The organism is Maricaulis sp., assembly GCF_017642925.1.
Taxonomy (GTDB): domain Bacteria; phylum Pseudomonadota; class Alphaproteobacteria; order Caulobacterales; family Maricaulaceae; genus Maricaulis.
Genome location: NZ_JAEPOL010000012.1, coordinates 55,407 through 110,176, shown reverse-complemented (window position 1 = coordinate 110,176; position 54,770 = coordinate 55,407). Strand labels below are relative to the sequence as shown.

The following is a 54,770-nucleotide window of genomic DNA, read 5'->3' as shown; positions in this document are numbered from 1 at the left end:
GAACCGCGCACTCAAGGTGCTGCACGTCGAGGACGATTTTGCGGATGCGATGCTGGTCCAGCACGCCGTCTGCGAAGCCGGTGACCTGGACATCGCTTTCGAGGTTGCCCGCACGCTGCGGGATGCCAAACGCCTGCTCGGCCGCAATGATTACGACCTCGTCCTGCTCGACCTGCGCCTGCCGGATTCCATCCATCCCCGCGATACGCTTGAAACCACGCAAAGCCATGCCGGCGACACGCCGATCCTGATCCTGTCGGGCTCGATGAGTGTCGATGCGGCGCGCCTGCCGGACGATATTGCCCGCCTCGACAAGAATGAAAGCTTCCGCAAGAGCTGTGGCGATGTGCCTGTGCATCTCGCCCATCGCATCCGCGAAGCTGTCGGCGAAGCCGATATCCAGACCATCTGATCCGTTTGCGGTCTGACATGGAAGACGGCCCGCCCCGGGAAGGGGCGCGGCACAATACCGCTTGCCCGGACGGTCCGGCGGCCTAGGCTGTCCCCTCAACTTGCATGTGAAGGGGATTGTGCATGAGCCAGGCAGACGTGATCGACTACAAGATCGGTGGCGGCGACATCCAGTATGTCGAGATCGAACTGGATCCGGGCGAGAGCGTCGTCTCGGAAGCCGGCGCGATGATGTACAAGTCACCCAGTATCGGCATGGATGCCGTGTTCGGCGACGGCTCGTCGAACCAGTCCGGCGTCTGGGGCGCCCTGGCCGGCGCCGGCAAGCGGCTCCTGACCGGCGAGAGCCTGTTCATGACGGTGTTCACGCACAAGGGGCAGGGCAAGGCGCATGCCGCGTTTGCCGCGCCCTTTCCCGGAACGATCATCCCGGTTCACCTGCCGGATCTCGGCGGTGAACTGATCTGTCAGAAGGACAGCTTCCTGGCAGCCGCCAAGGGCGTGTCCATCGGTATCGCGCTGCAAAAGCGCATCATGACCGGCCTGTTCGGCGGTGAAGGTTTCATCATGCAGCGCCTGCAGGGCACGGGCTGGTGCTTTGTGCACGCCGGCGGCACGCTGATCGAGCGCGAACTGGCGCCGGGCGAGGAACTGCATGTCGATACCGGCTGTGTGGTCGCCTATACGCCCGGTGTCGATTTCGAGATCGAGCGGGCGGGCAATATCAAGTCGATGATCTTTGGCGGGGAAGGCGTGTTCTTTGCGCGCCTGCGGGGTCCGGGGAAGGTCTGGCTCCAGTCCATGCCGTTCTCGCGCCTGGCGGGCCGCATCCTTGCGAATGTGCCGCGCACCGGTTCCGGCCAGGGCGAAGGCTCGGTCCTCGGTCCGATCGGCGACATCATGCGCGGCAGCTAGCGGGCCGGTTCGTCTGCCGGTTCGCTCCTCCGGCGGACCGGTGGCGCTCGCGCAAACAGGGAATGACTGACTCTGCATCTTTTATGAAGTTGACAGTCATTCGCATTCGCGGGACAAGTTTCCCCACGACCTCCGGGAAACGAGTCCGCCCATGTATGTCTGCATCTGCAACGCCCTGCGCGACAAGGAACTCCAGGCTGCCGCTGCCGATCCGGCGGTGAAGGAAGTCGGCTGCGTGTTCAAGCGTTGCGAAGCCAAGCCGCGCTGCGGCCGCTGCCTGCCGGATGTCGCCGATATGATCGCGATGCACCGCCTCGGCCCGGAAGGCCTTGCCACGGCAGCCGAATAGCCGCGAGCGCTTCCCACTTTCACTTGCAAAGATAGCGGTTGGCCGCAGGCCGCATTTCCGTACAGTACGGCGCATCCAGTCACTACGGGAGATGCGCCATGAAGGGCGATGCCAAGGTCATCGAATATCTCAACCAGGCGCTCAAGCTCGAGCTGGCCGCGGTGAACCAGTATTTCCTGCATGCCCGCATGTACAAGGACTGGGGCTTCGGCAAGATCGCCGAGGTCGAGTACGAGGAATCCATCGACGAGATGAAGCACGCCGATCTTTTGATCGAGCGCATCCTCTTCCTCGAAGGCCTGCCCAATGTGCAGGACCTGTCCAAGATCTATATCGGCGAAACCCTGAAGGAATGCATCGAGTGTGACCTGAAGATCGAGAAGCGGGCCCATCCCTTCTATGTCGAGGCGATCGCCTATTGCGAACAGGCCCAGGACTTCGTCTCCCGCAAGATCTTCACCGACATCCTCGCTTCCGAGGAAGAGCATATCGACTATCTGGAGACCCAGCTCGGCCTGATCGAGAAGATCGGCGAAGAGCGCTACATGCAGTCCCAGATGAAGTCCGGCGAATAGGGACGACTCCGGGGCGGGCGCCTGCGAAGAAGACTCTTCAAGCGGAGGAATGAAGCGGTTGGTGCCTGTCGCCAGCCGCCCTCCTTCGCCGAGGCTTCGGAGGGCACCACTTCGCCTGGGGTGCGCGCTGCGGGTGGCTTGCCACCCGAAGCCCGCAGGGCGAAGGGTGGTGCCGCTTGCGTGACTCGAACACGCGACCTACGCATTACGAATGCGTTGCTCTACCAGCTGAGCTAAAGCGGCCCATTGCATATGCTCCGGCCCGTCAGGCTGGAGGCGGCGGAAACTAACCGCGAAACCGGGCCCGGGCAAGTCCCGCTGCAGCAGGAAAATCACTTATTTGCGGCGCTGTGCGTTGACGGCGTGAATGACCGGCCGGGCGAGCGCGTCGAAATCCGGTTTGCCCATGTTTTCGACCACGATATCGGCGCGCGTGCGCTGGGGCTCGACGTGCCGTTCATGCATCGGCTGCACGATCGTATTGAACTGCAGCGTTACGGATTCCGGCGTGCGGGCGCGTTCGCTCACATCGCGGGCCATGCGCCGCGCGAACCGCGTCTGCTCGCAGGCATCGACAAAAACCGCCAGATCCAGCGTGCCGGCAATATCCGGGCTGGCCAGAAGGTGCAGCCCCTCCACCAGGATGACCGGCGCCGGCCGGCGCTGTGCGGTCTCCGCCCGCCGGCTGTGCGTCCTGAAATCATAGAGCGGCGTATCCACCGCCTCACCCGCCTTCAGGCGGTCCAGATGGGCAGCCAGGAGATCATGATCCTTCGCCGCCGGCTCGTCGAAATTGAACGTGTCGGCATTGAAGTCCGGGATCACCGTCGCGTCGATATAATAGTCGTCCTCGGGGATGACATAGGCGCCCTGCCGCGCAAAATGGCGTGCCAGCGCCTCGGCGAGACGCGACTTGCCGGAGGCCGACCCCCCGACAATGCCGAGCAGGAAGACCGGATCCGTCATGCGCTGCGGCCGTCGCCGTCCTCGTCCGCCTCGACACCGGGATCGTCCGGCATGCGCGGCGGGGCGTCGGCAAACTGGGCGCTGCGCGAGGCGGCGGCCCGTTTGGGTCGGGGGGCTTCCAGCAGAGCGGTTTCCGGTACGGTCTCGGCAATCCGTTCAAAGCGCTCATAGCGCGGATGGGTCAGCCGGTTCTCGTCGCCATAGACATAGACCATGCGTTTCCAGTCATCCGGCGTGTAGGCAAACAGCCGCCCGTCCGGGTCGATGTCGGTCCAGTCGGCCTCGGCGGTGGCGTGAGAGGCGCGGGTCATCCAGCGCCGGGCCTGTTCGTCGCGGCCCTCCAGACGCGCAAGGCGCGCCGCCAGGGCACACAGGCGCGAGGACGGTGCCTCGGTCCTGGCCAGGATCGGGTCCAGCAATTCACGCGCGGCCGGGGCATCCCCGTCTTCCAGCGCCGTCTGGATACGGATCAGGCGGCTTTCGCGGTGGTCGGGATGCAGGGCTGCCAGGGCGTTGAGGCGTTCCAGCCGCTTGGTCTTGCTGTCGGACTTGCGCAGTTCGCGATAGGCCTGCGCCAGCGCCGGGTGCGGGGCTGCAGCCCAGGCAGACTCGATCACTTCGGACGCCTTCTTGTGACGCCGGCCTTCCGCCAGAAGCCTTGCCGCGAGCGCCGCCGCCGGCGCGAAACCGGGAGCGGCACGATGGGCGGCAAGCGCCTGCTCGCGCGCCTTCTCGGCATCGCTCTGCTCGCAGGACAGCGCGGCGGCCGTCAGCAGGACGGCACGGCGGCGCTTGGCGATATCCGGCGCGACATGCTTGCGCTTCTCGCCTTCGCTCAGGGTCGCAGCCGCGTCTTCCCAGCGCCCTTCGGCCACCTGGGCATCGAACAGGGCATCGAAGGCCCAGCGGGCGCCCTTGGCCTGGCTGAAGGCATCGGCGGCGTGTTCGGCCGTCGCCTTGTGATCGCCGCGCTCATGGGCCAGCTGGGCGAGGCCGCGGCGAGCGACGACGCGCGTACGCTGGTCTTCCAGCAGGGCTTCATACTGGGTCTGTGCACCGTCGAGATTGCCGGCAGCCTCTGCGGCGCGCGCGGCCAATAGACGCGACAGGGCGGGCCGGTCCAGCAGGGCATCGGCGCGGGCAGCCTGGCGGACAGCCGCTTCGCCATCGCCGGCGGCCGAGGCGATCAGGGCACGCTCCAGCGCGTCATAGCCCTGCTCACGGCGGCGGCGGGACAGAAAGGCTTTCACCTTGTCCGGCGAGGTCCACAGCATGTAGATGCCCCACCACACGACCAGCAGCATAAAGGCGAACAGGATCGTGCCGCCCGCCGCGACCACGAAGGGCATCTCCATGCGCGTGCCGAGAAACTCAAAGGTCGCGCGGCCGGGATTGAGGGCCAGGAAGGCGCCCAGCGCAGCGGTCAGCACGGCGAAGGCGACGGCGAGGATCAGGCGGATCATAGCGGATCGGCTCCCTGCGCAGTGGCATCTTCGGCGAGCGCCTGGCGCAGCCGGGTCAGGCGGAGATCGAGGTCCTGGCGGGCGCGTGCCGAGATCAGCCAGTCCCGCGCGGCCTCGAGCGCCTCGCCTTCCAGGCGTTCGGTCAGGGCGATGGCGCCGTCCAGATCGTCCTGCGACAGCCGGTCTTCGGCCAGGGCGGTGATCGCCAGCGCGCCGGTCTCGTCATCGCCGGCCTCGGCCTGGCGCACTTCGATCAGGCCGAAAAAGATGCGCCCGGGCCCGGCAGCTTCGCGAATGACACTGCCGGGATAATTGGCGGCCAGCTGGTCGAGTGTCGGAACACCGGCGCGTGCGACAGGCGCCAGCGCTTCCAGATCGGCATTGTCGCGCCACAGACGTGCAAGGGCGGCGCGTTCGGCCTCGAAGCCCTCACCCGTCATTGCGATTTCGCGCAGGGCTGTAAGCGCCAGGGCGCGGGCCGCGAGTGTCCGTGAGGCGCGTGCATCATCGCCGCCGGTCGTCTCAGCGGTGCGTGTTGCGTTATCGGCCGCCGAACGGGCGGTCTCGGCCAGGGAGCGGGTTTCGCCGAGCTCATTGTCGAGCGCCGAGAGATCGCTTTCCAGTCCGGCAATCCGGGCATTGAGCGCCTCGATCTGCGGTGCCGGATCCTCGAAGCTGGCGGCGGGTGTTGTACTGCCGGTATCGCCGGCCTGTTCGAGTGCGGCGAGGCGCTGGGTAATGTTCTGCAGGACTTGCGGATCGATGCTGTTGGCGGTCGAGGCCTGGGCCCCGTCGAGCGCCTGGTTGGCAAGAGCATCGACATCGGCGATCGCGGCTTCCAGCCGGTCGAGCCGCCGTTCCAGCGGCGCCGGGTCGAAAGCGCTGCCGGCTGCGGCAGTCGGCGCGTTTTCCAGAGCGGTCAGCCGCGCTTCCAGCGGGGCAATATCGGTCTGGTCGCTGGCTTCCAGGGCTTGCATGATGGCCGACAGATCGCCTTCGGGAAGCCGATCCTCAATCGTAGCCAGGCGGCTTTCCAGTGCCGTGATCGCATCCGTGAGGGCGGCCCGTTCTGCCGCCGCGCCATCGTCAGACGGGGCCGGCGCGCCGAAATAGGTCTGCCCGGCATAGCCGATGGCACCGCCTGCTGCACTGGCCAGCAGGAACACCGTGAACAGCGACAGCCAGCCCGGACCTTTGCGCACAGGCTTTCCGGCCGGGCGGGAATCATCCGCCGGCTCGAACTCGGCATCGACGGGTTCGGGGTCGAGAGTGTCGTTGGGATCAGCCATGTCGGCCCGTGATTCGCGTGTTTCGCCCAGCTTAGGACGCGTTGGAAGCGCGCGCCAGTTCCGAGGTCTCGTCCAGGAGGGCAAGAAGCGCGTCCTCATTAGGTCGGGGCGCGGCAATAAGGGCGCCGAAACCGGCACCCTCCAGTGGCGACAGCGCGTTGGCGGAAATGCCGTAGACCGTGACCGAGCCCAGCCAGTGGTGCAGGCCGAATTTGCGCAGCAGGTCGAGGAAGGTCTTTGCGCTTCGCGCCGAATGGATGAGTACCGAAACCGGTGCGCCGGAGACGATCGCCGCGATGGCTTCCTCGCCCAGCGTATCGACGGCGACGGCCCCATAGCCGATCGCGTCATGCACCCGGAACCCGTGCGGTTTCAGCGCGCCGTTCAGATCGCCCGCGACATGGATGCCGCGCACATGCAGGAGATCACCATCGGCCGGTTTCAGCTTGCGGATGATCAGCCGGGCCAAAGCCTCGACATCGCCCTTGGCGGTGAAGACCTTCTTGAAGCCGATATCGCGGGCGGCGTCGGCCGTGGCATCACCGACAGCGAAAACGGGCAGGTCCCGTTCCGGCCGGCGCGGCCCCCAGGCCCGCACGCCATTGGCGCTGGTAAAGACGAGCGCCTGCGTGCCCGTCAGGTCGACATCGATACGCGCCCGGAAATTGATATCCAGAACCGGCGACACAATGGGGTCGATACCCATCCGCCGCAGGCCTGCAGCGGTGCGTTCGGCGCCGGGCCATCCGCGTGTCACCAGAACCGTCATGCCGTACCGAGAACCTCCGCAAGGCGGTCTCCGGCGGCCGCACGTACAGCCTCGCCCAGGGCCTGGCCGGCGGTGTCGGCGTCGGTGAGGGAGGCTGTGGTCATGTCGATCCGGGACTGTTCACGCCAGCGATACTGGCCATCAGGTGTCAGGACTTCGCCGGTGAAATCCATTGATACATTATTAAGATGGGCCGCAATCGGGGTGCGGCAAGACCCATCCAGTTTTCTAAGAAAAGCACGTTCTGCGACAATCGCAAGCTCTGTCGCCGGGTGATTGAGCGGAGCCAGCCAGGCGCGGGCCTCGGCGTCATCCGTGCGGACCGCCACACCGACGGCCGCCTGCGCGGCGGCCGGCAGCATCTCGTCCATCGCCAGGGGCGCACGCTGTGCCTCGTCCCGTCCGAGCCGGTTCAGCCCGGCGCGGGCGAGAAAGGTCGCGTAGATCTCGCCATCGCGCAGCCGGCCAAGCCGGGTATCGACATTGCCGCGCAGGGGCACGATGGTCAGGTCCGGGCGGGCATGCAGCAGCTGCGCCTGCCGGCGCAGGCTGGCTGTGCCGATGGTCACGCCTTCGGGCAGGTCGGCCAGACGGGTCTCGCCACCGCGGGCCAGCAGCATGTCGCGCGGGTCTTCCCGTTCGAGAATGGCGCCCAGGGCGAGCCCTTCAGGCAGCTCGGTCGGGACATCCTTCATGGAATGCACGGCGAATGCCGCCTCACCGGCCAGCTGGGCCTCGTCGATTTCCTTGGTGAAAAGCCCCTTGCCGCCCGCTTCCAGCAGGGTGCGGTCCTGGATCCGGTCGCCGGTGCTCACCAGGCCCAGAATGGGGAAAAGCCGTTCGCCTTCCTCGACGTCGAGCCCGCAGGCGGCAATGAGGCGGGCCTGGACATCGCGGGCCTGGACCAGGGCGAGCGGCGAGCGGCGGGTGGCGATGGGCTGGGGCGTGGACGGCGGCTTCACGTTGCAGGATCCCGGTCTTGAGGCTATCGGTCAGCCATGGACTTAGCCCCCGCATCCGCATCCGCGCAACCAGGCGAACTCACCGTGCTCGGTCTGGAGTCGAGCTGTGACGAGACCGCTGCCGCGATCCTGCGCCGTCATCCCGATGGCCGGATCGAGGTGCTGGCCGATCTCGTGCTCGGCCAGACAGAGGCCCATGCGCCCTTTGGCGGCGTGGTTCCCGAGATTGCGGCCCGCGCCCATGCCGAGGCGATGGACGGTCTCGCGGCGGCGGCGCTGGCCGAGGCCGGTCTGCCGCTGGACGCGCTGGACGGGGTGGCTGCGACATCGGGTCCCGGTCTGATCGGCGGGGTGATGGCCGCGTTGATGACGGCGAAGGGACTCGCTCTGGGGGCGGGCAAGCCGTTGATCGCGGTCAACCATCTTGAAGGCCACGCCCTGTCGCCGCGCCTGAGCGAAAATCTCGATTTCCCCTATCTCCTGCTGCTCGTGTCCGGCGGGCATACCCAGTTGCTGATTGCCGAAGCCGTGGGCGTCTATCACCGCCTCGGCTCGACCCTGGACGATGCCGCCGGTGAAGCCTTCGACAAGACGGCGAAAGTGCTGGGTCTGGGCTTCCCGGGCGGTCCGGCACTGGAGCGCTGTGCCGAGGCCGGCGATGCGAACCGGTTCGACCTGCCCACGCCGTTGAAGGGCAAGCCGGGCTGCGACTTCTCCTTTGCCGGACTGAAGACGGCCGCCCGGCAGATCTGGGACGGGCTGGATGCACCGTCTGCGCAGGACAAGGCGGATCTGGCCGCATCGGTCCAGGCCGCGATTGCGACAGCGCTCGCGAGCCGGGCCCGGCGGGCGATGGCGCAGTTTGCCGAGGATTATCCGGATGTTGCGACGCCGCGGCCGCTGGTCGTGGCGGGCGGGGTTGCCGCCAATCGGGCTGTGCGCACGGCTTTGGAAGCTGCTGCCGCACAGGAAGGTTTCCGCCTGATCGCGCCGCCGATGAAATGGTGTACCGACAACGCCGCCATGATCGCCCTGGCAGGGCTGGAGCGGCTGGCGCGCGGCGAGACCGACGGGCTCGACGCGCCGGCGCGGGCGCGCTGGCCATTGGACGCGGCCTCGGCCAAGCTGGCCCCCGTGATCGGATCCGGACGAAAAGGACCCAAAGCGTGAGCGACTATCAGACCATCGGCGTCATCGGCGCCGGCGCCTGGGGGACGGCCCTTGCCCAGACGGCTGCCAAGGCGGGCCGGGACGTGCTGCTCTGGTCCTTCGAGCAGGATGTGGCCGACGCGATCAATACGAAACGCCAGAACACGGTTTTCCTGCCCGAAGTGACACTCGAACCGTCGATCGAGGCGGTGACGGCGATTTCCGATCTGGATGCCTGCGAAGCCGTCCTTGCTGTCGCGCCCGCGCAACATTTGCGTCGCGTACTGGAAACATTCGCGCCCTATGCGCGTGACGGTTTGCCCCTCATTCTGTGCGCAAAGGGTATCGAACAGTCCTCCCTGTCGCTGATGACGGATGTGCTGGGCGCGACCATTCCGCGAGCCGTGCCGGCGGTGCTGTCCGGACCGAGTTTCGCCATCGATACCGCCCAGGGTCTGCCGACGGCCGTGACCCTGGCCTGCGCCGATGAAAAGATCGGCAATGACCTGATCGAGGCGCTGGGGACAAGCCGGTTCCGGCCCTATCTGGTGACTGACCTGATCGGTGCCGAGATCGGCGGCGCGGTGAAGAATGTGCTGGCGATCGCCTGCGGCATTTCCGAGGGCAAGGGCCTGGGCAAGTCGGCGCATGCGGCGCTGATCTCGCGCGGCTTTGCCGAGATGACGCGGCTGGGCGTGGCCATGGGCGCCCGGCGTGAAACGCTGGCCGGGCTGTGCGGTCTGGGCGATCTGGTGCTGACCTGTTCCTCGCCGCAATCGCGCAACATGTCCTGCGGACTGGCGCTGGGGCGTGGCGTGTCGCTGGACGATATTCTCGCCAGCCGCCGGGCGGTCACCGAGGGCGTGGCGAGTGCGCCGGCGGTCGTTGCGCTGGCGAAACGGCATGGCGTCGAGATGCCGATCTGCGAGGCGGTCGACGATATCCTGGCGGGCCGCACCGGTGTCGACGACGCGATCGAGGCGCTGCTGTCGCGCCCCTTCACCCTGGAGACCGCCTGATGCTTTTCCTCATCCACACCTGGGACCGGCCCGGCGCGCTGGATGTGCGCCTGGCCAATCGCAATGACCATATCGCCTGGCTCAACGCGGCCGGCGATGCGGTGAAGGCGGCCGGCCCCTGGCTCGACGAGGCCGGGGACATGGCCGGTTCGCTGATCATTGCCGACATGGCCGACCGGGACGCGCTGGATGCCTGGCTGGCGGAAGACCCCTATGGCCGTGCCGGCCTGTTCGAGCGGGTCGAGATCGCACCCTGGCGCTGGCTGGTCAAACCGCCGCTCGACACGGCGGCATGAGACCGAAACCGCCGGCAGGAACCGAGCTCGCCCGGCTGGACGAGATTCCCGATCCCGGTGCCCGGTCCGCGGCCTGGGAGAAGGGGGCCGTCCTGATCGTGCGGCGTGGTACACAGGTGACCGCCTGGTCGAACCTGTGTCCGCATGCCGGCCTGCCGCTCACCCTGCCGGACGGGCGGGGCCTGCTGCACAAGGGCGAGACGCTGGTCTGCCCGGTTCATGGCGCCAGTTTCGACGTGGAAGACGGCCGCTGCACCGGCGGCCCGGCGGCGGGTGACCGGCTGATAGCGATTGCCGTCGAGGTGACAGGCGGCATTATCCGCGCCGCCTGACCCTATTCGTCCGTCGTTTCGGGGCGCGCGGCGTCGACCGCTTCTGCAGCATCGACCAGCGCCTGGCCCGCCGCATCGTCGCGGACGACGGCACAGAAAGCGCCGTCGCGGGAGCGGTGGTAGATCACGGCGTCGGTGTTCACGTCATAGAGCTCGCCGGCCGCGCGGAAGAAGTCGGCCGCGGCCGCATCGATCTGCTGGCGCTGGGCTTCGGGCAGGCTGACGATGTTGAAGGCATAGTCGGCCGGCGCCCCGCCGCGGGCGTGCGAGACGAGGACCATGCCGGAGGGACCCCGCTCGATCAGCGTCTGTCCGGGCTCCAGATGGGCCGAGGGCGTGTCGGCAAAACAGGCTTGCGACGTCGCCAGATTTTCAGCGTCATAGCCGCCGGCGGCAGCCGTCTCGCCATCCTCCTGCGGGGCGGAACAGGCAGCGATCGCCAGGGCGAAAGCGAGGCAGTAGACGGTCTTCATGGCGTGTTCCCTCCGTGAGGTCGTGTCCGCCGGGCCTATATCGGATCGGCCGTGGACGGAGAAATGAAACTTATGTGTCGCCGTCTCCGCCGCGCGAACGGTCTACCTTCGGCTCCACCTGCGAGCTAAGCGCGCGCGGAGCCTTGACGCAAGCTGTGGCCGGAACGGGCTGCGACACTATGCGTTTTTCAAAACCCTTGCCGGGTGCAGGCATTGATGCCCAGATATCTGGCGTAGCAAGGAGGTGGACGTCCATGAAGAAGCCATTGATAGACACCGTGACCTGGCTTGCCGCTTTCGACGGCGGCAAGGCGTTGATCTGGCGCAATGAAGGGTTCGACGACCAGCCCAATCTGAAACTGGTCGAGACGCTGGGCATCGACAATCCGCCCGATCGCGATCAGGGCGAGGACAGGCCGGGCCGTTTCCCCGACCCTGCTCACGGCCGCTCGGCGGTCAGCGAGACCGACTTTCACCAGCAGGCCAAGGAGCGCTTTGTCGACGAGGTTGTCGAGTATCTCAACAAGGCTTGCGCGGAGAAGAAATTCGACCGCCTTGTTGTCATGGCGCCGGACAAGGCGCTGGGCGAGGCGCGCTCGCAATTCTCCGACGACCTGGCCGAATGCCTGATCGAGGAGCCTGTGGACGTGATCAACGAGCCGGTCGACAAGATCGAGAAACGGCTCGCCGGGCTTCTGACAGCTTAGAGGCTGGCCGGCCTACTCGGCTGCGCGCGCTAGGTTCTGTACCCATAAACCGGATTCCCAAATCACTCGGGCCGTGATTCAAGCTCCTTGGAGGAGTTGGATCATGGCCCGTTTTGATTTGAGCGATGCGGAGTGGGCGATTATCGCGCCGCTCTTGCCGAACAAGCCGCGTGGGGTACCGCGCACAGATGATCGCCGGGTTCTCAACGGGATATTCTACATCCTTCGCACGGGTTCGCCCTGGCGGGACTTGCCGGGTCGGTACGGCCCGTACACCACCGTCTACAATCGCTTCAACCGCTGGGCGAAGGCCGGGGTCTGGGGCAGTGTTTTCAAGGCCCTGTCCGAGCAGTCGCCCGAATCCATGGCCTTCATCGACAGTTCGATCATCCGCGCCCACCAGCACGCCGCCGGTGGAAAAAAGGGGGCCCGGATCACGCCATCGGTCTCTCTCGTGGGGGACTGAGCACCAAGATCCACGCCATAGTCGACGAATACGGGCTGCCCATCCGTCTGGGGCTGTCTCAGGGACAGGCCTCAGACAAGGGCGTTGGCGCCGAGCTGATCGCCAGCCTGACACGGGCCCGTCATGTCGTCGCCGACCGCGGGTATGACGCCCGCGCCTTGGTCGACGGCATCGAGGCCATCGGTGCGACAGCCCACATCCCGACCCAGAGGGATCGAAAGGTTCAGCGGTCCGTCTCCAAACCGATCTACAGACAGCGCAATCTGGTCGAGCGCTTCTTCTGCAAACTCAAACACTTCCGCCGATGCGCAACACGCTTCGACAAGCTCGCCAGGAACTTCCTAGCCGCAGTCGCCCTCGCCTCAATCCGCCTCTGGGCCAGAAGTTATGAGTCCACGACCTAGGGGCTGGACACCAAAGAAGGCGATGAGCTCGGCGATCAGCGCGCCCCTGGAGACGGCGACGATCTCGGCGCCCTTTTCGGCCGTGGCCTGGGACGGGTCGGAGCCGATCCGGCCGTCCGGGAAGTTGCGGCGATAGTCGGCGGCGTCGGTGAAACTGCCCGTCGGCGCGATCTTCGGCGACATCTCCACCGTCTTCACGGCCTGCGGGTGCGCATAATAGGTCACGGCGACTTCCGAGGCGGTGGCATGCATGCCGTCGCCGACCGGGAAGAGATTGCGGCAGGTATCGCCCACGCCGGGCAGTTCCCACCAGTTACGCTGGCTCAGACGGACCGGGCAGGCCGCCGCGTCGAGCGAGAAATTGGCGTAGTATTCGGCGAAGGCGGCGTTGATCGTGGTGATGTTGCCGCCATGGCCGTTGAGGAAATAGATCCGGTCGAACCCGTGCCGCGTCAGGCTCTCGATCCAGTCGTTCAGCGCGGCGATCATGGTCGAGGGACGCAGCGTCATCGAGCCGGGAAAGGCGAGGTGATGCTGGGCGATACCGACATTGAAGGTCGGCCCGATCAGGAAGCCGCTCTCGGCGCCGGCTTCCGCGGCGATGACTTCCGGACAGATCGCGTCCGTGCCGACAAGCCCGTTCGGCCCGTGCTGTTCCGTCGAACCGATCGGAATCACGATGCCCTTGCAGCGTTTCAGATAGGCCTCGACTTCGGGCCAGGATGCGTGGTGCAGGAGCATGTCGGCCTCCCCGGAGAATTGTTCCGCAGGAGCTAAACCGGACAATGGTCCGCACGCAAGCGTGCGTTACCGGTGTTGCTGCCGTCGGCTTTCGCGGCGGTAGATAAAGGCGGCGAGCCCGGTGAGCACGACCGCAAAGGCCAGGATGAATTGCATGTCCCCTCCATCGGACCCGTTCCCCGGGGTCCTGATGGATTAACCCTATGCCTGAAAACCCCTTAGCAAGCGTAAACTCGCGCCTGGCGTGTCTCACGCCGCGTCACGGGTTCGTGATTTTCGCGGAGTGGCCTGCGGCGGCATGATCCGCCGGACTTCGGGGCGAGGCCTGAAAGATGAGGAGGGAATTCATGCGCCAGATGATTTCAGCGACGACGGCGATTGCCCTGGTCGCGGCAATGACGGCAGCGATGCCGGCCATGGCCCAGGACGACAGCATGGCGGACGGCGCCATGCAGCACGACACGCAGATGCAGCACGACACGCAGATGCATCACGACACGGACATGTCGCATGACATGCATGCCGATCAGGACATGCACGGCGAACACGAGATGCATGACCAGCATGACGGGATGATGGATCATGCCGATGCCATGCCGCAGAGTCTGGAGGATGCCGTTTCCGACGAGACCCGGCCCGAAGAGGACCGGCTGCTCGACGTCAACCGGCATCCGGCCGAAGTCCTGCTGTTCGCCGGGCTGGAACATGGCTGGCGCGTCGCCGACCTGACGGCCGGTTCGGGCTATTACACCCGCGTGCTGTCAACGGCGGTGGGTGCGGAAGGCCATGTCTACGCCCACAATCCCAGCTGGATTGCCGAGCGCTTTCCCGAGCCGAATGCTGCGCTGGGCATGTTGGCCGAAGACCGCGCCAACGTCACCCATGTCGTCGCGCCGATCGAGACATTTGCCGCCGATATCGACGAGCCGCTCGACGGCGTGATGATGGTGCTCTTCTACCATGACACGGCCTGGGACGAGACCGACCGGGACGCCATGAACCAAGCGGTCTACGACGCGCTGCGGCCGGGCGGGGTCTATCTGGTGATCGACCACCACGCGCCGGAAGGCAGCGGACTGGAACACGTCAACACCACCCACCGGATCGAGGCGAGCGTCGTGCGCGCCGAGATCGAGGCGGCCGGCTTCGTCTTTGACGGTGAAAGCGACATGCTGGCCAATCCGGACGATCCGCGTGACATCTCGGTGTTCGACGACTCCATCCGCCGCATGACGGATCGCTTCGTCTACCGTTTCCGCAAGCCGGAGATGTAGGCCGGAAATGCAGGCTGGCGGCTTTGCCGGGTCCGGACGGGAACTGTCCGGACCTCAGCCCGCCTGCCAGTCGCTGCGGGTCAGGCCGTAGATCAGGCTGTCGCGCACGCCGATATGCGTTTCCCAGGCCTCGCGCAGCCGGCCCTCCAGCTGGAAGTCCAGTGCCTCGACCAGCCGGATCGAGGCGGTATTGTCCGGATCGATATCGGCGTAGAGGCGCCGCAGGCCGAGCGTGTCGAAAGCATGGCCGAGCATGGCCTGCACGGCTTCGCGGGCATAGCCGGAGCCGGCGGCGTCGGGACGCTGGATATAGCCGATCTCGGCCGTGCCCTCGCGCCGGTCCATCAGCAAGGCCCAGCCCAGCGCATCGTGCGGGGCTTCTGCCCGGGCGAAAGCCCAGCAGCGCGCGCCGTCACCCTCGACATTCCAGCGCATATAGCGCCGCATGGCGTCCAGGTCTTCCAGCGCCGCCGATGACCAGTAGCGCATGTTGTCGTCATCGGCGAAGGCCGGAAAGAGTGCCTCGGCGTCATCCATTGTCAGCGGGCGCAGGATGAGGCGGTCCGTCTTGAGCACCGGCAGTTCGGGACGGTCGGCCGGCGGACTGAGCACCAGGCTCTTCGCATCCAGCCGGATTTCCTCGAACCGCTCGTCGATACAGTCCTGCATGGTGATGAAACAGTCCTGGGAGAACCAGTCATTCTCCTTGAAACAGGCCTTTCGCGCGTCTTCAGACGGCCAGAGGGCATAGGACCAGTAGATCCCGTCCTCATCGCAGTGCAGGGCGGCGCCGTGCGAACCGCAGGTTTCGTGGATCCGGCGCGTACCCTCGGTCCAGGCTTCGCGGAATTCGGCATCGCGTCCGGGCTTGAGGCGCCAGCGGTAAAGAACGGCAGAAGTCATGATGTCTCCGGGCCGTGGCCCTTTTGCGGACGCCAACGCTAGCGCGCCGAATGTCCGGACGCCAAGCGGTCCTGCCACATTCTGCCTCGAAATGACCCCAACTGCGGCAGGAACCGATGTCCGGCGGCGGGCATTTCTCGGTCATTGGATACGGGTGAGCTGCCCAGGCAGCGCCCGAAAGCAACGGAAAGGAAATTTGCCATGAAAACGCTGCTGATGATTTCCGCCGCGACGCTGTTCGGTGCTTCCGCCGCGCTCGCTCAGGACAACCAGACCTTCATCACGCTGGACTCCAACCAGGACGGTGCGGTGTCCTTCGACGAAGCCGTGATCGCCGATCCGTCCCTGGACCGCGCGTCCTTTGACGAGCAGGACAGCGATGGCGACGGTTCGCTGAATGCCGCCGAGTTCGAAGCCTGGCTGGAAGGCCGCGCTGATGCGGAAGCCGGCGTCGAGGGCGATGTGGACAGCGATCCGGTTGAAGACAACCCGGTCTATGACGAGCCGCAGGACAGCTCGATCGAGTCCGAAGCCGGGATCGAGGCCGAAACGGGTCTGGAATCGGAAACCGAGATCGACCCGATGGAAGATCCGATGGACGACCCGCTCCAGGACCCCATCACCGACCCGGAAGTCGGCAATGAGGCCGAGCTGGGCGCCGATACCGATATCGATGCCGAAGGCTCGCTTGAAGATCCGATGCGCGGGTAATCCTCCCCGCTCCCGCCATCGATACCTGGAAACCCCGGTGCTCCCGCACCGGGGTTTTCTTTATCGGGCCGGGGTTTTCTTTATCGGGCCGGGGTTTTCTTTATGGCGTCAGCCCTCGCCCGACAGGCGCTGCTTTTTCAGCACGCTCGCCCGGATCTTCTCGCTTTCCGAGCGCAATTGTCCGCAGGCGGCGAAGATGTCGCGGCCGCGCGGGGTGCGGATCGGCGAGGCATAGCCGGCCCGGTTGACCACATCGGCAAAGGCCTCGATCTGGTCCCAGTCGGAGCACTCATACGGGCTGTTCGGCCAGGGGTTGAACGGGATCAGATTGATCTTCGCCGGTACGCCCTTCAGCAGTTTCACCAGAGCCCGCGCTTCGGCCAGGCTGTCATTGACGCCCTTGAGCATCACGTATTCGAACGTCACGCGCTTGGAATTGCCCAGGCCCGGATAGGCGCGGATCGCGTCCATCAGCTGGGCCAGCGGGTATTTCCTGTTCAGCGGCACCAGCTCGTTGCGCAGATCGTCATGGGTGGCGTGCAGCGAGATGGCGAGCATCGTGCCCGTCCGCTCGCCCAGCTCCTGGATCTTCGGCACCACGCCCGAGGTCGACACCGTCGTGCGCCGGCGGCCGATCGCCATGCCGTCACCATCGGAGATGATGTCGATCGCGTCGGAAACATGGTCGAGATTGTAGAGCGGCTCGCCCATGCCCATGAAGACGATATTGGTGATCTTGCGGTTCTCGTTCGAGGTCGGCCATTCGGCCAGGTCGTCGCGCGCGATCATCACCTGGGCGGCGATCTCGGCTGCGGTGAGATTGCGCACCAGCGCCTGGGTGCCGGTGTGGCAGAAGGTGCAGTTCAGCGTGCAGCCGACCTGGCTGGACACGCACAGCGCCCCCGAACGGGCCACGTCCGGGATGAAGACGGTCTCGCACTCCACGCCCGGCGCCAGCCGGATCAGGTATTTGCGCGTGCCGTCGACCGAGACGAGGCGTTCCACGATCTCCGGCCGGTGCAGTGTGAACTCCCGCGCCAGCACGGCGCGCAGGTCCTTGGAGACATTCGTCATCTCGTCAAACGAGGTGACGCCATAATGATAGATCCAGCGCCAGAGCTGGTCGGCGCGCATCTTGGCCTTCTTCTCGTCGACGCCCGCGCGCTCGATCAGCGCATCGCGCAATTGCGTGCGCGTCAGGCCGGCGAGCGAAAGCGGTCCGGCCGGCGCGGCAGGGCGGCGGGCGGCGGACAGGTCGAGGGAGTGGCTGGTCTGTATGTTCATGGCGGCGTCACATACAGGAAAACACTGCACTCCGCGAGGGGGCAGAACGCATGACGGGGTTGCGCCCGCGGGGCAGGCCGCGCTGTGATGGGGGGATGAAACTGATCTGCCATCCCCTCACCGCCGAAGTCCCGACAATCCGCCCGGCCGGAAGCCGGCGCGACTGGATGGACGCCACGCCGGAAAGCTCGGCCTATCGCTGCCTGCCGCTGGCGCTGGCCAATCAGCATGGCTGGGAGGTGTTCACCCCGACCGGCTTCACCGCGAGCTGGAATGGCGGCGAGCGGGTCGAGGATGTGACGGTACGCATGGACGACCCGCTGGCGATGGGAAAACCCGGCGCGCCGATGGCGAATTTCGGCTCGGGCATCCTGACCTTCGAGACCGGCTTTCTGCTGCGCACACCGCCCGGCTGGAATATCTGGGTGATGGGGCCGGTGAATACGCCCAAGGACGGGATCGCACCGCTCAATGGCGTGATCGAGACCGACTGGAGCCCCTATGCCTTCACCATGAACTGGCGCTTTACCCGGCCCGGCGAGGTGCGTTTCGAGGCGGACGAGGCGATTGCCCAGCTCTTTCCGGTGCGCCGCGACCTGTTCGACAAGATCGAGACCGAGATCCGCCCGCTCCATGCCGACCCGAAGACATTCGAACAGTTCGAGACCTGGCGGGTCAGCCGCGCCGATTTCGCCACCCGCCTGCGCGAGGGCGACAAGGACGCGGCCGAGCTGAAATGGCAGAAGGGCTATTATCGCGGCCTGATGCCCGACGGTTCGAAAGGCCCGCCGAGCCACAAGACCAAGCTGCGCCCGAAACCGTTCGGGGACGGGGAGTAGGACAAATTTCCTTTGTCATCCCGGCCGAATGCCCCGCGCAGGCGGGGCGTAGAGCCGGGACCCATACGCTGGCTTTCGGCCGGAAGCAGGCACGATATCGAGGCGGCTTGTCCGGCACCGCGATTATGGGTCCCGGACTTTCGCCCGGCCCAAGGCCGGGCATCCATCCGGGATGACAATGTTTTTGGAAACGAGTTACCCGCAGAGCGCTTCGACGCGTTGCAGGGCGGCCGTCACACCGGAGAGCGAGAATTCGTAGGCCGTGGCGACGCCGGCCGCGGTGGTCGCTGTCACCTGCATGGCGGAGCCGCGGCGCATCTGGCGCACCAGATCGCTCTCGTCGGACAGGTCGTCCAGGAAGGCTTCGCTGCCATCGGTGAAGGTGTCGAAGCGCGAGGAGCCGACCCGCACTTCCGGCGGGCTGGTGGGACGCAGATCATAGCCGGTCAGAAGGTTCGGCTGTTCGTTGACGGCGCCGTTCTGCCAGGAGGCGACGATGAAATACACCGTGCCATGGTCGAAGGTGCGCGGGGCGCTGTCGGTCGGACGGCTGAGCGCATAGCAGACCAGCCCGGACTCGGTCGGACGGGTGAAAACGCGCCAGTCGGAATATTCGCCGCGGAATTCCGGCTCGTCCTGGGCGAGGGCCGGGACGGCACTGGCGAAGGTGAGGGTCAGGGCGGCAAGGCAGGGTCGCAGGAACACGGTTGAGGTCATCCTCTGTTCGGTAGCCAATCGGACTGTGCGCGTCGAAACCGGTAAGGCGGCGAGGGTTAAATCCCCCCTAATCTGGCATGCCTGCGGCGGCGATCAACGATGCACGCCGAACTTCTTTTCCGCATTGTCGGTCGCGGTCTGCGGACCGCCCGGCATCAGCGGGCGTTCGGGAAAACCGCCGAAATTCAGCGTGCGGTCGTAGAGCGTGATCGCACAGGCGACCGAGACATTGACGCAGAATTTCGTCGGGATCTTGACGATGTGCTGACAGCGCGCCTGCATCTCCTCGGTCAGCGAGCCGCGCTCGCGCCCGAACACATAGGCCGCACACAACGGGTGGCGGAAGGCCGGCAGGTCGACGGCTTCGTCGGTCAGTTCGACGCCGACCAGCTGGCAATTGTCCGGCAGGGCCATGGCGTCGATATCGGCCCACTCGTAATAGGGCACATGGCTGACGGATTTGGCGGTGTCGGCCTGGTAGACATCGCGGACCCGGTGGCTGGCATTGACCGAAAAGGCAAAGCTGGCGCCGAAAGCGTGCGCCGTGCGCAGGATCGCACCGAGATTCATCGGTTTGGAAATGCCTTCCGCCCCGACCGCAAAATATCCGCGCATTCCCGCTCCTGCCCTGCTGCGTGATCCTTGGTCGCTCAGTCGACCTCTACAGTGATCCGCCCGTCCGGGTACACCGCGGCGCGCTTCATGCCGGGCGAGTTGAAGGGCTGGGCCAGATTGCCGTCTCGGTCGACGCAGATCACGCCGCCCTCGCCGCCGAGGCTGCCGACATCGCCGATCGCGCCGGCGGCGGCTTCGGCGAGCGTCTGGCCGCCATAGGCCATGCGGGCCGAGATATCCTTGGCGGTGGCCTGGCGCAGGAAGAATTCGCCCTGGCCGGTGCAGGAGACGGCAACATGCCCGTCGGCCCAGCAGCCGGCGCCCAGAATGGGGCTGTCGCCGACCCGGCCTTCCAGCTTGTTCAATGTGCCGCCGGTCGAGGTCGCGGCAGCGAGGCGTCCGGATGTGTCCAGAGCCACGCAGCCGACCGTGCCGGTCGCGATCTCGCGATCATCGGGGGCGGCTGCCGGGGTGTAGTAGTCATTGACGCTCTCCACCCGCTCGAGACCCTGCAGGCCGGCGAAGCGCTCCGCGCCGCGCCCGGCGAGCATGACATGCCGGGTCTCCTCCATCACGGCGCGCGCCGCATGGATCGGGCTGATGAAGCCGGTCAGGGCGGCAACCGACCCGGCGCGCCGGTCCGAGCCGTCCATGATGGCGGCGTCGAGCTCATAGCGGCCGGCCTGGTTGGGCGAGGCGCCCTTGCCCGCGACATAGAGGCCGGACGCCTCCAGCCGCCGCACGATCTCCGTCACCACGTCCAGCGCCGCATCGCCGGCTTCCAGCATCGCCTTGCCGGCCTCGGCCAGTTCGCGCATGTGGGTGCGTTCGGGATCATAGCTGCGCGGCGCAAGCACGCCGGCGCCGCCGTGCAGGAGAAGGGCGTAGGTCTGGCTCATCGGATCGTCCGTCGGTGGGGTTGCAGCGCTAGCTCTAGCACCGGGCAGCGGCCGCACCCAACCGGGATTTCCAGCCGCGACGATGCGGGCGATTTTCTTTTTTGTCCCGACGCGCTATGCCGCAGGGCAAGTCGATAAAGGGGAAGACAAATGAAAATTGACAATTCCATCGCTGCCATCGTCACCGGCGGTGCTTCCGGTCTCGGCGAAGGCACAGCCCGCCGCCTCGCTGCCGATGGCGCCAAGGTCGCCATTTTCGACATGAATGCCGAGAAGGGCGAAGCGGTCGCCAAGGAGATCGGCGGCGTGTTCTGCCAGGTCAATGTGGCCGAGGAAGACAGCGTCGATGCCGGTTTCGCCAAGGCACGCGAGGCTCATGGCCAGGAACGCGTGATGGTGAACTGCGCCGGGATCGGCTGGGCCGAGAAGACGGCACGCCGGTCCTCCTCGACCGGTGAAATCAGCGCTCACTCCGCCAAGGGCTTCCAGACCGTCATCGCGATCAACCTGGTCGGTTCCTTCCTGTGCGCCTCCAAGGCGGCTGCCGGCATGATGGCGCTCGATCCGGCGGGCGACAGCGGCCGCGGCGTGATCGTCAACACCGCTTCGGTTGCCGCGCAGGACGGCCAGATCGGTCAGCTGGCCTATTCTGCCTCCAAGGGCGGCATTTACGGCATGACCCTGCCGATGGCGCGCGACCTGGCCCGCGAAGGCATCCGCGTGAACACGATCCTGCCGGGCTTCTTCGAGACGCCGATCTATCAGCAGATGCCGCCGGAAGTGAAAACCTCCCTGGCCTCGCACCTGCAATTCCCGCAGCGCTTCGGCACGCCGGCCGAGTATGCCGATCTGGTCGCCTTCATGGTGACCAATGACTACATCAACGCCGAATGCGTCCGCCTCGACGCCGGCGCGCGCATGCCTCCGAAATAGGCATCGGGGCTTGTCCGAACGAAGAGGGCCGGCGCATGCGCCGGCCCTTTTGCTTTTTCTGTTCCTGTCCGCGCCGGTCAGCCCGGCTCGGGCCGGACGATGTCGTCGGACAGGTTGGCAATCACGTCGCGCGCGTCGAAAGCGCTGGGGTCGTCGGGCTTGGTGCCGCGTCCCAGGAAGATCTCGGCGCTCGCCTCATAGCGGGTGGTTTCGCGATAACGCGTGTCATCCCAGAACGGGTCCCGCCAGCCATGCCAGCCCCAGCGGGGATGGTAGTAGGAATAGTGCACCGGGAAGGCGGAATAATAGGACGAACTGAAACCGCTTGCCGTGACGCGCGTGTCCTCGTCGGTCGCGCGGGTGACCACGGTGAAATAGTCATACCCCTGTTCCACCGTCAGTTCGGCGGCGCGATACAGCAGGTAGGTCTCCACGGTTTCACGGTCGGTCAGCGAATTCCCTTCGAAGGAGAGCCGGAAACGGTTGGTCTCGATCTGCTGTTCTTCGAAGCCCCGGCGGCTGCCATCGGCGGCCTGGTACGGGGTGGGCGATGCACAGGCGGCCAGCATCGAAACGGCTGCCAGTGAAAATAGAACGCGCCTCATGTCGGGCTCCTTGGGACTCGTGTTACCCTCGCATTGTGGATTATGACGGGTCTGGCCGCGGTTGAAAGGGGCCGTATTGCAGTTCGGGCAAGAATTGATCGGCTTTTCGTGCGATGGCGGGCCGGTCGCAAAGGGGGATAAACCGGAATGACCGGTATCGTGCAGGGGGCAGGACTGGTTGCAGCGCTGTTGATGACGGCGCAATCGGACCCGGATCCCGAGGCCGTGCGCGGTGCGCTGGTCGAGGCCTGCGAGGCGGCCGGCGGATCGCCCGGCGCGTGTGCCTGCGTGGCCCGCGAGGCAAGCTCGCGCTTCAACGAGCGCCAGATGCGCGTGATCGTGGCGGCAATGCCGGACATGCAACGGGTCGGCGAGCCGCAGGCCCTGGCTGACGAGCTCGGCTTTTCCTTCGACCAGATCCTCAATCTGCGCCAGCGCGCCCTGCGGGCCGATACCGTGATCCGTTCGGCCTGCGGCGCGGGCCTGTCGCGCAAGGACTGAGCGGAGCGCGCCGCTCAGTTCAGCCGCATCTGACAGTCGGCAAACCGCCACTCGGCCGGCCGGATCAGGCCCTGATGGGCAATCCGCACGGTGTGGATGACGGCATCGATCTCGCTCTTCCAGAAATCGAGAAACCGGGTCAGGCGCGGATATTTCGGCGCCAGATCCTGGGTCTGCCACACAAAGGTCTGCAGCAGCGCCGGGTGGTCCGGCATGTAGTAGGTCACCTCGGCCGTCGTCAGCCTGAGGCCGCGGATCTGTTCCGCAAAATCGTGATCGACTTTCCTCATCATCTGTCTCCTTGCAGCGGTCGAGCCCTCAGGCTCCTGCCCCCCGCAACGAATCAAGATTATGAGAAACCGATGAATGAAAGCTGACCGCCGCCGGTGTGGAAGACGGTATGACGGACCGGCATCAGGGCAGGTCGATTTCCAGGATCACGGTCGCCGGCTGTTCGCCCTCCGGCCCTTCGCCGTCCGCCGGGAAGCGCGGCCAGGCCGCGTTCGCGACCAGCCAGGCCCGTCCGTCGGCCGGATCGATCAGGGTGGGTTCGGCCAGCTCGCCCGTCATGGCGGGGTGACCGCGCAGCAGGACCTCGGTACTGGCCACGGCATGACCGTCTGCATCCAGATCGATAGCCATGACCTGGTGCGGCCGGGTGCCGTTGCGCACGGCGAGGATGCGGCCGTCGCGGGTCTGGCGCAGCCCGTCGATACCGATCAGGCTTTCTCTCCCGCCCCGCACCAGGGAGACCGACCGGTCGCCCAGATCGATCCGCCACAGACCCATCGCATAGTCGGCGACATAAAGCGCACCCCGGGCCAGTGCGACCCCCTGCAGACTGACAAAGCGCGGATCCTCCGCCAGGACTTCCAGCTCGCCGGAGACGCTGTCGAGCACATAGACCCGCGGCGCCTGGCTATCGGAGGCATAGACAGTGCCGTCGCGCACGGTGAAGTCGGCGATCTGTACGGCATCGTCGATTTCGTAACGGCGATAGAGGTCGCCGGTGACCAGGTCGAAAGCAAACAGCGCGGTGCCGCCGGTCTCTCCGTCTTCCAGCGGCGTCTGTTCGATAGCCGCCGATCCGGCCCAGACGACACGGGTACGGTCATCGACCGCAAGGCCGAACACCGACCACAGCCCGTCCTCCCGGTCGGCGAAGACCTGGGGTTCGTCGCGGGCAAAGGGTTCCAGCAGCAGGATTTCCCGTCCGGTGACGGAGGAGACGAAGAGACGGTCGGTCTCGATATCGATCGCGACACCCTCGATCAGCGCGCCGGGCCGGTCGATCTCCGCGACGACTTCCGCCTGCCCGACCGGAGCGCTGTTGGCAGCGAGCTGGCCGGCGACGGCTTCGAAGCGCGCGGTATTGGCCGTGCGCAGCAGGTCTTCCAGAGGCTCCGGGTCAAATGCGATACCGGCCCGCGCCATGCGTTCCAGGGCCTGGAAACCGTCTTCGGGGTTTTCCGCCCTCAGGGCCACAATGGCGAGGCCGCGCAGGATGGCAGGGTGAGCCGGTTTGAGGTCGAGGGCGGCTTCCAGCAGGCGCCGAGCCGCTTCGTAATCCTCATTGCCAATAGCGGCGTTCGCCTCGGCGAACATCTGCTGAGCGAGTGTCTGCGGGGTGGTTTCGGACGCGCCGGACTGCGCTGCTGCCGGAGCGGCGAGCAGGGCGAGCGGCAGCGCAAGGCGCAGGATCGTGTTCATGGACATGTCCCCCATCTGTCCCCCCGAACCGTGTCACGATCACGGCATGAAGCGGGATATTATGGGAAATATCACCGGCGAAAAGGCGGCTTTGCGGTACAGGCTGCAGGCCAATCAGATCTTCAGGGCGAGATCGACCTCGCCCTCGTCTTCCACGGGGCCGGTCAGGATCACGTGATCGTCGGTGACGCGCCATTCCACATGCAGCTCGCCGCCATCGGCCATGATCGAGGCGGAACGCTCTGCCAGGCCGCGCCGGTGCGCAGCCACAAGCGCGGCGCAAGCGCCGGTCCCGCAGGCCGCGGTGATGCCGGCGCCGCGTTCCCAGACGCGCAGGCGGATATGGGTCTCGTCATAGATCTGGGCAAAGCCGGCATTGACGCGCTCGGGGAAGAGCGGGTCGTACTCCACTTCCGGCCCCAGCCGCGCGATCGGCAGGGTCTCGACATCGCTGACGAAGAAGACGGCGTGCGGATTGCCCATGCTCACCGCGCCCGGGCGCTCGATACGCACGCCGCCGGCTTCGGCGACATAGTCCAGCGCGACCGTGTCCATGTCGCGCGCCAGCGGAATGTCCTGCCAGTCCAGCCGCGGTTTGCCCATGTCGACGCTGACGGTCAGCGCACCGGCGCGCACCGCCTGCAGCAGGCCGCTGGCCGTACCGATGCTCACGGCAGGCCGCCCGCTTTCCTCCATCAGGAACCAGCCCGCCGCCCGCGTTCCATTGCCGCAGGCACCGACCTCGTCGCCATCGGCATTCCAGATCCGCATGAAGGCGTCTGCGCTGTCGCTGTGCTCAAGCACGAGCAGCTGATCGAAATGCAGATCGTGCGCCCACGCCCGCACGGTATTGCGGGACAGGCCGAGAAAGCCGGTATGCGCGCGCGCGTCCGCGAGTACGAACTTGTTGCCGGCACCATTCATCAGTCGCGCTTTCATGCTGTCCCGATAGCGCTGCGACGGCTTTACGTCCAGCACCAGTCCGGGCTTAACTGCGCCCGACAAAAGTCAAAGGGGTGACTGACATGACTTTGAAGAAGCAATTCTGGGTGTTGAGCGCGGGGGCGCTTGCGCTTGCCGCCTGCTCCCAGCCCGCGAGCGAAGAGAGCGATACCGTGACGACCCAGACACCGGAGACCACGAGCGAGCGCCAGATCGTCCAGATCGATCCGGAAAACGATCCGCGCGTCTGGCTCGAAGAGGTCGAGGGCGAACGGGCGCTGGAATGGGTCGAGGGCCAGAATGAGCGCACGTTCGATCGCCTGCGCGGCGATGCGCGTTATCAGGACCTCTATGACCAGGCGCTGGCGATCTACCAGAGCGAGGACCGGATTCCCTATGGCGCCTATTATGGCGGCTATGTCTGGAACTTCTGGCAGGATGCCGACAACACCCACGGCCTGTGGCGCCGCACCTCGCTGGCGAGCTATCTCTCCGAGACGCCGGAATGGGATGTGATCCTCGATCTCGACGCGCTGTCCGAAGCCGAGGACCGTAACTGGGTCTGGCGCGGCGCCAACTGCCTGGCACCGGACTATGACCGCTGCATGCTGACCCTGTCGGACGGCGGATCCGACGCAGCCGTGCGCCGTGAGTTCGACGTCTCCGATCGCGCCTTCGTCGAGGGCGGTTTCGAAACTCCGGACGCCAAGGGCGGTGTCAGCTGGGTCGACGAGAACACGCTGCTGGTCGGCCTGGCCACCAGCGAAGCCGACTCCACCGACAGCGGCTATCCCTCGGTCTCCTACCGCTGGGAACGTGGCACCGACCTGTCCGAAGCGACCGAGGTTGTGCGCGGCGATCGCGAGGATGTCGGCCTGTTTGCCTTCCGCACCGAGGACAGCGACGGCACCGTCTACATGATGGCCTCGGAAGCCGACACCTTCTACGACACGACCTGGTGGTATCTGCCGCTGGACAGCGATCCGGTGGCGCTGCCGATCCCGGCCAAGGCGGACATCCAGGACCTGTATCAGGGCGAGCTGGTCTTCTCGATCAATGAGGAATGGACGCCCGTCGAAGGCGGCGAGACCTATCCGCAGGGCGCACTGCTCTCCTTCACCATGGCCGATTTCGTCGCCAGCGGCGAACTGCCGGAGGTGAAGACGGTCTATGTTCCGGGTGCGCGTGAATCCATCGGCGGTGTCGGTGCGACGGCGTCGGCCCTCCTGGTGGCGATCGACGAGAATGTCGTCGGCGGCCTGGAAGCCTTCCACTTCGAGAACGGCAACTGGAGCTCGGACACGGTTCCGGTTCCGGACAATATGACGATCGGCCTGGGTTCGACGAATTCGAACGAGGATATCGCCTTCATGAATGCCGAAGGCTTCCTGACGCCGGACTCGCTCTACATGGTCAATGCGGCCGAGCTGACGGTCGAGCCGATCAAGTCGATCCCGGACCGGTTCGACACCGAAGGCCTGATTGTCGAGCAGCATGAGGCTGCCTCGACCGACGGGACGATGATCCCCTATTTCGTCGTGCGCCGTGAAGACGTGCCGATGGACGGTACGACGCCGACGCTCCTGTATGCCTATGGCGGATTCCAGGTCTCGATCCGTCCGAGCTATTCCGGCTCGCGCGGCCAGCTCTGGCTGGAAAACGGCGGTGCCTATGTCGTGGCGAATATCCGCGGCGGCGGCGAATTCGGTCCGGCCTGGCACCAGGCGGGCCTGAAGATGGATCGCCAGCGCATCTATGACGACCTGATTTCGGTCGCCGAGGACCTGAACGAGCGCGGTCTCACCAGCCCGCGGCATCTCGGCGTCTATGGCGGTTCGAATGGCGGCCTGCTGACCGGCGTGATGTACACCCAGCGCCCGGACCTGTGGAACGCCGTCGTTTCGGCCGTGCCGCTGCTGGACATGCTGCGCTTCAACCAGCTGCTGGCGGGCGCATCCTGGATGGGTGAATACGGCGATCCGTCGGATCCGGACGAGGGCGGCTTCCTGCGTTCGATCTCGCCCTATCACAATGTCGATGCGAACGGCGACTATCCGGAAATCTACCTCTACACCTCCACCAAGGATGACCGCGTGCATCCGGGCCACGCCCGCAAGTTCGCGCACCTTCTGGAGGAGCTGGGCCATGACTATCTCTACTACGAGAACACGGCCGGCGGTCACTCCGCTGCGGCCAATCTGGAAGAGACGGCCCGCCGCGACGCGCTGCTCTACACCTTCCTGATGCAGAAGCTGATGGATGATGTGGACCCGCTCGACGCCCGGGACGAGGCTCCGGCAGAGGAATAGCCGGGCCTCTTGGCAGCCGTATACAACAAACGAGCGTCATCCCCCGGGCCCTGCTTCGGCAGGGATCCGGGGGACCTCGGCTCGCACGGAAGCCGTTCTACGAGAAGAAATCCTCCGGCCTGTCGCGGAGGCGTTGGCTGAGGTCCCCCGGACAAGCCGGGGGATGACGGTCGCAATATGGCGATGGAACAGGCGCCTAGTCGAAGGCCGCCTCGACCGGCCAGTCCTCGTCGGCGGAGCGCCAGAGGATGGAGGCGATCTTCCATTCACCCTCGATCTTGAACAGGGTGATGAAATTCACCCCGGTCACGAAGACTTCGCCGGTTACACCGTTCACGCCCTCATAGGCCGAGCGCACATAGGCCAGTTCGCCATAGATTGTGGTCTCGGTGCGCGTGGGACGTTCGGTGAAACCGTTCTCCACCAGCCAGGGGCCGGAGCGCTCGATATAGTCGTCCAGCGTGATGACACGGCCGCGGCCCTGCCCGTCCTCGCCCGGTGAAACAGCGCCCATGGCAGCGCCGGGCAGGTACAGCTCACGCATGGCGTCGAAATCGCGCGACTGGCCGACAGGACCTGAAATCACGTCATACACCGCCTGAACGGTGGCCTCCACGTCGGCACGGTCATCGGCCTGGGCCGGTGCAATGACGATGGCGGCGGTGCTCGCGGCGAAAGCCGCGCGGATCAGATGTTTCATGAAACCTCCCCGGATTGACGCGGCAGAGTTTCACCGCTCCTGCCGCGAGGGCAAGTTACTCATCGGACAGGCGGGCGCAGGTGAAGCCCCGGCGTTCCGTCTCGGCGGCGGTCATATCCGTGTCCGCATCGATGACGCGGCGGTAGAGAATGAGGCCACGAGGGGTGGGGGCCACAATCGTGTGGGCGCCAGCAGGTGCGTCGCGCTCGAGGGCGTTGCCGGTCAGCACGATCCCGACAGGCGAGGCATCGCCATTCCGGTCGCTGAAAACGGCGAAATTATTGGTCCGGGCATCATAGAAGCTCACCGAGGCATAGTTGCCGTCGGCCGGCCAGGGTGCCTCGACGGCCACCGGCTCTTCCGAAACGTCATAGACGCACACAGAGTAGAGCATGTCCGGACTGGCGCGGACGATGGTCTGGTTGTCCTCGCGCAGGCGCGGTGCATGACGGACATCGCCCGCCTCGCTGCCCAGTGCACCGATCCGGTCCATCGCCTTGCCCATGATCACGCCGGGAATGGCGTTCAGCGCCAGCCAGAAACCGGCAATCGCGGCGACGACAAAGAGGCCGAGCGGAAGAAGCCAGCGCATCAGCTTGCCTCCCCGCAGCCGAGCCGCTCGATCTCCGGCAGGTCGAGCGTTTCAGGCGCTTCGAGAACCACCGGGTCGGGATGATAGAGACGCAGCGTGATCGAGAAGGCGCCGGACCGGCGGGTCGACAACCAGGGCGCGCCGTCCGGGCGCTGCGGGCCGGCGATGAAGGTCCAGTCTGTTTCGCCCAGATCGGTCCGGGTCAGGGCATGGGCCTCGTCGCCATTGACCGGCAGGAAGTTATCCTCGCCGTACAGGGTGAGACTCCACCAGCGTGTCGGCAGGGCGCCGCCGCTGACGCGGTACTCGCAGGTCTCGCGCAGGGTCCGGCCGTCACTGTCTTCGAATGCCATGAAGTAGACCGCCTCGGACCGGTTGAGGGCGAGCAGGCCACGGCGCGCGACGATGGCGCGGGTTGCCGGTCCGGCATCGCTGGCGCCGATCAGCGGGTTGGTCGCCCAGGGGCCGACGCGCGTGCCTCCGATCTCGAGCAGACCGAAGACCAGAAACACCGCGAGCGCGGCACCGGCGGCAAGGCCTGCAAGGACAAGAAGGAGCGAACGCCAGATCATGCGCTCACTTTAGGTGGGCATACCGCCTATTGGAAGCGGGTTCGTGTCAGGCCGCCTTGTCGGCCTGGGAGGCGAGTTGCTGCAACAGGCCGTGGATCGCCTTCAGCTTGGGGCGGCCGTCTTCGGTCTGGGCTTCGCTCAGCCCGGCGGCCGACTTGATCTGGCGCAGCGCGCGGGCCTGCGCATCGGTGGAGCACCGGCCGAGCGGCAGGGCGCCGCCGGTTGCCAGACGCAGCAGGGCCGACGCCTTGTCGAGAGCCGGACGATCACCGGCTTCGACCATGTTGAGGATCTTGCTCTGGTCGATGATCTTGACGCCGAGTTCGTCGAACTTCGCCGACAATTCCTGCTTGGCATCCTTGGGATAGGTTCCCTTGAGCACTTTTTTCTGGTGCGCGGCCAGGCGCGCCAGCCGTTCCAGCGGCTGAGCGCCACCGCGGATATAATAGCCGTCGGCCTCGGACGAACCGATGGTTGCCCGGACATAGCCGGCCAGCTTGCTCTTGTTGGCTTCGCCGACGAGGTTTTCCTCGAGCATGAGCAGGCGGCTGACCTCTTCGTCGATATCGGCCGAGTGCTTGAGCAGTTCGTCGATCACCTCCGGCTGCAGGAGGCGGGCCGAGCGCGCCGCGAACGTCTTGATCAGGCCGTCGGCCGGCAGCAGCGAGTCCGAGGAAATCACCAGGCGGCTCGCCAGATCGCGTGCCAGGCGGACTTCTTCGCGCACGCTCGTCGGGCGCAGGCGGGCCGGGCGTTCCAGCTCCTTGAGCAGGCATTGCGCGATCACCGCGCGGCAACTGTCGAATTCGCGTGAATGGGTCCATTTCGCCAGACGGCGGGCACAGTTCGGCGCCATGCGCAGCGCATCCGCCTTGCCGTCACCGTCGAACAGGCAGGTCAGCCGCTCGATGGTCTCGCCGAGATCCTTGCACTTGCCCAGCAGGGCTTCGCGTCCGGCGTCAAAGCTGATGACTTCCGAGACATAGCTGTCCACCTCGCCCAGGGCGAAGGCGCGTGCATCCTCGGCCTCGGGCAAGGTGTCGGCCATGTCGAGCAGGGCTTCCAGCTTGTCGCCATACTTGCGCTCGTGGCGCAGGCGGTCGGCCATCGCGGCGCGCAGCGTGTAGGCGCGCTTGTCGCCGGCGAAAATGCCGTTCGCAATGTCGGCGAATTTCGCCTTTTTGGGGTATTCCGGCAGCTTGGCGTCACGGGCATCCTTGTAGATGCGGCCCAGCGCCTTCTGCACCAGCTCGTTGAGCTGTTTGACCAGGGTCTGGACATTGGCGTCCTGGTCGCGGGCGCTGGCGACTGCCACTTTCTGCACCGCATGTTGCAGCTCGGTGCCCGAGGCTTCCAGGCTTTCCACGAGATCGGCGCGGTGCAGGAGCTCCATGGGCAGGGCCTGCATGCGTTCCAGCCAGCCGGTCAGCACCCGCTTGATCGTGTGCCGGGCGTGCGGCTTGGACAGATCGTCCGGCGTCAGGCACGGCAATTGTGCTTCATTGGTTTTTTCTTCAATGGCGCCGTAGGTCTCTGCCCCGCCCTCAAACACTGTCACCGAACGGAATTTGCGGGCGTCCTGGCAGAAGGTTTCCTTGCTCACCCGGGCAGAACCATCCTTGTTCTTGGCCAGCAAGGCATGGGCAAGCTTGAGGGCAGCGTCGCGGCTGTCATGCGCCTCGGCCAGGGCCCAGCCGGCCTTCCGGTTCTTCTTGAAGAAAACCTCGTAGTGGATGTCGCCCGGCATGTACCCAGCCCCTTTTAACGGCGGAATACTGTCGCAAGAGACTTAAAGCCCGGTGAACCATGGGGATAATTGGCGCTCGATGCTTGGCGCGATGTGCAGTGCGTGTCTATTGTCGCCACAAATTCAGGTTTCCATGGCGGCCTGGACATAACCGAGCCCGGAGACAGCATGGCTACGATTGCACTGGTCGACGACGACGAAAACATCATCACGTCGGTTTCCATCTTCCTCGAAGGCGAGGGCTATCACGTGCGCACCTATAATGACGGTGCGTCGGCACTGACCGCTTTGGCCGAGGATCCGCCGGATCTGGGTATTTTCGATATCAAGATGCCGCGTATGGACGGGCTGGAACTTCTGCGCCGCCTGCGCCAGTCCTCGAACATCCCGGTCATTTTCCTGACCTCCAAGGATGACGAGTTCGACGAGGCTCTGGGGCTCAATCTCGGCGCCGACGACTACATCACCAAGCCTTTCTCCCAGCGCCTCCTGGGCGAACGGGTCAAGGCGGTGCTGCGCCGGGCCCGGGCACAGGATGCGCCGGTCGGCAGTGGTCCGCTGGAACCGGGTGACAGCAAGCCGCTGGAACGCGGCAGCCTGGTGCTCGACCCCAATCGCCACGCTTGTTCCTGGGGCGGCGAGCCGGTGCGTCTGACGGTCACCGAATTCCTGATCCTGCAGGCCCTGGCGACGCGCCCGGGCTATGTGAAGAGCCGCGACAATCTGATGGACGCGGCCTATGACGATCAGGTCTATGTCGATGACCGGACGATCGACAGCCATATCAAGCGCATCCGCAAGAAATTCCGCGAAGTCGACAAGTCCTTCGACGCCATCGAGACCCTCTACGGGGTGGGTTACCGCTATAAGGAAGACTGACACGGCATCCTGGCGAAGCGGATTGCGCCGGGCCGGCACGGTCCTGCGCAATCTGACGCCGCGTCCCAGCTCGCGGCTGGCCCAGCTGATCCTTGTCGCCAATTTCGTGGCGCTGGGGGTACTGGTCGCCGGCATGCTGGCGCTGACCGAGACCCGCCGCGGCCTGGTCAACGCCAAGCTGGATTCGCTGCGGGCACAGGGTGAGCTGATCGCCAATGTCCTCGCCGAGGGTGCGTCCGACGGGGCGCCCGCGCCCGTGCTGCGCAATGACGATGCGCGGGCGATCCTGCGTCAGCTCTACGTGCCCGAAGAGTCGCGCGTGCTCGTTTTCGACAAGGGCGGGCAGATCGTTGCCGACAGCCATCTGCTGGCCGATGTGTTCGAGGAAACCGTGCTGCCGCCGCCCGGCCAGCCGCGTCCCGACCTCGCCAATACGGCGCGCAGCCTGCCCAGCCGCATCCTCGATACGGTGTCCAACCTGCTGCGCTCGCCCGAGGAGCGAGCTGCGCTCGACCGCGATCTGGGCGACGAGGTGCGCCAGGTCATCAATGGCGAGATCGTCGCCGGCGTACGGCGTGAAGCCGATGGCCGCCGCGTCGTGTCGGTGTCGATCCCGATCCAGCCTGTGCGCGCGGTCGTCGGTGTGGTGACCATCGAGAGCTATGATCTTGACCGCCTGATCGAGGCGGAACGGCGTGCGCTCCTGCCCTTCGTGCTGATTGCCGCCCTGGTGACGACGATGTCCTCGCTGGCGCTGACGGTCTTCATCGCCCGGCCCGTGCGGCGCCTGGCCCGCGCCGCGCGCGAGGCCCGGCGGGCCGGCGGACGCCGGGTGAAAATGCCCGACCTGCGCTCGCGCAATGACGAGATCGGCGAGCTTGGTGTTGCCCTTTCCGAGATGACCGAGGCGCTCTACGACCGGCTCGACGCGATCGAGAGTTTTGCCGCCGACGTGTCGCACGAGCTGAAAAACCCGCTGACTTCGATCCGCTCGGCTGCGGAAGTCCTGCCCAATGCGCGCGATGCGGAACGCCGCGACAAGCTTCTCGCCGTTATCCTCGCCGATGTGCGGCGGCTGGACCGGTTGATTTCGGATATCTCGCGGGCCTCGCGCGTCGATGCGGAACTGGCGCGCGAGGATGTCGGGCGGTTCGATCTGGCCGGCCTGCTGTCCGAGCTGGCGGACACCTATAACGCGATGGACGGGCGGCGCGCCGAGATCGTGATCGAGCGCAAGGTGCGCAACGGGATGGTTCTGGGCCGAGACGGACCGCTGGGCCAGGTTTTCCGCAATCTGCTCGACAATGCGATGACCTTCAGTCCCGAGGGCGGCAAGGTGTGGGTGCGGCTGGTGCGGGGGCATCGCAATGGCCGGCCCAGCCTTCTGGTGCAGGTCGATGATGAGGGGCCGGGCATTCCCGAGGCCAATCTGGAGACCGTCTTCCAGCGCTTCTACACCGAGCGCCCGCGCGGCGCGGCGTTCGGCACGCACTCCGGCCTGGGTCTGGCGATTGCACGCCAGATCGTCGAGGCGCATGGCGGCCGGATCACGGCCTCGAACCGCAAGGCCGAGGGGGGCGGGGTCGCCGGTGCACGCTTCACCGTGGAGCTTCCCGCAGCCACTGCCGACTGACAAATTGATCCGACCGTTGCAAAAAGACGCTTTCCCGCCGTTCCAAGGCACGGTTAGATATCCGTCATGATCGGAGTCGTCGTAGTCTCTCACGGCCGTCTGGCTGATGAATTCGTGGCCGCCACAGAGCACGTGGTGGGCCCCATGGATGCGCTTCTGGCTGTCTGCATCGGACCGGATGACGACATGGAAAAGCGCCGTGCCGACATTCGCGAGGCCATTGCCGACGCGGATCGCGGTGAAGGCGTGCTCGTGCTGACGGACATGTTCGGCGGCACTCCGTCCAATCTCGCCATCTCGCTGCTGGATCCGGGCAAGGTCGAGGTCATTGCCGGGGTCAACCTGCCGATGCTGATCAAGCTCGCCGAGGCCCGTTCGCGGGCCGATCTGGACAGTCTGGCCCGTATGGGCGAGGACGCCGGCAAGCGCTATATCGCGATCGCCTCGAACGTGCTGGAAGGGGCCGGCAAGTGACCCAGATTGCCCGGCGGGCCGTGATCCGCAATGCCCGCGGCCTGCATGCGCGAGCCGCTGCCAAATTCGTCGAGATGGCGCAGGGCTTCGACGCCGAGATCCATGTCTCGCGCGATGGCGAACGGGTGAATGCCGACTCCATCATGGAATTGCTGATGCTGGCGGCGGGCAAGGGGTCCGAGATCGGCATCGAGACGTCCGGTCCCGACGCGGAGAAGGCGGCGGACTCCCTGACCGAGCTGGTCGAGGCCGGTTTCCACGAAGAAGACTGACGCCGCTTCTGCCAGGCTGAGCGCATGAAAAAGGCCCGCACATCGTGCGGGCCTTTTCGTGTCCGGTGGCGCCGGTGTCAGGAAGCGTTGGTGTCCGCGTCGCTGCGCTCGACATCCAGGTCCGGCGTGCCGGGGGCCGTATCGCCCGCCTGGCGGGCCGGCAGCATCGGATCATTCCCGTCATCGTCGAAAAGTGGATCGTCGACCGGTGCCGCTGCGGCCGGTGTCGCACTGCCTGCCGCTTCGACGGCTGCGGCCACGCGCGACTCGACCTCATCGAGTGCGGGCGAGGTCGACGGGGTTGCTGGCAGACCGGCCGGTTCTGCAGGCGCGGTATCGGCCGTTTTGTCCGCCACCGTTACTTCAGCATCGGAGGCGTCCGCTGTCCCGGCCTGACCGGATGGCTGGCCTGAAGCCGGCATGGGCGGCGGCGAAGCGAGCGGCATGGTGCGTTCGTCTTCCACCGTTGCGGTGTCTTCCGCCTCGCCGGCATCCGCGGCGGGTTCGTCATCGGACCCGCCCTGCTCCGCTGCGCTCAGTGCAGCAGCGGCTGCAACGGCATCGAGGCTGGGAAGATCGTCATCCTCTTCCAGAGACGCCTCGGCCGGTTCCGGAACCGCTTCGGTCTCGGGCGCCTCAGCTGTTTCCGCCGCTGCCGTTTCCGGTTCAGCGGTTTCAGCGGACTGTTCAGGTGTCTCTGCAGCACCTGCCTGCGGTTCGGTTTCTTCGGTTTCGGGCGCCGCGTCGCTGGCGACGGCGTCGTCATCCGACGCGACAGGTGACTCTGCCTGCGGCTCGGCGCTGTCTTCGGTAGCCGGCTCCGCCGCAGCGATTTCGGCCGGCAGCACCGCCTCGACCGGGGCCAGGGTCACGTCGCCGGTTTCCGGCTCGGCCTCGGCTGTGACAGGCGCGTTTTCCACGTCCACCGAAACAGGCACAGCCTCTGCGTCCGCGGCCACGTCATCGCCGGTGCTTTCGGAAGGATCGACCGTTTCAGCATCGGCTGCAGCCGCTCCGGCAGTCTCATCATCGGTATGCACGGCTTCGGCCTCGCCGGCATCGTCGGGGCGGGCGCTGGTTTCGGCGGTCGGGCTGGGGTCGCCGTCAGCTGCGGTGGGCGGTAGTTCCAGTTCCGGCCCTGCCTCCGCTTCGCCATTTGCCGCGTCATCGGCGGGTTCAGCCGCTTCTGCGTCGTCCGCGGCCGCTTCCGTATCGTCCTCCGCCTCGACCCCGGTATCGGCCAGAGCCGTGGCCGCAACCGCCGCTGTGGCCGCCGCAGCGGCGACACCGCCGGCATCATTGCCGCGGACGCTTTCCTGCGGCGGATTGCGCAGGACATGCCCGGCCAGTCGTTCGACGCGCGCATTGAAACGCCCAGCGTCACGCACACGATTGAAGAAGCCGGCCGCGAGGAAGAGCAGGACGGCGCCGCCGATCAGGGCAAGCGTGGCGCCGACGCCGCCGAAGATTGCACCGGCCATGACGGCAAAAGCGGCGAAGGCGGGCACGTAGAGCAGGCGCCAGGACCGCGCGAGATAGGCGATGAGGGCGAGTGCACTACCGCCCAGTGCGATACCCCATTCGGTCAGCTGGTCCATCGGCACGAAGCCGAGGCTGGCGATCGCGTCGAGCAGGCCGGCGGGTAGCGAGGCTTCCAGCCGCCAGCCGGCCAGGCCGGGCGCAAAGGCCAGGACCTCGTCCATGATGCTGAAAGCGGGAATGCCGGCCATCATGCCGCCATTCATTTCCGTGAGGAAAGCGTGCAGCGTCGGCCAGACGGCAGCGAGCGCCGTCAGCGCAAGCAGCAGTACTGAAAGCCACCAGTTGAATCCGCGGGTCACGCCGGAGCGGGCCAGCAGGGTGGTCGCATCCGGTGTCGTGCGGACCCAGGTTTCGCGGGTGTGATTGATCAATGCAGCCGGGCGCGACCGGCGGTTCGGACCGGCCTGGACGCGCAGTATGGTGGCGCTGTCACCCGGCGTCAGGGCATTCGAGGCCTCGGCGAGCCGGACATCGTGATCCATCCCGTCGTCATCGCGCAACTGGCCCGTCGAGCCGTCGGCCTGTTTGACCTCTCCGGAGATCGTGAAGAAGTCGATCCGGCGGGCACCAAAGGCCTGCCCGGCATGCGCGGTCGGTAACAAGGACATGTCTCAACGCACCTCTAACGCCAGGTACTCACAACAGGACAGCATGCCGGATTGTTTCAAATCGGCGCGTCCCTCACCCAATTGCAGGGGACACTACAAGTTCGGGGCCGAAAATTGAACGCCTTAATCCTCGCTTAACAAAATGTTCGCGGGGGAGCGCCGTGAGGAACCGGCTTGAGCGGTTCGCATAAAGCGGTAGCTTGCCGGTCATGCGCGCCATCCTGATCCCTCTCCTGTTCGTCCTTTCATCCTGCACGGCCGTGCCGCAGGCGATACCGCTGCCCGGAACGGGCGCGACGCGCGGCCCCTTCATCCCGCGCGACGAATTCCCGGTTCCGCCCAATGTCGAACGCCTGATCGGGCCCGAAGACTGCCGCGGTTCCACGCTGGCGGCTGTTTCGGCCGATATCCCGGACTATCCGGTGCGGGCCTGGTCGCTGGGGCGGCAGGGCTGGGTCGTGGTGCGGTTCGATGTCGAGGCCGATGGCGATGTCGACAATGTCCGCATCGCGCGTGCCGTGCCGGACGGCCCGTTCAACCGGGAGAGCCGGCAGACCGTGCGCGCCTGGCAGTTTCGCCCGCTCGACGCGGGTGTGGACCGTCTGGACAATTGCGTGGTCATGTTCGAATTCCGCGCCGGTGAGGTCGCCCTGCGCTAGACACCTGTCGGTGCGGCTGTAGCGTTAATTATTTTTGCGGCCTCAGGCATCGCCCCGGACTCGCGCGCCCGGTATCATGCTGATTCGCGCGGACCCGATACGGGTGGGCAAAGGGCCGCGCCCAGGACAGCTCGATGACGGGACAGACATTTCAGATCGTGACGCTCATTGTCACCGTCGGTGCGATGGCTTTCGCCGTTGCCGTCGGGCTGTGGGCGTACCGTCTCACGGCCGGTGCCCGCACGGCCCAGCTGGTCTGGCGCCGCAAGCTGGCCGAACTGGAAGACCGCCTTGCCCGTGCCGACAGTGTGTTCGGCGCCCATCCCGGCCTGGTTCTCGTCTGGGACGATGCCACCTTCGACGAAAGCGATACGGGCTGGGGCCAGCCGCGCATCTTCGGTTCCTCCGTCGCGCTGGCCTCCTTGCTGCGTTTTGCCGAAGCGACCGATGGTCCCAATCCTGCCGGCATCCTGATGGAAGGCCTGGCGGATTACGAAGCGCGCTCTGCAGGCGGTGACGAAACCACGCTGCGCCGGCGCTTCAACGAGCTTGCGCAGAAGGGCCAGCCCTTCTCGCTGACCATTCTGGGACCGTCCGGCCGCTTCCTGGAGGCTGATGGCCGCGCCGCGGGAACCCAGCTGGTCGTCTGGCTGTCCGATGCGACGATCCGGGGGCTGGAGGAATCCAATGCCCGCGGCCGCATGGAAGAAGCGCGCCGGCTGGTTTCGAAAGACCCGATGGCCTTCCTCGACATGCTGGGCCGCGCCCCGGTTCCGGCCTGGCGGATGAATGTGTCCGGCCGTCTGGAATGGGTGAACCAGGCTTATGTCGCTGCCGTCGAAGGCAAGGATCTCGATACCGTGCTGCAAAAACAGACGGCGCTGGATGCGGGCATGTCCGACCAGGCGGTGCAGGCCGCCGAGCAGGGCGAACCCGTGTCGGAAACCCGCACGGTCGTTGTCGAGGGACGCCGCCGCTCGATGCAGTTCCTTGTCTTTCCGGTATCGGGCGGAGCCGCCGGCTTCGCGATCGACTCGACGGAAGCCGAGGAAGCCAAGTCCGATCTGGCGCGCTTCCGCCGGGCCCACGACGAAACGCTCAACCACATGGCCGAAGCCGTGGTGGTGTTCGACCGGTCCAAGCGCCTCAACTTCTACAACACGGCCTTCTCGCGCCTGTTCAAGCTGGACGATGCCTGGCTGAACGAGCGCCCGGGCCATGGCCAGTTCCTCGACCGGATGCGCGAAAAGCGTCTGCTGCCCGAACAGGCGGACTATTCCGGCTGGAAAACCGACGAGCTGGCCCGCTACGACCTGCCGCCGACCGACGAGACGCCGGACGAGCTTTGGCCGCTGCCCGATGGCCGCACCCTGCGCGTCGCGCGGCAGCGTCACCCGCTGGGCGGTCTGATGCTGATCTTCGAGGACAAGACCGACGAGCTGGCCCTGCGCGCCCGCTACAACACGCTGATCAATGTCCAGCGCGCTACGCTCGACAAGCTGCACGAGGCCGTCGCCGTGTTCGGCGCGAATGGCCGCCTGCAGCTGCACAACAACGCTTTCGAGGATATCTGGGGTTTCGAGGCCGAGGAGCTGGACGGTCAGCCGGAATTCGACCAGGTCGCCGAGACCTGCGCCGCCCTGTTCGCCGACGACCGCGTCTGGAACGACATCAAGGCGCGCGTCACCGATCCCAGCCCGCAGGCCCGCAAGCAGGTGACCGGCGAGATGCGCCGGTCCGACGATCGCGTGCTGACCTATCTCACCCGCCCGCTGCCCGATGGTGCGACGCTGATCTGCTGGGACGATGTCACCGACAGCCGGCGCATCGAGGAAGCCCTGCGTGAGCGGGCCGAGGCGCTGGAAACCTCCGAGCGCATCAAGACCGAGTTCGTCGAGCATGTGAGCTATCAGCTGCGCACGCCGCTCACCACGATCAACGGCTATGCCGACATGCTCGCCCAGGGATTTGCCGGGGCGCTGAGCGATCGTCAGAAAGAGCCGATGGCGGCGATCCAGACGGCCGCGGAGCATCTGGCCAAGCTGGTCGACGATATTCTCGATGTTGCGGCGATCGATGCCGGCCAGCTTGAGCTGGATCTGGGCGATGTCGATGTGGCCGATGTGGCGCGCGAGGCGGCCGAGCTCATTCAGGCGCGCGCCGACCATCACTCGATCAAGCTGGGTATCGATGTCGAGGGCGCGTCCGGTCTGATCCGCGCCGACCGGAACCGTATCAAGCAGGTCGCGATGAACCTCCTGTCCAACGCGATCCGGCACGTCCAGACCGGTGGCGAAGTGACCATCGGTGCGCGCCGCTCGGAAGATCAGCTGACGCTCTGGGTTGCCGATGACGGTGAAGGCATTGCGCCGGAAAAGCAGGCAACCGTGTTCGAGCGCTTCTCGCGCGGCGAGCGTGGCGGCGCCGGCCTCGGCCTGTCGCTGGTGAAGGAAATTGCCCAGCTGCACGGCGGCTGGGTGGAGCTGCAGTCCGAGCCCGGCAAGGGTACCAGAGTGTCCTGTCATTTCCCGTCCGAGCCGCATGGCAATGCCGTGCCGCCGGAGCTCGACCTGGCCCGCCGTCCGGCGTCGGGCCGCGTGTGAGGCGGGCGGCATGTGGCCGTTCCGGCGCACGCCCCGGCTGATCGAGCTCGACGATATCCCCGAATGCGATTTCGGTGCGCCCTATCCGATGCTGGCGGCGCTCGAGGGCGGGGTGAGTCTCGTCTACCTGATGCCGGACGCGAATCCGGACTGGGACGGGGAAGAGGCCCGCATCGTCGGTTTCGACACCGCCGATCTGCCGGTCGCCGCCGTTCGCTTCGTGCGGCCCCATACTCATAAGGCCGGTCCGCCGGATGAGGAAACGCTTGCCGGACACCCGCTGGCGTCCCGGGGGCTTTATCCCTGCGGAGCGTTTGAAGTGCGCCGGTCGGACTGGATCGACGCGCTGCGACAGGTGGACAGTATTCGCCCGTCGCACAGCGGCGAGCGCTTCCGCAAGCTGCGGCACTTTATCTTCACCTTCCGCGAATCCACGATCGAGGTTGCGGCCGACGGATATGAAGTCGCGCTTCTGGGACCGCTGTCCATCCGCGAGGCCCTGCAGCTGGAAGCAGGACGCCTGGCGCGTTAGCTAGTCTCCGTTCGCCAGTGAGCTCAGAATTTCTCTGCGCAGTTGTTCGAACTCAGCCTGGTCGATCATGCCGGCATCCCGCAGCTCCTGCAGCTCGCGCATCCTGTCGGCCGTCGAACGCGGTGTGGCCGGACGCGATGCGGCGACATTTGCCGGTCGCGGATCGCGGCGGGCCGCCTCCTCCGCTGCCGCGCCGGTCAGGCGGTCGCGCGGCGCTTCTCCCGTCAGATAGGTGTTCAGACGCGGGTCCGAGTGTGCGCCCACCCGGACAGCTGCCTCATCAAGGGCTTGCCGGATGACGTCGGATGCGACGATGGAAATGGAATCCCCATTGGCGAAGTCCGAACCGTGCGAATAGGGCTCGGTTTCCTCGCTCACAATATGATCCTCGAAGAGGAAGCGGCCTTCGAAGCAGGCGCTGACCCCCAGCTTTCCGGTCCCCGACCAGCGCACCCGCAAGCCGGCCCGATTGCGGTACTGGAAGTCCATGCCCGTTATGTGAAGGATAAGCGGACTTTGTGCGTCCTCGTACCGGCTGATGAGGTTCACGGCGCTGAAATGATCGCCGAGAATGCCGGGCGACAGGTCGGCCAGCGCCTTGCCGAGTGCCACATGGGCCGTTCGCCAGGCGCCGCCCATCGATTGCGGGCTGCCCGACCAGACCAGCGCCAGCACGTCGGGCGGGACCAGGATGTCGACACTGGCTGCATGGACTGTGCCGACGGGCCGGTCTGCCAGGTCGGCAGTGGAAAACCGGGTCGAGATGTCGGTCAGGAGCCCGTCAGGCAGCCGGGACCGGACGGATTGCTCGAAGGAGGCCAGGTCAAACCCTTCTGCGGCCGTGACCTGACGAAGCTGCTCGCGCAGCTCGCGCACCTGGCGATTGGCTGCATCCTCCTGCAGCTCACCGTCGAAGCCGGGCTGGAAGGCTGCGGCCGCGTCGCAGGCCATCGTGAGATAGCGCTGCGGACGGTTCATGTCTTCCAGGACGGCCCGGTAGGCATCGATCACAGCCTGTCGCCGTTCGCGGGCACGCCGGCGCATGTGCTCGGCTTCGACGAATTCATGCAGCGCCACATAGGTTTCGAGATTCTGCCGCGTGGCATGGTGGTAGAAATAATTGAACAGGCGCTGCGGTTCGGGCTCGTAGCCCAGTTCCTCTCTCACCATCGCCGCGTAGGACTGGGTGTAGAGGCCGCTCACACCGCCGCTATTGGCGGTGTAGTCCGTCGCCGTCAGGGCATCCATGAAAGGCTGGGAATTCCAGCGCTGGAAAAGGCTGGCCTCGAACGCCCGGGCCCGGGCCTGGGCATCCGATCCGACCGGCAGGGCATAGCTCGGCACGAAGGCGTAGGTATCGTCGTTGACATAGCCGTAGAAGGGATCGCCCAGCGGATCGACCAGAGGCTGGCGAAGCCGCTGATACTCCGCATTCACTTCGTCCACCACCCAGCGGTAGGACACATGATCGTAGAGCTGTTGCGACCATTCGTCCGTCGCCCGGTCGATCTGCTGCGCGGCGCTCTGGATCAGCTCGATATACTGGCCCACGCCCGGCAGGTAGGCGGAGAGCAAAGCCGGGCCTGCCGTCTGGCCGGCATGGCGCCAGTCACCGTCGGCTGCGGCTTCCAGGGTTTCGAAAATTGTTTCGCCGGTATCGCGTTCCAGTGCCGTGCCGAAGACCTGTTCCGTCGCGGCCTCGGCGGCATCCCACAGACGGTCCTCGACCTGGCTGCCCGACAGCGCCTTCAGCTCCGCCCACAAATCCTCGTCGGATCGCTCGGCAGGAACGGCGGTCGACGTCCCGGAAGTCTGGAGGTCTGTCTGAGCCTGCGCCGGCGCCATGACCGCCATGCCCAAAGCCAGTGCGAGTGCAGTGCTCGATGTCAGTCGGCGCATGTCCTGTCCCCTTGTTGCCGCCGGAAGCCCTCTCGGGCTAGCGTGCTACATGCGCAGGAACAATAGGACATTCGGACGAGTTGACGCGCTGGGCCCGGGTGTGTGTGAGCGTCCAGCTTGGCTTTGCAGCGAGGGTCGGGCGCTAGCCCTGGTGTTCCGGCATCCGGACGATCAGGCCGTCCAGCGCGTCGCTCACCGTGATCTGGCAGGACAGGCGCGAGGTCTCCTGGACGTCTTCGGCGAAGTCCAGCATCGACTCTTCCATGGGTTCACGCGAACCGGTCTTGTCGGCCCAGGCCGGGTCGACATAGACGTGGCATGTCGCGCAGGCGCAGGCACCGCCGCAATCGGCGTCGATACCGGGGACAAGGTTGCGCACCGCGCCTTCCATGACCGACAGGCCGTTGGGAACGTCGATCTCGTGCTCGGTACCGTTGTGCTCGATATAGGTGATCTTCGGCATGCGTAACTCCGTGAACCGTCATGGACATGAACAGCGTTCACAGCAGAGTCAAGATACAGCCTCACCGCTTGCCGGTGCGCGCGGGCTTCGCTAATCGCATGGCATGGGGTCTTCACGCACGCATCACCTCGATGGACTGGAAGCCACACGCAGCCTCGGCACCCGCCTGGCCGCGGTGCTCGGGCCCGGTGATGCCGTCCTGCTCAACGGCGATCTGGGGGCGGGAAAGACCACGCTCGCTCGCGCCGTGATCGCGACATTGTGTGGCATCGAGGATGCGCCCAGCCCGACCTACACGCTCGTCCAGATCTATGACACGGATGCAGGTGACGAGGTCTGGCACGCCGACCTTTACCGCATCGAGGACCCGTCCGAGCTCGACGAGCTGGGGCTGGACGATGCGTTCGACACGGCGATCTGTCTCGTGGAATGGCCGGACCGCCTGGGCGGCAGGCTGCCGCCGGACCGTCTGGAAATCCTGTTGAGCGGTGAAAACACCGACTTGGAGTCAGGCCGCAAAGCCCGGATAACGGGATATGGCCGGTGGGAGGAAAGAGTTGACGACATCTGATCGCGATCGCGCCCTCGACGCGTTTCTCGACCGCGCCGGCTGGGCTGCGGCCCAGCGCCATCCGCTGGCCGGCGATGCCTCGACGCGGCGCTATGTCCGCCTGGCCGATGGTGCGCGCACGGCGATGCTGATGGATGCGCCCTCCGGTGCCGAGGCACCGGCCTGCCCGCCCGATGCCAGTCCCGAAGAACGCAAGGCGCTGGGCTATAATGCCGAGGCGCGTCTGGCCGGTCCGAACCTGACGGCTTTTGCCGGACTGTCGGACGTGTTGTGCGAGCGTGGCTTTTCTGCGCCGTCCATCCTGGCGAGCGATCTCGAACACGGTTTCCTGTTGCTCGAAGATCTGGGTGACGCGCTGTTCGCGCGGCTGCTGCCGGACCAGATGCACGAAGGCTCTCTCTATGCCGCCGCCATCGACACGCTGGCGGCGATATACCGGTCCAGCTTTCCCGATGCGGTCGAGGCCGGCGGGCAGAGCTGGCCGCTGCAGGCCTATGATGCGACCGCTCTGATGGCCGAGGCCGATCTCTTCGTCGAATGGTTTCTGGGTCGGCATGCGGGCGTGACCCTGTCCGAGGCCGCGCTGGACGAATGGCGCGCCATCTGGACCCGCGCCTTCGGGCGGCTGGAGAACTGCCCGCCGGGCCTCGTGCTGCGCGACTATCATGCGGAGAACCTGATCTATCTGCCGGAGCGCCAGGGCGAGGCCTCGGTCGGCCTGCTCGACTTCCAGGACGCGCTGATCGGCCATCCGGCCTATGATCTCGTCTCCCTGCTGGAAGACGCGCGCCGCAATGTCGACCGCAAGCTCGCCGTGCCGCTGAAAGCCCGTTTCGTCGAGCGCGCCGGCTTGGGCGATGCGGCCGGCTTCGACGCGGCCTATGCCGTCCTCGGGGCCCAGCGCAATGCCAAGATCCTCGGCATTTTCGTGCGGCTCGCCGTGCGCGACGGCAAGGCGCGCTATCTCGACATGCTGCCGCGTGTCGCCCGCCACTTCGCCGGCGATATCCAGCACCCTGCGCTGATGGAGCTGAATCTGTGGATCAAGGCGCATGCCGGCGCCGTATTGCTGGAAGCGCACAAATGACGCGGATCAACCGGGGCATGGCGCTGGCCGCCGGGCTGGGCACGCGGATGCGGCCGATCACCAATGACCGGCCCAAGGCGCTGGTCGAGGTGGGCGGCAAGGCGCTGGTCGACTGGGCGCTGGACCGGTTCGCCGCGGCGGGCGTCGAGGACTGTGCCGTCAATATCCACCACTTCCCGGAACGGATGCGCGCCCATCTGGAACGCCGCATCGGCGCGCCCGCCATCACGGTCTCGGATGAGACCGGCGAGGTTCTGGAGACAGGCGGCGGCGTGGTGAAGGCGCTGCCCGTTCTGGGCGATGAACCCTTCTTCGTCTCCAATATCGACGCAGTCTGGGTCGATGAAGGCGTGCGCGAACTCGACCGCATGCAGGCGGCCTGGGACCCGGAGCGGATGGATGTGCTCCTCCTGCTTGCGCCGATGGCGCGCACGCTCGGCTTCGACGGTGCAGGCGATGTCTTCCTCGAACCGGACGGGCAGGTGCGCTTCCGGGGCGCGGCGGCCTCGGCCCCCTACGCCTTTGCCGGCGTCCATATTGTTCATCCGCGCATTCTCGCCGGCCGCACGGCCGAGCGCTTCTCCATGATGGAAATCTGGAAGGCACTGGAACCGGACGGGCGTGTCCACGGCATCGCCATGGAGAGTTTCTGGATGCATGTCGGCGATCCCGGCGCCCTGCAAGAGGCCGAGGCGCGGCTGAAAGGGTGAGCGCGCGGATCTTCGATACGCCGGCCCCGCGCCTCTTCACCCTGCCGCCGCAGGACGATTTCCTTCGCACCGTCACCCGCACCCTGCGCGCCGAATTCGATGCGGCGGGCAATCCGGACGCCCTGACCCGTATCCTGATCCTCACGCCGACGCGCCGGGCGGCCAAGGCGCTGGGCGACATCTTCGCCGAGGAAGCCGGCACCGGCGTCGCGCTTCTGCCGCTGATCCGGCCGATCGGCGATGTTGATGTCGACGATCCGCCCTTCGAGCCCGGCGAGCTGGCGGGCATCGCGCCGCCGCCCGTCTCGCCTGCGCGCCGCCGGTTCGAACTGGCGCGGCTGATCCTCGCCAAGGAAGCCGCCCTGGGCCGGCCGATCGGGATTGGCGGGGCTTTGGCGCTGGCCGAACCGCTGGCGGCGCTGATGGACGATCTGGCGACCGAGGAAGTCGAGGACTTGACCGCCATCGACGAGGCCATGCGCGATCATCTACCGGCCGACCGGCGCGAGGCGGTCGAGTTCATCGATATCGTCCAGCGCGTCTGGCCGGCGCGCCTGGCCGAGCTGGGCCTCACCGATGCCGCGGCGCGTCGCTCGCTTGTCCTGCGCAAGCTGATCGAACGCTGGCAGACAAGTCCGCCGGATCATCCCGTGCTTGCCATAGGTTCGACCGGGTCGATCCCGGCGGCCCGCGACCTGATGCAGGTAATCGCCGGCCTGCCGCAGGGCGCTGTCGTGCTGCCCGGTTTCGACTGGGATGCCGACGACACCGCGTGGGCTGCTGTGGATGACGTGCACCCGCAATGGGCGATGAAGGAATTCGTCGCCCAATGCGGGGCGGCTCGGTCCGAGGTTCGCGCCTGGCCGGGTGCCGCCGAGGCGCGCCCTGCCGAAATGCGCCGCCGCCTGATCGCCGAGGCCTTGCGGCCGGCCGGGACGACGGATGAATGGATGTCGCGGATCGAGCATCTGCGCGGGCGTTTCGGCGAGGACTTTTTTGAACGCGCATTGTCGGGCCTTGCGCTGATCGAGGCGCCGGACCCGATCAGCGAGGCGCGCGCCTGTGCCCTCATGCTGCGCGAGACGCTGGAGACGCCCGACCGCACCGCCATCCTGGTCACACCCGACCGAGCGCTCGCGCGGCGGGTCTCGGCCGAGATGACCCGGTTCGGCGTGAAGCTGGACGATTCCGGCGGCGCCTCGCTGGCCGAGACACCGGCCGGGGCGTTTCTGACCCGCCTTCTCGACGTGGCCGAGGATCCCGGCAGCGTTGTCGCCCTGTCGGCGCTGTGGAGTTCGCCCCTGTTCAGCGCCGGCCATCCGCGCGGGACAGTCCACACCGTCCTGGCCAAGTTCGAGGCCGAGGCCCTGCGCGGCGCGCGGCCCGGGCATGATCTTGCCGCCGTGCGCCAGCGGCTGGACGGCAAATATGTCGAGCTTTTCGACGACGACAAGGCGCTGGTCCGGACGTTACTCGACGGTCTGGAACACGCCTTCGCGCCGCTGATCGATGGCGAAACGCGCAGCGCGGCCGCCTGGGCGGAAGCGCATGCCCGTGCGGCGGAGGCCCTGTCCGCGACACCGCAGGGCGAGGGCGCGCTGTGGGGCGGGGAAGGCGGTGAGGCGGCAGCCGGACTGGTCCGTTCGCTGCTGGAGGAGAGCGACAGCCTGCCGGAAATGTCGCTGACCGATTATGCTGCCGCCGTACGCGAACTGATCGGTGCACGGCGCGTGCCGCCCAGGCTGGGTGTGCATCCGCGCCTGCAGGTTCTCGGTCCGCTGGAAGCGCGCCTGATCTCGGCCGACCGGGTGATCCTGGCCGGGCTCAATGAAGGCGTCTGGCCGGCGGGACTGGGTGCGGACCCCTGGCTCTCCCGCGGTATGCGGATCGCGGCCGAGCTGGGCGCGCCGGAACGGCGCTATGGTCTGGCCGCGCACGATTTCGCACAGCTGGCTGCTGCGCCGGACGTAATCCTGACCCGGGCCGGCAAGGCCGATGGCGCGCCCACCGTCGCCTCGCGCTGGGTGTGGCGCCTGAAGACACTGGCCAGTGGCGCGCTGGGCGAAGCGGGGGCCGAAGCGGCGCTGGCGCCGAAGACCGACTATCTCGCCCTTGCGCGCGTGCTCGACGAGACGGGCATTGCGCCCGTACCGGCGCCGAGGCCTGCCCCGTCTCCGCCCGTCGCCGAACGGCCGCGCAAGCTGTCGATCACGGAAATCCGCACCTGGGTCCGCGACCCCTATTCCATCTTCGCGCGCCATGTTCTCGGCCTGCGCCGGCTCGATCCGGCCGACATGCCCCCGGGCGCGCGTGAGCGCGGGACCGCCCTGCACGCCGCGCTGCAGGATGTGGTGCCGCTCTGGCGCGATGCCGTGCCCGCGGATGCGGAGGACCAGCTCGTCGCGGCCGCGCAGCCCTACCTGCTTGAATGGGGATTCCAGCCGGGCGAGATGGCGGTGGAACTGGCCCGCTTCCGCCGGGCTGCGGCCTGGCTGGTCGCCTGGGAACGGCGCCGTCGTGACCTCGGCATCACGGTCGACCAGGTGGAAATCCGGGGCGAGCGGAGGCTGGACGGGCCGGCCGGCGATTTCGTGCTTTACGGACGGGCTGACCGGTTTGACCGTCATCCCGATGGCCGGATCGATGTGATCGACTACAAGACCGGCTCCAGCGCCTCGCCCAAGGAAGTCGCAGCCGGGTTCGATCCGCAATTGCCGCTGACCGCGGCGATCGCGGCGACCGGGAACGGCTTTCCCGATCTGGCGGCTGCGCCGGTGGCGGGGCTCTACTATCTGGCGCTTCCGGGTAATGCGAAGGGCGGCGAGGAGCGGCGTGTGGACAGCGGCCGCAACCAGCCGGACGCCATGGAGATGGCGGAGAAGGCGCTGGAGGATCTCACGGGCTGGATCGCTCGTTTCGATGCCGAAACGATGCCGTATGAAAGCCAGACGCGCGCCAAGTATACCAATGATTACGGTGATTTTGACCATCTCGCCCGCCGCGGCGAGTGGGCGAGTGCGCCGGACGGGTCGGAGGGCGACACATGAGCGCGCCCGGCTTCGACGATACGATCCGCGCGGCTGCGTCCGACGCCCAGAAGCGGGCCGCTCATCATGGCGTCAGCGTCTTCGTGGAAGCCAATGCCGGCTCGGGCAAGACCCGCGTCCTGGTCGACCGGGTGGTGAACATCCTGCTCCAGGGCGTCGCGCCGGAGGAAATCCTCTGCGTCACTTATACCAAGGCTGCCGCGGCCGAGATGAAGGACCGTCTCTTCACCCGTCTGGGGCGCTGGTCGGTGGCGGGGGCGGAGGAGCTCGAGCGCGATCTGAAGGAACAGCTGGGTCATGGCGATCTGCCGGTCGGGCAGATCGAGGATGCCCGCCGCCTGTTCGCTCGTGCGCTGGAAACGCCGGGCGGTCTGAAAATCCAGACCATCCACGCTTTCTGCGAAAACCTGCTGCGGCGTTTCCCGCTGGAAGCGGGCGCGCCACCCGGCTTTGACACGCTGGACGAGGCCGAGGCGGCCCGGCGGATCGATGCCGCACGCCAGCGCGTGCTGTGTGCTCTGCCGCCGGAAACCGTCGATCTGGTACTGCGCACCGGCGGGCCGGACGCGTTTGCCTCCATCATGGCCTGGGCCCGCGGCCGCCGGCATGATTTCCGCGATGCGCTGGACCGCGCGGGCGGCCCGGACGGGTTGGTCGACACACTCTACACCACGCTTGGTCTGGAGATCGGTGCCACGGCGGATGCGCTGAAAGCGGCGGCCTGGGCGCAGGCGCCGCACGATCATCTGGAAGAGGCGGTCATCGTCCAGCGCAATCATGGCGGCAAGACCGATGCGGGGCGCGCCGACCTGATCGAGCAGGCCCTGAAATCCGGCCGCGCCGAAGACGCGTTCGATCTCTACGTCCAGGTTTTCTTCACCGACAAGGGGCGCGGCACACCGGCCAAATCGCTGATCACGGCAGGCTGCGACAAGGTCGCGCCGGGTGTGAAGCCGATGCTGGAGCGCGAATGCGCGCGGCTGGAGAAGGTCCGCGATCAGGTCCGGGCCGCCGCTGTGGCTGAAGCGAGTGCGGCGGCGATCCATATCGCGGCGCGCTTTGTCGAGGCCTATGAGGACGAGCTGCAACGCCGCCGCGCGCTCGATTTCGACGATCTCGTGCGGCTGGCGGGCGATCTCCTGCGGCCGGAAAACGCCTTTTCCGGCTGGGTTGGCTACAAGCTTGACGGTACGCTGGCGCATGCGCTGATCGACGAAGCCCAGGACACCGCGCCGCGGCAGTGGGACATGATCCGCGGGCTGACGGCGGAATTCTTCGCCGGTGCGGGCGCGCGCGAAAGCGGGCGGACCCTCTTCATCGTCGGCGATGAGAAACAGTCGATCTATTCCTTCCAGGGTGCCGAACCGGCCCGCTTCATGGAAGAAGGCGATCGTCTTGCCGCAGCCGCCAGCGCGGCCGAGCTGGGTTTCGAACGCCCCGGCCTGGACGTATCCTTCCGCTCGGCACCGGAAATCCTCGCCGCTGTGGACCAGGCCTTCGCGCCGGAGGCTGCGGCCTTCATGGCGCCGGAGACGAAATTCCAGGCGTCGGACCGCCCCTTCGCCCGCTATCAGAGCCACCGCGCTGCACGCATGAACACGCCCGGCTGTGTCGAGTTCTGGCCCGCCGTACCCAAGCCGGAAAGCGTCGAGGAAGCCTCGATCTTCGATCCGGTCGATGCGAGCGCGCGCGGTTCGGCGCGGGATATCCTGGCCGAGACGGTCGCCGAGGAAATCCGCGCCATGCTGGCGCGTGGTGACGGGATCTGGGAAGAGGCGCGCGGCGCGTTCAGCCAGCGTCCCGTCCGGCCCGGCGATATCGCCATCCTGGTCTGGCGCCGCACCGGCGGCTTCTTCGAGGAAGTGATCCGCCAGCTCAAGCTGAAGGGTGTGCCCGTGGCGGGTGCCGACCGCATGGTGCTCAAGGAGCAGACGGCGGTGAAGGACATGCTGGCGCTGGCGCGCTTCGCGATCACGCCGGGCGACGATCTGGCGCTGGCGGAATTGCTCAAATCGCCCTTCTTCGACCCGGCAGACGGCGGTCCGCCGGCGATTGACGACGATGTGCTGCTCGATCTGGCCCGCCGCCGCACGTCGACGCGCCGCGGTACGCTGTGGAGTGCGCTTTTCACCAGCGACGATCCGCGCCTGATCGAAGCGCGCGATGCCCTGAAATCCGTGCGCGACGCAGCTGACAGCGACCGGCTCTACGATCTCTTCGCGGGTTTTCTCAATGCGCGCACGCCAACCGGCGAGACGCGCTGGGCGCGGGTCTATGCGCGTCTGGGCGAGGAGGCGCGCGATCCGCTGGAGGAATTCCTGGCGCGGGCGCTGGATCATGAGCGTGAAGGCGGAGGAGCGCTGTCCTCCTTCCTCGCGGCGATCGGCACCGAGGACACCCAGCTCAAGCGCGAGATGAGTCATGACCGGGACGAGGTCCAGGTGATGACGGTTCACGCCTCCAAGGGGCTGGAGCGGCCGGTTGTCATCCTGCCGGACACGACGCGCTCGCCGCTCACCGGCAAGGGCGATGCGATCCTCTCCCATCCCGAGGCCGGGCTGATCTGGTCGCAGCGCAAGGCGGAGGATCCGCCGGCTGTGGCCGAATTGCGCGAGACAGCCGCCAACCGCCTGAAGGCCGAGCATGGCCGTCTGCTCTATGTCGCCCTGACTCGCGCGCGGGACCGGCTGATCGTGTGCGGCTGGCGTCAGGGCGCTGGCGCGCTGGGCCAGATCTCCGATGACAGCTGGTATGCGCGCCTGGCCGAGCACTGGGGCGGTGAGGGCTGGGACGAGATCGAGACGCCGCTCTCTGCCCGTATCGAGGACATTGGCGCAGGCCTGCGTTTCGGTCCTGCGCCGGTCGCGCTGGGCGAGGCCGAACGGGCCCGCCGTGCGGTCATGGCGGTTCCGGACTGGGCGCGCATTCCGGCGCGCAGCGAACAGTCCGGCGTGCGCGGTGTGGCGCCGTCGAGCTTCCTCGGTGGCGAGGAGGCGGATTTCGAACCGCCGGTTCTCTCGCCGCTCGCCGATCCGGGGGCGCACCGTTTCCGGCGCGGCGATGTGATCCACAAACTCCTGCAGACCCTGCCGGACGTGGCCCGTGAGCGCCGGCGCGAGGCGGCCGAGCGCTTTGTCGCGGCCCAGCCCGATTTCTCCGACACCGACCGGCAGGTGATGATCGAAGAGACGCTGGGCATTCTCGATCATCCCGACTTCGCGCCCCTGTTCGGACCGGGCAGCCGGGCCGAGGTGTCGCTCGTCGGGCGTGCACCGGATCTTCCCGGAAATGTGATCGTGCGGGGCCAGGTCGACCGCCTGGTCGTGACGGACAGCGAGGTGCTGATCGTCGACTACAAGACCAATCGCCCGCCGCCGGAAGACGTTGCTGCAGTGGCGAAAGTGTATATCGGCCAGCTGGCGACCTACCGCGCCCTGCTCCGCGCGGTTCACCCCGGAAAAACGGTACGTTGCGCGCTGCTCTGGACGGATGCAGCACGGCTCATGGAAGTGGCAGACGAGGTGATGGACGCCGTGCTCGACGGGGCGACGGCTTGACGGCGGCGGCGGCTCTCCTTACCTCACGCGCCATCCATCGTGTCCGGATCTTCGGGCACATGTTCGTTAAAGGCCCGAAAAAAGGAGTTTCCCATGGCGACCAAGGCGGTCAGCGATGAATCCTTCGAAAGCGACGTTCTCAATGCACCCGGTCCGGTCCTCGTGGACTTCTGGGCCGAATGGTGCGGGCCGTGCAAGCAGATCGCCCCGGCGCTCGAGGAAATTTCCGACGAGATGGCCGGCGAGCTGACCATCGCCAAGGTGAATATCGACGACCACCCGATGACGCCCGGCAAGTATGGCGTACGCGGCATCCCGACCATGATGATCTTCAAGGATGGCCAGGTCGTCTCCACCAAGATCGGCGCCATGGCCAAGGGCAAGATTTCCGAATGGGTCAAGGAAAGCCTCTAGGCTTCCCGACGCTTTTCGAATGCTGAAACGGGCGCTCCACCGGGGCGCCCGTTTTTCTTTCCTCCCCACATGAGTGGGGAGGGGGACCCGCGAAGCGGGGGAGGGGCCGCCGCGGCACGCGGCGGGATGTCGGAGCCGAGCATCACCGTGTAACGGCGCTTCGCGCCGCCCCTTCGACCCGATGCTGCGCATCGGCCCACTTCCCCACTCTCGTGGGGAAGAAACCTAACCCGGCGTACGGTGGGGCGGGGCGTCGCCGAGGGCGAGGGCTTCGCCGGCGAGGTAGAGCGAGCCGCCGATCAGGATGCGCGGCGCCGGATGTTCCTTGGCCGCTTTCTTCATCGCCGGGATCAGGCCGCTGGCGATCTCTGCCGTCACGCCGCCGGCCTGGCAGGCCGCGACAACGTCCTGTGCCGGCTGCGAGCCGCCGCGGCCGGACTTGAACTCCACCGCAATGAGGCGCCGGGCCAGGCCGGAGAACTGGCTGCACCAGGCGGTGACGTCCTTGTTGGGCGAGAAACCCGCAATGATGACCAGCGGGCGCTCCTCGCGCTCGTCCATGTCGGCGAGGGCGTGGGAGAGGGCTTTGGCGGCGGCTTCATTATGACCGCCATCGAGCCAGAGCTCGGCACCGGCCTTGCGCGCGATCTCGCCGAGCGGACCGCGGGTAATGCTTTGCAGGCGCGCCGGCCAGGTCGCATTGGCAATACCGGCGGCCGCAGCGCTTTCGGGCCATTGCAGCACGGCCGCTGCGGCCGCAGCGGCCCCGGCATTGAGGATCTGGTGCGGGCCCAGAAGACCGGGTGCCGGCAGGTCCCAGACGCGGCTTTCATCCTCGTAGATCAGCCGTCCGTGCTGGATATAGGCATTGTAGTCGCGGCCCCAGACGAAGGCCGGAGCCCCGACCTTGGCGGCCTCGTCGAGAATGGCGGCTTCGGCATCATCCACCTGGTTGCCGACCACGACCGGGACGCCGAACTTGCAGATGCCCGCCTTCTCGCGGGCGATCTGGCGCAGGTCGGTGCCCAGGAATTCCTGGTGATCGAGACTGACCGGTGTGATCACGCTCAGGGCCGGCCGGGCGATGACATTGGTGGCGTCGAACCGGCCGCCCAGCCCCACTTCCAGGATCAGCCGGTCGGCGGGATGTTCGGAGAAGAGCAGCAGGGCCGCCGCCGTGGTGATCTCGAAAAAGGTGATCGGCTCGCCGAAATTTGCCGCCTCGCAGCGGGCGAAGGCCTCGATTAGCGTCTTGTCGTCGACGGGTGTCGAGTCGAGCAGGATGCGTTCGTTGAAATTCACCAGGTGCGGCGAGGTGTAGATATGCACCCGCTCGCCCTTGGTGCGGGCCATCTCGGCGAGATAGGCACAGGTCGAGCCCTTGCCGTTCGTTCCCGCGACATGGACGGTCGGCGGCAGATGGTCCTGGGGATTGCCCAGCGCCGTCAGAAGGCGCTGCAGGCGGCCAAGGGAAAGATCGATTTTCTGCGGGTGCAGGCTCGCAAGGCGCACCAGCGCGTCATCAAGGTCTTGACGGCGCGTGCTAATGGCTGCCCCCGTCGCTGGCCACATGGTCGGCCGGCGGCGGTGTCAGGGAGGCCGGTATCGACGTTCCGGGGCGTTTCATCATGACCCTCAGCATGCGCCCCAGTGTACCCGGAATGTCCCGGCGATGCACCACTTTGTCGACCATGCCCTTTTCCAGCAGGTATTCGGCGCGCTGGAAGCCTTCCGGCAGTTTTTCCCGGATCGTCTGCTCGATAACGCGCGGGCCGGCAAAGCCGATCAGGGCGCCCGGTTCGGCGATGTGGACATCGCCCAGCATGGCGTAGGAGGCGGTCACGCCGCCGGTCGTGGGATCGGTCAGCACCACGATATAGGGCAGGCCGGCATCCTTGAGCATTTCCACGGCAATCGTCGTGCGCGGCATCTGCATCAGGGAGAGCGTGCCCTCCTGCATGCGCGCGCCGCCGGCGGCCGTGTAGACGATCAGCGGTGCCTTGCGGGCAATCGCCTCTTCGGCCGCCTTGATGAAGCTCTCGCCGGCGGCCATGCCGAGCGAACCGCCCATGAAGGCAAAATTCTGCACCAGGACGACGCTTTCCAGACCGCCGATCCGGCCGACCGCAATCGCCATCGCATCGTCGCGCCCGGTCTTCTTGCGGGCTGCGGTCAGGCGCGAGGTATAGGGCTTGTCGTCCTTGAACTTCAGCGGGTCGCGGGGAACTTCCGGCGTGTCCAGCTCGGTGTACTCGCCGTCGAAGGTGAACTGGAAGCGCCAGGCCGGGCCGATGCGCATGTGATGCCCGGCGGGCGTCACGAACAGGCCGGCTTCCAGATCCTTGTGGAACACCATCTCGCCCGACTTGGGGCATTTGACCCACAGATTGTCCGGCGTGTCCCGCTTGGAAAAGATTTTCGACATGCCCGGCGGGGTAATCTTGGACAGCCAGTTCATTCCCGTATCCCGATCGTTCATCGGCTTGTCTTCCTCAGCGGCGTGCAGCGTGCACAGCGGACGACAGGCGCTTTACCAACTCTTGTGCTCCGGCAACACCGCCTGAATGCATGGCATCGACGATGGCCGAGCCCACCACGACTGCGTCAGCCGTGCGGGCAATGGCGGCGGCCTGGTCCGGTTCCTTCACGCCGAAGCCGACTGCCACGGGCAATCCGCTGGC

Annotated in this window: 55 protein-coding genes and 1 tRNA gene (2 of these 56 cut by a window edge); 29 read left to right on the top strand and 27 right to left on the bottom strand. The window is 66.4% G+C overall.

Annotated elements, in window-relative coordinates:
* From JJ918_RS11415 to bfr, 4 genes are all read left to right on the top strand, one after another.
* Nucleotides 1–412, top strand: the 3' portion of a protein-coding gene (locus JJ918_RS11415; protein WP_271187445.1) for a response regulator. The gene continues 5 nt to the left of window position 1, outside the view; only the last 412 of its 417 coding nucleotides appear in the window; its start codon lies off the left edge, out of view; its stop codon occupies nucleotides 410–412.
* Nucleotides 413–534: 122 nt separating this feature from the next.
* Complete coding sequence (locus JJ918_RS11410) at nucleotides 535–1,326, top strand: TIGR00266 family protein (protein ID WP_291887251.1); 792 nt, start codon at nucleotides 535–537, stop codon at nucleotides 1,324–1,326.
* Between the two features lie 151 nt (nucleotides 1,327–1,477).
* On the top strand, nucleotides 1,478–1,675 hold the full coding sequence (locus JJ918_RS11405) for a (2Fe-2S)-binding protein (RefSeq protein ID WP_271187443.1): 198 nt from the start codon (nucleotides 1,478–1,480) through the stop codon (nucleotides 1,673–1,675).
* 98 nt (nucleotides 1,676–1,773) lie between these two features.
* On the top strand, nucleotides 1,774–2,250 hold the full coding sequence (gene bfr, locus JJ918_RS11400) for a bacterioferritin (RefSeq protein WP_271187442.1): 477 nt from the start codon (nucleotides 1,774–1,776) through the stop codon (nucleotides 2,248–2,250).
* Between the two features lie 167 nt (nucleotides 2,251–2,417).
* Here the strand turns inward: bfr and JJ918_RS11395 are convergent.
* The 6 genes from JJ918_RS11395 to hemC form a co-directional block, all read right to left on the bottom strand.
* Nucleotides 2,418–2,493 (bottom strand) — tRNA-Thr (locus JJ918_RS11395).
* A 93-nt stretch (nucleotides 2,494–2,586) separates the two neighbouring features.
* Nucleotides 2,587–3,216 (bottom strand): uridine kinase, encoded by a 630-nt coding sequence (gene udk / locus JJ918_RS11390; RefSeq protein ID WP_291887247.1) that lies wholly within the window; start codon nucleotides 3,214–3,216, stop codon nucleotides 2,587–2,589.
* Complete coding sequence (locus JJ918_RS11385; protein ID WP_291887244.1) at nucleotides 3,213–4,679, bottom strand: heme biosynthesis HemY N-terminal domain-containing protein; 1,467 nt, start codon at nucleotides 4,677–4,679, stop codon at nucleotides 3,213–3,215. The genes udk and JJ918_RS11385 overlap by 4 nt, the downstream gene beginning before the upstream one ends.
* A complete protein-coding gene (locus tag JJ918_RS11380) occupies nucleotides 4,676–5,968 on the bottom strand; it encodes a hypothetical protein (RefSeq protein WP_291887241.1) in 1,293 nt (430 codons plus the stop codon). Before JJ918_RS11380 ends, JJ918_RS11385 begins: the two co-directional genes overlap by 4 nt.
* A gap of 31 nt (nucleotides 5,969–5,999) precedes the next feature.
* Entirely contained in the window at nucleotides 6,000–6,737 is a 738-nt protein-coding gene (locus JJ918_RS11375) for a uroporphyrinogen-III synthase (protein WP_291887238.1), read from the bottom strand.
* Nucleotides 6,734–7,699 carry a hydroxymethylbilane synthase gene (gene hemC / locus JJ918_RS11370; protein WP_291887235.1) on the bottom strand — a complete coding sequence of 322 codons (966 nt, stop codon included), beginning with the start codon at nucleotides 7,697–7,699 and terminating at the stop codon, nucleotides 6,734–6,736. The genes JJ918_RS11375 and hemC overlap by 4 nt, the downstream gene beginning before the upstream one ends.
* A 36-nt stretch (nucleotides 7,700–7,735) precedes the next feature.
* Here hemC and tsaD point away from each other — a divergent pair, with 36 nt between their 5' ends.
* Genes tsaD through JJ918_RS11350 form a run of 4 tightly spaced genes read left to right on the top strand, consistent with a single transcriptional unit; the run spans nucleotide 7,736 to nucleotide 10,495 of the window.
* Entirely contained in the window at nucleotides 7,736–8,869 is a 1,134-nt protein-coding gene (tsaD, locus tag JJ918_RS11365; protein WP_291887233.1) for a tRNA (adenosine(37)-N6)-threonylcarbamoyltransferase complex transferase subunit TsaD, read from the top strand.
* Nucleotides 8,866–9,867: an NAD(P)H-dependent glycerol-3-phosphate dehydrogenase gene (locus tag JJ918_RS11360; protein ID WP_291887230.1), complete on the top strand. Its 1,002-nt coding sequence runs from the start codon at nucleotides 8,866–8,868 to the stop codon at nucleotides 9,865–9,867. The genes tsaD and JJ918_RS11360 overlap by 4 nt, the downstream gene beginning before the upstream one ends.
* A complete protein-coding gene (locus tag JJ918_RS11355; protein WP_291887228.1) occupies nucleotides 9,867–10,163 on the top strand; it encodes a YciI family protein in 297 nt (98 codons plus the stop codon). The genes JJ918_RS11360 and JJ918_RS11355 overlap by 1 nt, the downstream gene beginning before the upstream one ends.
* Nucleotides 10,160–10,495, top strand: coding sequence for a Rieske (2Fe-2S) protein (locus JJ918_RS11350; RefSeq protein ID WP_291887226.1), 336 nt, complete (start codon nucleotides 10,160–10,162; stop codon nucleotides 10,493–10,495). The genes JJ918_RS11355 and JJ918_RS11350 overlap by 4 nt, the downstream gene beginning before the upstream one ends.
* Before the next feature lie 2 nt (nucleotides 10,496–10,497).
* Here JJ918_RS11350 and JJ918_RS11345 read toward each other — a convergent pair whose 3' ends face one another.
* Nucleotides 10,498–10,968, bottom strand: a complete 471-nt coding sequence (locus tag JJ918_RS11345; RefSeq protein WP_291887223.1) for a hypothetical protein — start codon at nucleotides 10,966–10,968, stop codon at nucleotides 10,498–10,500.
* 254 nt (nucleotides 10,969–11,222) lie between these two features.
* Between JJ918_RS11345 and JJ918_RS11340 the strand changes: the two genes are divergently transcribed.
* Nucleotides 11,223–11,675: a host attachment family protein gene (locus JJ918_RS11340; protein WP_291887220.1), complete on the top strand. Its 453-nt coding sequence runs from the start codon at nucleotides 11,223–11,225 to the stop codon at nucleotides 11,673–11,675.
* Nucleotides 11,676–11,778: 103 nt separating this feature from the next.
* Nucleotides 11,779–12,545, top strand: a protein-coding gene (locus JJ918_RS11335; protein ID WP_291887217.1) for an IS5 family transposase whose coding sequence is annotated in 2 segments (ribosomal slippage) — nucleotides 11,779–12,103 and nucleotides 12,103–12,545 — 768 coding nt in all. Because the reading frame shifts where the segments join, the coding sequence is not laid out codon by codon here.
* On the opposite strand, the gene JJ918_RS11330 is transcribed toward JJ918_RS11335, so the two are convergent.
* The gene (locus JJ918_RS11330; protein WP_291887214.1) at nucleotides 12,504–13,286 is read right to left on the bottom strand and encodes a creatininase family protein; all 783 of its coding nucleotides are present in this window, start codon (nucleotides 13,284–13,286) and stop codon (nucleotides 12,504–12,506) included. The genes JJ918_RS11335 and JJ918_RS11330 overlap by 42 nt on opposite strands.
* Nucleotides 13,287–13,633: 347 nt before the next feature.
* Here JJ918_RS11330 and JJ918_RS11325 point away from each other — a divergent pair, with 347 nt between their 5' ends.
* Nucleotides 13,634–14,560 carry a hypothetical protein gene (locus JJ918_RS11325; RefSeq protein ID WP_291887211.1) on the top strand — a complete coding sequence of 309 codons (927 nt, stop codon included), beginning with the start codon at nucleotides 13,634–13,636 and terminating at the stop codon, nucleotides 14,558–14,560.
* Between the two features lie 54 nt (nucleotides 14,561–14,614).
* Here the strand turns inward: JJ918_RS11325 and JJ918_RS11320 are convergent, their stop codons facing one another.
* On the bottom strand, nucleotides 14,615–15,463 hold the full coding sequence (locus tag JJ918_RS11320) for a GNAT family protein (RefSeq protein WP_291887208.1): 849 nt from the start codon (nucleotides 15,461–15,463) through the stop codon (nucleotides 14,615–14,617).
* 201 nt (nucleotides 15,464–15,664) lie between these two features.
* Between JJ918_RS11320 and JJ918_RS11315 the strand changes: the two genes are divergently transcribed.
* A complete protein-coding gene (locus JJ918_RS11315; protein WP_291887205.1) occupies nucleotides 15,665–16,174 on the top strand; it encodes a hypothetical protein in 510 nt (169 codons plus the stop codon).
* A gap of 108 nt (nucleotides 16,175–16,282) precedes the next feature.
* Here the strand turns inward: JJ918_RS11315 and rlmN are convergent, their stop codons facing one another.
* Nucleotides 16,283–17,458: a 23S rRNA (adenine(2503)-C(2))-methyltransferase RlmN gene (gene rlmN / locus JJ918_RS11310; protein WP_291887202.1), complete on the bottom strand. Its 1,176-nt coding sequence runs from the start codon at nucleotides 17,456–17,458 to the stop codon at nucleotides 16,283–16,285.
* Between the two features lie 95 nt (nucleotides 17,459–17,553).
* On the opposite strand from rlmN, the gene JJ918_RS11305 reads away from it, so the two are divergent.
* Nucleotides 17,554–18,297, top strand: a complete 744-nt coding sequence (locus tag JJ918_RS11305; protein WP_291887200.1) for a DUF6065 family protein — start codon at nucleotides 17,554–17,556, stop codon at nucleotides 18,295–18,297.
* A 195-nt stretch (nucleotides 18,298–18,492) separates the two neighbouring features.
* On the opposite strand, the gene JJ918_RS11300 is transcribed toward JJ918_RS11305, so the two are convergent.
* From JJ918_RS11300 to JJ918_RS11290, 3 genes are all read right to left on the bottom strand, one after another.
* Nucleotides 18,493–19,014, bottom strand: coding sequence for an invasion associated locus B family protein (locus tag JJ918_RS11300; protein WP_291887197.1), 522 nt, complete (start codon nucleotides 19,012–19,014; stop codon nucleotides 18,493–18,495).
* Between the two features lie 93 nt (nucleotides 19,015–19,107).
* A complete protein-coding gene (locus JJ918_RS11295; protein WP_291887194.1) occupies nucleotides 19,108–19,629 on the bottom strand; it encodes an RNA methyltransferase in 522 nt (173 codons plus the stop codon).
* Nucleotides 19,630–19,664: 35 nt separating this feature from the next.
* Complete coding sequence (locus JJ918_RS11290; RefSeq protein WP_291887190.1) at nucleotides 19,665–20,528, bottom strand: isoaspartyl peptidase/L-asparaginase family protein; 864 nt, start codon at nucleotides 20,526–20,528, stop codon at nucleotides 19,665–19,667.
* 150 nt (nucleotides 20,529–20,678) lie between these two features.
* Here JJ918_RS11290 and JJ918_RS11285 point away from each other — a divergent pair, with 150 nt between their 5' ends.
* Nucleotides 20,679–21,461 carry an SDR family NAD(P)-dependent oxidoreductase gene (locus JJ918_RS11285; RefSeq protein WP_291887188.1) on the top strand — a complete coding sequence of 261 codons (783 nt, stop codon included), beginning with the start codon at nucleotides 20,679–20,681 and terminating at the stop codon, nucleotides 21,459–21,461.
* Nucleotides 21,462–21,538: 77 nt separating this feature from the next.
* Here the strand turns inward: JJ918_RS11285 and JJ918_RS11280 are convergent, their stop codons facing one another.
* Nucleotides 21,539–22,066 carry a hypothetical protein gene (locus tag JJ918_RS11280; RefSeq protein WP_291887185.1) on the bottom strand — a complete coding sequence of 176 codons (528 nt, stop codon included), beginning with the start codon at nucleotides 22,064–22,066 and terminating at the stop codon, nucleotides 21,539–21,541.
* A gap of 147 nt (nucleotides 22,067–22,213) precedes the next feature.
* Here JJ918_RS11280 and JJ918_RS11275 point away from each other — a divergent pair, with 147 nt between their 5' ends.
* The gene (locus JJ918_RS11275) at nucleotides 22,214–22,567 is read left to right on the top strand and encodes a hypothetical protein (protein WP_291887182.1); all 354 of its coding nucleotides are present in this window, start codon (nucleotides 22,214–22,216) and stop codon (nucleotides 22,565–22,567) included.
* 14 nt (nucleotides 22,568–22,581) lie between these two features.
* Here the strand turns inward: JJ918_RS11275 and JJ918_RS11270 are convergent, their stop codons facing one another.
* The 3 genes from JJ918_RS11270 to dapF all read right to left on the bottom strand — a co-directional run bounded on the left by JJ918_RS11270 (nucleotide 22,582) and on the right by dapF (nucleotide 25,216).
* Nucleotides 22,582–22,857, bottom strand: coding sequence for a Usg family protein (locus JJ918_RS11270; RefSeq protein ID WP_291887179.1), 276 nt, complete (start codon nucleotides 22,855–22,857; stop codon nucleotides 22,582–22,584).
* A gap of 124 nt (nucleotides 22,858–22,981) precedes the next feature.
* Nucleotides 22,982–24,277 carry a tetratricopeptide repeat protein gene (locus JJ918_RS11265; RefSeq protein ID WP_291887177.1) on the bottom strand — a complete coding sequence of 432 codons (1,296 nt, stop codon included), beginning with the start codon at nucleotides 24,275–24,277 and terminating at the stop codon, nucleotides 22,982–22,984.
* A gap of 114 nt (nucleotides 24,278–24,391) precedes the next feature.
* The gene (dapF, locus tag JJ918_RS11260) at nucleotides 24,392–25,216 is read right to left on the bottom strand and encodes a diaminopimelate epimerase (protein WP_291887175.1); all 825 of its coding nucleotides are present in this window, start codon (nucleotides 25,214–25,216) and stop codon (nucleotides 24,392–24,394) included.
* Between the two features lie 86 nt (nucleotides 25,217–25,302).
* Here dapF and JJ918_RS11255 point away from each other — a divergent pair, with 86 nt between their 5' ends.
* Entirely contained in the window at nucleotides 25,303–27,528 is a 2,226-nt protein-coding gene (locus JJ918_RS11255) for a prolyl oligopeptidase family serine peptidase (protein ID WP_291887173.1), read from the top strand.
* 196 nt (nucleotides 27,529–27,724) lie between these two features.
* Here the strand turns inward: JJ918_RS11255 and JJ918_RS11250 are convergent, their stop codons facing one another.
* The 4 genes from JJ918_RS11250 to JJ918_RS11235 are packed head-to-tail and all read right to left on the bottom strand — an operon-like array spanning nucleotide 27,725 to nucleotide 31,139.
* Entirely contained in the window at nucleotides 27,725–28,228 is a 504-nt protein-coding gene (locus JJ918_RS11250; protein WP_291887170.1) for a hypothetical protein, read from the bottom strand.
* A 55-nt stretch (nucleotides 28,229–28,283) separates the two neighbouring features.
* On the bottom strand, nucleotides 28,284–28,820 hold the full coding sequence (locus JJ918_RS11245; RefSeq protein ID WP_291887167.1) for a DUF1254 domain-containing protein: 537 nt from the start codon (nucleotides 28,818–28,820) through the stop codon (nucleotides 28,284–28,286).
* A complete protein-coding gene (locus tag JJ918_RS11240; RefSeq protein WP_291887164.1) occupies nucleotides 28,820–29,392 on the bottom strand; it encodes a DUF1214 domain-containing protein in 573 nt (190 codons plus the stop codon). The genes JJ918_RS11245 and JJ918_RS11240 overlap by 1 nt, the downstream gene beginning before the upstream one ends.
* 46 nt (nucleotides 29,393–29,438) lie before the next feature.
* Entirely contained in the window at nucleotides 29,439–31,139 is a 1,701-nt protein-coding gene (locus JJ918_RS11235; protein ID WP_291887162.1) for a hypothetical protein, read from the bottom strand.
* A 168-nt stretch (nucleotides 31,140–31,307) separates the two neighbouring features.
* On the opposite strand from JJ918_RS11235, the gene JJ918_RS11230 reads away from it, so the two are divergent.
* The 4 genes from JJ918_RS11230 (at nucleotide 31,308) to JJ918_RS11215 (ending at nucleotide 34,397) form a co-directional block, all read left to right on the top strand.
* On the top strand, nucleotides 31,308–32,018 hold the full coding sequence (locus JJ918_RS11230; RefSeq protein ID WP_291887160.1) for a response regulator transcription factor: 711 nt from the start codon (nucleotides 31,308–31,310) through the stop codon (nucleotides 32,016–32,018).
* Nucleotides 32,019–32,040: 22 nt separating this feature from the next.
* Nucleotides 32,041–33,651 carry a stimulus-sensing domain-containing protein gene (locus JJ918_RS11225; RefSeq protein WP_291887157.1) on the top strand — a complete coding sequence of 537 codons (1,611 nt, stop codon included), beginning with the start codon at nucleotides 32,041–32,043 and terminating at the stop codon, nucleotides 33,649–33,651.
* A gap of 66 nt (nucleotides 33,652–33,717) precedes the next feature.
* Nucleotides 33,718–34,125, top strand: a complete 408-nt coding sequence (locus tag JJ918_RS11220; RefSeq protein WP_271187484.1) for a PTS sugar transporter subunit IIA — start codon at nucleotides 33,718–33,720, stop codon at nucleotides 34,123–34,125.
* On the top strand, nucleotides 34,122–34,397 hold the full coding sequence (locus JJ918_RS11215; RefSeq protein ID WP_271187485.1) for an HPr family phosphocarrier protein: 276 nt from the start codon (nucleotides 34,122–34,124) through the stop codon (nucleotides 34,395–34,397). Before JJ918_RS11220 ends, JJ918_RS11215 begins: the two co-directional genes overlap by 4 nt.
* 77 nt (nucleotides 34,398–34,474) lie before the next feature.
* Here the strand turns inward: JJ918_RS11215 and JJ918_RS11210 are convergent, their stop codons facing one another.
* A complete protein-coding gene (locus JJ918_RS11210) occupies nucleotides 34,475–36,547 on the bottom strand; it encodes a hypothetical protein (RefSeq protein WP_291887147.1) in 2,073 nt (690 codons plus the stop codon).
* Nucleotides 36,548–36,756: 209 nt separating this feature from the next.
* Between JJ918_RS11210 and JJ918_RS11205 the strand changes: the two genes are divergently transcribed.
* The 3 genes from JJ918_RS11205 (at nucleotide 36,757) to JJ918_RS11195 (ending at nucleotide 40,341) form a co-directional block, all read left to right on the top strand.
* On the top strand, nucleotides 36,757–37,206 hold the full coding sequence (locus tag JJ918_RS11205; RefSeq protein WP_291887144.1) for a TonB family protein: 450 nt from the start codon (nucleotides 36,757–36,759) through the stop codon (nucleotides 37,204–37,206).
* A gap of 134 nt (nucleotides 37,207–37,340) precedes the next feature.
* Nucleotides 37,341–39,809 carry a PAS domain-containing sensor histidine kinase gene (locus JJ918_RS11200; protein WP_291887142.1) on the top strand — a complete coding sequence of 823 codons (2,469 nt, stop codon included), beginning with the start codon at nucleotides 37,341–37,343 and terminating at the stop codon, nucleotides 39,807–39,809.
* Nucleotides 39,810–39,819: 10 nt separating this feature from the next.
* Nucleotides 39,820–40,341: a hypothetical protein gene (locus JJ918_RS11195; protein ID WP_291887139.1), complete on the top strand. Its 522-nt coding sequence runs from the start codon at nucleotides 39,820–39,822 to the stop codon at nucleotides 40,339–40,341.
* On the opposite strand, the gene JJ918_RS11190 is transcribed toward JJ918_RS11195, so the two are convergent.
* Together JJ918_RS11190 and JJ918_RS11185 are read right to left on the bottom strand one after the other, a co-directional pair.
* The gene (locus JJ918_RS11190; RefSeq protein WP_291887137.1) at nucleotides 40,342–42,240 is read right to left on the bottom strand and encodes an SHOCT domain-containing protein; all 1,899 of its coding nucleotides are present in this window, start codon (nucleotides 42,238–42,240) and stop codon (nucleotides 40,342–40,344) included. It abuts the gene before it with no gap.
* Nucleotides 42,241–42,382: 142 nt separating this feature from the next.
* Nucleotides 42,383–42,703: a 2Fe-2S iron-sulfur cluster-binding protein gene (locus JJ918_RS11185; RefSeq protein ID WP_291887135.1), complete on the bottom strand. Its 321-nt coding sequence runs from the start codon at nucleotides 42,701–42,703 to the stop codon at nucleotides 42,383–42,385.
* A 103-nt stretch (nucleotides 42,704–42,806) separates the two neighbouring features.
* On the opposite strand from JJ918_RS11185, the gene tsaE reads away from it, so the two are divergent.
* The 6 genes from tsaE to trxA all read left to right on the top strand — a co-directional run bounded on the left by tsaE (nucleotide 42,807) and on the right by trxA (nucleotide 52,089).
* Nucleotides 42,807–43,274 carry a tRNA (adenosine(37)-N6)-threonylcarbamoyltransferase complex ATPase subunit type 1 TsaE gene (gene tsaE / locus JJ918_RS11180; RefSeq protein ID WP_291887132.1) on the top strand — a complete coding sequence of 156 codons (468 nt, stop codon included), beginning with the start codon at nucleotides 42,807–42,809 and terminating at the stop codon, nucleotides 43,272–43,274.
* Nucleotides 43,261–44,361 (top strand): phosphotransferase, encoded by a 1,101-nt coding sequence (locus tag JJ918_RS11175; RefSeq protein ID WP_291887129.1) that lies wholly within the window; start codon nucleotides 43,261–43,263, stop codon nucleotides 44,359–44,361. The genes tsaE and JJ918_RS11175 overlap by 14 nt, the downstream gene beginning before the upstream one ends.
* Nucleotides 44,358–45,071: a nucleotidyltransferase family protein gene (locus JJ918_RS11170; RefSeq protein WP_291887126.1), complete on the top strand. Its 714-nt coding sequence runs from the start codon at nucleotides 44,358–44,360 to the stop codon at nucleotides 45,069–45,071. The genes JJ918_RS11175 and JJ918_RS11170 overlap by 4 nt, the downstream gene beginning before the upstream one ends.
* Nucleotides 45,068–48,118 carry a double-strand break repair protein AddB gene (gene addB, locus JJ918_RS11165; RefSeq protein ID WP_291887123.1) on the top strand — a complete coding sequence of 1,017 codons (3,051 nt, stop codon included), beginning with the start codon at nucleotides 45,068–45,070 and terminating at the stop codon, nucleotides 48,116–48,118. The genes JJ918_RS11170 and addB overlap by 4 nt, the downstream gene beginning before the upstream one ends.
* On the top strand, nucleotides 48,115–51,675 hold the full coding sequence (addA, locus tag JJ918_RS11160) for a double-strand break repair helicase AddA (RefSeq protein WP_291887119.1): 3,561 nt from the start codon (nucleotides 48,115–48,117) through the stop codon (nucleotides 51,673–51,675). Before addB ends, addA begins: the two co-directional genes overlap by 4 nt.
* A 93-nt stretch (nucleotides 51,676–51,768) precedes the next feature.
* A complete protein-coding gene (trxA, locus tag JJ918_RS11155; protein WP_271187496.1) occupies nucleotides 51,769–52,089 on the top strand; it encodes a thioredoxin TrxA in 321 nt (106 codons plus the stop codon).
* Nucleotides 52,090–52,314: 225 nt separating this feature from the next.
* Here trxA and JJ918_RS11150 read toward each other — a convergent pair whose 3' ends face one another.
* The 3 genes in view from JJ918_RS11150 to trpA are tightly spaced (at most 34 nt apart) and all read right to left on the bottom strand, a layout consistent with a single transcriptional unit that may run on beyond the window.
* Complete coding sequence (locus tag JJ918_RS11150) at nucleotides 52,315–53,601, bottom strand: folylpolyglutamate synthase/dihydrofolate synthase family protein (RefSeq protein WP_291887114.1); 1,287 nt, start codon at nucleotides 53,599–53,601, stop codon at nucleotides 52,315–52,317.
* Between the two features lie 31 nt (nucleotides 53,602–53,632).
* Nucleotides 53,633–54,547, bottom strand: coding sequence for an acetyl-CoA carboxylase, carboxyltransferase subunit beta (gene accD / locus JJ918_RS11145; protein ID WP_291887112.1), 915 nt, complete (start codon nucleotides 54,545–54,547; stop codon nucleotides 53,633–53,635).
* 34 nt (nucleotides 54,548–54,581) lie between these two features.
* Nucleotides 54,582–54,770 carry the final stretch of a tryptophan synthase subunit alpha gene (trpA, locus tag JJ918_RS11140; protein WP_291887109.1) on the bottom strand. It continues 600 nt past the right edge of the window, so the window shows 189 of its 789 coding nt (coding positions 601–789); its start codon lies off the right edge, out of view; its stop codon occupies nucleotides 54,582–54,584.

Bases quoted from the DNA above. Each gene is read 5' to 3' on its own strand.
- JJ918_RS11410 (WP_291887251.1), top strand. From the start codon at position 535: ATGAGCCAGGCAGACGTGATCGACTACAAGATCGGTGGCGGCGACATC.
- JJ918_RS11405 (WP_271187443.1), top strand. From the start codon at position 1,478: ATGTATGTCTGCATCTGCAACGCCCTGCGCGACAAGGAACTCCAGGCT.
- bfr (WP_271187442.1), top strand. From the start codon at position 1,774: ATGAAGGGCGATGCCAAGGTCATCGAATATCTCAACCAGGCGCTCAAG.
- udk (WP_291887247.1), bottom strand. From the start codon at position 3,216: ATGACGGATCCGGTCTTCCTGCTCGGCATTGTCGGGGGGTCGGCCTCC.
- JJ918_RS11385 (WP_291887244.1), bottom strand. From the start codon at position 4,679: ATGATCCGCCTGATCCTCGCCGTCGCCTTCGCCGTGCTGACCGCTGCG.
- JJ918_RS11380 (WP_291887241.1), bottom strand. From the start codon at position 5,968: ATGGCTGATCCCAACGACACTCTCGACCCCGAACCCGTCGATGCCGAG.
- JJ918_RS11375 (WP_291887238.1), bottom strand. From the start codon at position 6,737: ATGACGGTTCTGGTGACACGCGGATGGCCCGGCGCCGAACGCACCGCT.
- tsaD (WP_291887233.1), top strand. From the start codon at position 7,736: ATGGACTTAGCCCCCGCATCCGCATCCGCGCAACCAGGCGAACTCACC.
- JJ918_RS11355 (WP_291887228.1), top strand. From the start codon at position 9,867: ATGCTTTTCCTCATCCACACCTGGGACCGGCCCGGCGCGCTGGATGTG.
- JJ918_RS11350 (WP_291887226.1), top strand. From the start codon at position 10,160: ATGAGACCGAAACCGCCGGCAGGAACCGAGCTCGCCCGGCTGGACGAG.
- JJ918_RS11345 (WP_291887223.1), bottom strand. From the start codon at position 10,968: ATGAAGACCGTCTACTGCCTCGCTTTCGCCCTGGCGATCGCTGCCTGT.
- JJ918_RS11340 (WP_291887220.1), top strand. From the start codon at position 11,223: ATGAAGAAGCCATTGATAGACACCGTGACCTGGCTTGCCGCTTTCGAC.
- JJ918_RS11330 (WP_291887214.1), bottom strand. From the start codon at position 13,286: ATGCTCCTGCACCACGCATCCTGGCCCGAAGTCGAGGCCTATCTGAAA.
- JJ918_RS11325 (WP_291887211.1), top strand. From the start codon at position 13,634: ATGCGCCAGATGATTTCAGCGACGACGGCGATTGCCCTGGTCGCGGCA.
- JJ918_RS11320 (WP_291887208.1), bottom strand. From the start codon at position 15,463: ATGACTTCTGCCGTTCTTTACCGCTGGCGCCTCAAGCCCGGACGCGAT.
- JJ918_RS11315 (WP_291887205.1), top strand. From the start codon at position 15,665: ATGAAAACGCTGCTGATGATTTCCGCCGCGACGCTGTTCGGTGCTTCC.
- rlmN (WP_291887202.1), bottom strand. From the start codon at position 17,458: ATGAACATACAGACCAGCCACTCCCTCGACCTGTCCGCCGCCCGCCGC.
- JJ918_RS11305 (WP_291887200.1), top strand. From the start codon at position 17,554: ATGAAACTGATCTGCCATCCCCTCACCGCCGAAGTCCCGACAATCCGC.
- JJ918_RS11300 (WP_291887197.1), bottom strand. From the start codon at position 19,014: ATGACCTCAACCGTGTTCCTGCGACCCTGCCTTGCCGCCCTGACCCTC.
- JJ918_RS11295 (WP_291887194.1), bottom strand. From the start codon at position 19,629: ATGCGCGGATATTTTGCGGTCGGGGCGGAAGGCATTTCCAAACCGATG.
- JJ918_RS11290 (WP_291887190.1), bottom strand. From the start codon at position 20,528: ATGAGCCAGACCTACGCCCTTCTCCTGCACGGCGGCGCCGGCGTGCTT.
- JJ918_RS11285 (WP_291887188.1), top strand. From the start codon at position 20,679: ATGAAAATTGACAATTCCATCGCTGCCATCGTCACCGGCGGTGCTTCC.
- JJ918_RS11280 (WP_291887185.1), bottom strand. From the start codon at position 22,066: ATGAGGCGCGTTCTATTTTCACTGGCAGCCGTTTCGATGCTGGCCGCC.
- JJ918_RS11275 (WP_291887182.1), top strand. From the start codon at position 22,214: ATGACCGGTATCGTGCAGGGGGCAGGACTGGTTGCAGCGCTGTTGATG.
- JJ918_RS11270 (WP_291887179.1), bottom strand. From the start codon at position 22,857: ATGAGGAAAGTCGATCACGATTTTGCGGAACAGATCCGCGGCCTCAGG.
- JJ918_RS11265 (WP_291887177.1), bottom strand. From the start codon at position 24,277: ATGAACACGATCCTGCGCCTTGCGCTGCCGCTCGCCCTGCTCGCCGCT.
- dapF (WP_291887175.1), bottom strand. From the start codon at position 25,216: ATGAAAGCGCGACTGATGAATGGTGCCGGCAACAAGTTCGTACTCGCG.
- JJ918_RS11255 (WP_291887173.1), top strand. From the start codon at position 25,303: ATGACTTTGAAGAAGCAATTCTGGGTGTTGAGCGCGGGGGCGCTTGCG.
- JJ918_RS11250 (WP_291887170.1), bottom strand. From the start codon at position 28,228: ATGAAACATCTGATCCGCGCGGCTTTCGCCGCGAGCACCGCCGCCATC.
- JJ918_RS11245 (WP_291887167.1), bottom strand. From the start codon at position 28,820: ATGCGCTGGCTTCTTCCGCTCGGCCTCTTTGTCGTCGCCGCGATTGCC.
- JJ918_RS11240 (WP_291887164.1), bottom strand. From the start codon at position 29,392: ATGATCTGGCGTTCGCTCCTTCTTGTCCTTGCAGGCCTTGCCGCCGGT.
- JJ918_RS11235 (WP_291887162.1), bottom strand. From the start codon at position 31,139: ATGCCGGGCGACATCCACTACGAGGTTTTCTTCAAGAAGAACCGGAAG.
- JJ918_RS11230 (WP_291887160.1), top strand. From the start codon at position 31,308: ATGGCTACGATTGCACTGGTCGACGACGACGAAAACATCATCACGTCG.
- JJ918_RS11220 (WP_271187484.1), top strand. From the start codon at position 33,718: ATGATCGGAGTCGTCGTAGTCTCTCACGGCCGTCTGGCTGATGAATTC.
- JJ918_RS11210 (WP_291887147.1), bottom strand. From the start codon at position 36,547: ATGTCCTTGTTACCGACCGCGCATGCCGGGCAGGCCTTTGGTGCCCGC.
- JJ918_RS11205 (WP_291887144.1), top strand. From the start codon at position 36,757: ATGCGCGCCATCCTGATCCCTCTCCTGTTCGTCCTTTCATCCTGCACG.
- JJ918_RS11200 (WP_291887142.1), top strand. From the start codon at position 37,341: ATGACGGGACAGACATTTCAGATCGTGACGCTCATTGTCACCGTCGGT.
- JJ918_RS11195 (WP_291887139.1), top strand. From the start codon at position 39,820: ATGTGGCCGTTCCGGCGCACGCCCCGGCTGATCGAGCTCGACGATATC.
- JJ918_RS11190 (WP_291887137.1), bottom strand. From the start codon at position 42,240: ATGCGCCGACTGACATCGAGCACTGCACTCGCACTGGCTTTGGGCATG.
- JJ918_RS11185 (WP_291887135.1), bottom strand. From the start codon at position 42,703: ATGCCGAAGATCACCTATATCGAGCACAACGGTACCGAGCACGAGATC.
- tsaE (WP_291887132.1), top strand. From the start codon at position 42,807: ATGGGGTCTTCACGCACGCATCACCTCGATGGACTGGAAGCCACACGC.
- JJ918_RS11170 (WP_291887126.1), top strand. From the start codon at position 44,358: ATGACGCGGATCAACCGGGGCATGGCGCTGGCCGCCGGGCTGGGCACG.
- addA (WP_291887119.1), top strand. From the start codon at position 48,115: ATGAGCGCGCCCGGCTTCGACGATACGATCCGCGCGGCTGCGTCCGAC.
- trxA (WP_271187496.1), top strand. From the start codon at position 51,769: ATGGCGACCAAGGCGGTCAGCGATGAATCCTTCGAAAGCGACGTTCTC.
- accD (WP_291887112.1), bottom strand. From the start codon at position 54,547: ATGAACTGGCTGTCCAAGATTACCCCGCCGGGCATGTCGAAAATCTTT.